The 54,584-nt window shown below is 70.3% G+C and carries 57 protein-coding genes and 3 pseudogenes; 34 read left to right on the top strand and 26 right to left on the bottom strand.

Annotation, left to right across the window (positions count from 1 at the left end; genetic code table 11):
• Positions 1 to 350 precede the first annotated feature (350 nt).
• A pseudogene (locus ACH4KB_RS37010) lies at positions 351 to 1,649 on the top strand (hypothetical protein); the annotation flags it as partial.
• Positions 1,650 to 2,669: 1,020 nt separating this feature from the next.
• Here the strand turns inward: ACH4KB_RS37010 and ACH4KB_RS37005 are convergent.
• From ACH4KB_RS37005 to ACH4KB_RS36975, 7 genes are all read right to left on the bottom strand, one after another.
• Positions 2,670 to 3,518: a helix-turn-helix domain-containing protein gene (locus ACH4KB_RS37005; protein WP_398071346.1), complete on the bottom strand. Its 849-nt coding sequence runs from the start codon at positions 3,516 to 3,518 to the stop codon at positions 2,670 to 2,672.
• 12 nt (positions 3,519 to 3,530) lie between these two features.
• Positions 3,531 to 4,049, bottom strand: coding sequence for a DUF6879 family protein (locus ACH4KB_RS37000; RefSeq protein WP_398071344.1), 519 nt, complete (start codon positions 4,047 to 4,049; stop codon positions 3,531 to 3,533).
• Entirely contained in the window at positions 4,030 to 4,254 is a 225-nt protein-coding gene (locus ACH4KB_RS36995; protein ID WP_398071352.1) for a hypothetical protein, read from the bottom strand. Before ACH4KB_RS36995 ends, ACH4KB_RS37000 begins: the two co-directional genes overlap by 20 nt.
• Positions 4,255 to 4,406: 152 nt before the next feature.
• Positions 4,407 to 4,784, bottom strand: a complete 378-nt coding sequence (locus tag ACH4KB_RS36990; RefSeq protein WP_398071350.1) for a hypothetical protein — start codon at positions 4,782 to 4,784, stop codon at positions 4,407 to 4,409.
• A 43-nt stretch (positions 4,785 to 4,827) separates the two neighbouring features.
• Complete coding sequence (locus ACH4KB_RS36985; protein WP_398071342.1) at positions 4,828 to 5,301, bottom strand: hypothetical protein; 474 nt, start codon at positions 5,299 to 5,301, stop codon at positions 4,828 to 4,830.
• A 4-nt stretch (positions 5,302 to 5,305) separates the two neighbouring features.
• On the bottom strand, positions 5,306 to 5,773 hold the full coding sequence (locus ACH4KB_RS36980; protein WP_398071340.1) for a hypothetical protein: 468 nt from the start codon (positions 5,771 to 5,773) through the stop codon (positions 5,306 to 5,308).
• The gene (locus ACH4KB_RS36975) at positions 5,770 to 6,030 is read right to left on the bottom strand and encodes a hypothetical protein (protein WP_398071338.1); all 261 of its coding nucleotides are present in this window, start codon (positions 6,028 to 6,030) and stop codon (positions 5,770 to 5,772) included. Before ACH4KB_RS36975 ends, ACH4KB_RS36980 begins: the two co-directional genes overlap by 4 nt.
• A 93-nt stretch (positions 6,031 to 6,123) precedes the next feature.
• Here ACH4KB_RS36975 and ACH4KB_RS36970 point away from each other — a divergent pair, with 93 nt between their 5' ends.
• The 4 genes from ACH4KB_RS36970 (at position 6,124) to ACH4KB_RS36955 (ending at position 8,301) form a co-directional block, all read left to right on the top strand.
• Complete coding sequence (locus tag ACH4KB_RS36970) at positions 6,124 to 6,963, top strand: DUF5753 domain-containing protein (RefSeq protein ID WP_398071336.1); 840 nt, start codon at positions 6,124 to 6,126, stop codon at positions 6,961 to 6,963.
• Positions 6,960 to 7,166 carry a DUF397 domain-containing protein gene (locus ACH4KB_RS36965; RefSeq protein WP_398071334.1) on the top strand — a complete coding sequence of 69 codons (207 nt, stop codon included), beginning with the start codon at positions 6,960 to 6,962 and terminating at the stop codon, positions 7,164 to 7,166. The genes ACH4KB_RS36970 and ACH4KB_RS36965 overlap by 4 nt, the downstream gene beginning before the upstream one ends.
• Before the next feature lie 47 nt (positions 7,167 to 7,213).
• Entirely contained in the window at positions 7,214 to 7,432 is a 219-nt protein-coding gene (locus ACH4KB_RS36960) for a DUF397 domain-containing protein (protein WP_398071332.1), read from the top strand.
• Between the two features lie 197 nt (positions 7,433 to 7,629).
• Positions 7,630 to 8,301, top strand: coding sequence for a class I SAM-dependent methyltransferase (locus ACH4KB_RS36955; protein WP_398071330.1), 672 nt, complete (start codon positions 7,630 to 7,632; stop codon positions 8,299 to 8,301).
• Positions 8,302 to 8,447: 146 nt separating this feature from the next.
• Here ACH4KB_RS36955 and ACH4KB_RS36950 read toward each other — a convergent pair whose 3' ends face one another.
• Positions 8,448 to 9,041: a hypothetical protein gene (locus tag ACH4KB_RS36950; RefSeq protein WP_398071328.1), complete on the bottom strand. Its 594-nt coding sequence runs from the start codon at positions 9,039 to 9,041 to the stop codon at positions 8,448 to 8,450.
• Positions 9,042 to 9,088: 47 nt separating this feature from the next.
• Between ACH4KB_RS36950 and ACH4KB_RS36945 the strand changes: the two genes are divergently transcribed.
• From ACH4KB_RS36945 to ACH4KB_RS36925, 5 genes are all read left to right on the top strand, one after another.
• The gene (locus tag ACH4KB_RS36945) at positions 9,089 to 9,277 is read left to right on the top strand and encodes a hypothetical protein (protein ID WP_398071326.1); all 189 of its coding nucleotides are present in this window, start codon (positions 9,089 to 9,091) and stop codon (positions 9,275 to 9,277) included.
• A 57-nt stretch (positions 9,278 to 9,334) separates the two neighbouring features.
• A complete protein-coding gene (locus tag ACH4KB_RS36940) occupies positions 9,335 to 9,661 on the top strand; it encodes a PadR family transcriptional regulator (protein WP_382191396.1) in 327 nt (108 codons plus the stop codon).
• Positions 9,658 to 10,014, top strand: a complete 357-nt coding sequence (locus tag ACH4KB_RS36935; RefSeq protein ID WP_398071323.1) for a DUF1048 domain-containing protein — start codon at positions 9,658 to 9,660, stop codon at positions 10,012 to 10,014. The genes ACH4KB_RS36940 and ACH4KB_RS36935 overlap by 4 nt, the downstream gene beginning before the upstream one ends.
• A gap of 1 nt (position 10,015) precedes the next feature.
• Complete coding sequence (locus tag ACH4KB_RS36930) at positions 10,016 to 10,342, top strand: DUF1048 domain-containing protein (RefSeq protein WP_398071321.1); 327 nt, start codon at positions 10,016 to 10,018, stop codon at positions 10,340 to 10,342.
• A gap of 168 nt (positions 10,343 to 10,510) precedes the next feature.
• Positions 10,511 to 10,888 carry a nuclear transport factor 2 family protein gene (locus ACH4KB_RS36925; protein WP_274346434.1) on the top strand — a complete coding sequence of 126 codons (378 nt, stop codon included), beginning with the start codon at positions 10,511 to 10,513 and terminating at the stop codon, positions 10,886 to 10,888.
• A 97-nt stretch (positions 10,889 to 10,985) separates the two neighbouring features.
• Here the strand turns inward: ACH4KB_RS36925 and ACH4KB_RS36920 are convergent, their stop codons facing one another.
• Positions 10,986 to 11,903 (bottom strand): MerR family transcriptional regulator, encoded by a 918-nt coding sequence (locus ACH4KB_RS36920; protein ID WP_398071319.1) that lies wholly within the window; start codon positions 11,901 to 11,903, stop codon positions 10,986 to 10,988.
• 291 nt (positions 11,904 to 12,194) lie between these two features.
• On the opposite strand from ACH4KB_RS36920, the gene fabG reads away from it, so the two are divergent.
• Positions 12,195 to 12,986 carry a 3-oxoacyl-ACP reductase FabG gene (gene fabG, locus ACH4KB_RS36915; protein ID WP_398071317.1) on the top strand — a complete coding sequence of 264 codons (792 nt, stop codon included), beginning with the start codon at positions 12,195 to 12,197 and terminating at the stop codon, positions 12,984 to 12,986.
• Here the strand turns inward: fabG and ACH4KB_RS36910 are convergent.
• Positions 12,966 to 13,550 (bottom strand): cupin domain-containing protein, encoded by a 585-nt coding sequence (locus ACH4KB_RS36910; protein WP_398071315.1) that lies wholly within the window; start codon positions 13,548 to 13,550, stop codon positions 12,966 to 12,968. The genes fabG and ACH4KB_RS36910 overlap by 21 nt on opposite strands.
• 479 nt (positions 13,551 to 14,029) lie before the next feature.
• Between ACH4KB_RS36910 and ACH4KB_RS36905 the strand changes: the two genes are divergently transcribed.
• Positions 14,030 to 14,806: a D-Ala-D-Ala carboxypeptidase family metallohydrolase gene (locus tag ACH4KB_RS36905; protein ID WP_398071313.1), complete on the top strand. Its 777-nt coding sequence runs from the start codon at positions 14,030 to 14,032 to the stop codon at positions 14,804 to 14,806.
• Between the two features lie 59 nt (positions 14,807 to 14,865).
• Here the strand turns inward: ACH4KB_RS36905 and ACH4KB_RS36900 are convergent, their stop codons facing one another.
• Positions 14,866 to 15,297: a PaaI family thioesterase gene (locus ACH4KB_RS36900; RefSeq protein WP_398071311.1), complete on the bottom strand. Its 432-nt coding sequence runs from the start codon at positions 15,295 to 15,297 to the stop codon at positions 14,866 to 14,868.
• A gap of 106 nt (positions 15,298 to 15,403) precedes the next feature.
• Between ACH4KB_RS36900 and ACH4KB_RS36895 the strand changes: the two genes are divergently transcribed.
• Together ACH4KB_RS36895 and ACH4KB_RS36890 are read left to right on the top strand one after the other, a co-directional pair.
• Complete coding sequence (locus ACH4KB_RS36895) at positions 15,404 to 16,423, top strand: TY-Chap domain-containing protein (protein WP_398071309.1); 1,020 nt, start codon at positions 15,404 to 15,406, stop codon at positions 16,421 to 16,423.
• A gap of 261 nt (positions 16,424 to 16,684) precedes the next feature.
• The gene (locus ACH4KB_RS36890) at positions 16,685 to 17,665 is read left to right on the top strand and encodes a glycoside hydrolase family 6 protein (RefSeq protein WP_398071307.1); all 981 of its coding nucleotides are present in this window, start codon (positions 16,685 to 16,687) and stop codon (positions 17,663 to 17,665) included.
• Between the two features lie 49 nt (positions 17,666 to 17,714).
• Here the strand turns inward: ACH4KB_RS36890 and ACH4KB_RS36885 are convergent, their stop codons facing one another.
• Together ACH4KB_RS36885 and ACH4KB_RS36880 are read right to left on the bottom strand one after the other, a co-directional pair.
• Positions 17,715 to 18,398 (bottom strand): DUF4232 domain-containing protein, encoded by a 684-nt coding sequence (locus ACH4KB_RS36885; RefSeq protein WP_398071305.1) that lies wholly within the window; start codon positions 18,396 to 18,398, stop codon positions 17,715 to 17,717.
• 266 nt (positions 18,399 to 18,664) lie between these two features.
• Positions 18,665 to 19,273, bottom strand: a complete 609-nt coding sequence (locus ACH4KB_RS36880; protein ID WP_398071303.1) for a TetR/AcrR family transcriptional regulator — start codon at positions 19,271 to 19,273, stop codon at positions 18,665 to 18,667.
• Positions 19,274 to 19,428: 155 nt separating this feature from the next.
• Between ACH4KB_RS36880 and ACH4KB_RS36875 the strand changes: the two genes are divergently transcribed.
• The 3 genes from ACH4KB_RS36875 to ACH4KB_RS36865 all read left to right on the top strand — a co-directional run bounded on the left by ACH4KB_RS36875 (position 19,429) and on the right by ACH4KB_RS36865 (position 21,724).
• Positions 19,429 to 20,115 carry an SDR family NAD(P)-dependent oxidoreductase gene (locus ACH4KB_RS36875; RefSeq protein WP_398071301.1) on the top strand — a complete coding sequence of 229 codons (687 nt, stop codon included), beginning with the start codon at positions 19,429 to 19,431 and terminating at the stop codon, positions 20,113 to 20,115.
• A 348-nt stretch (positions 20,116 to 20,463) separates the two neighbouring features.
• Positions 20,464 to 20,883 (top strand): tyrosinase cofactor, encoded by a 420-nt coding sequence (locus ACH4KB_RS36870; RefSeq protein ID WP_398071299.1) that lies wholly within the window; start codon positions 20,464 to 20,466, stop codon positions 20,881 to 20,883.
• Positions 20,884 to 20,899: 16 nt separating this feature from the next.
• Positions 20,900 to 21,724, top strand: a complete 825-nt coding sequence (locus ACH4KB_RS36865; protein WP_398071297.1) for a tyrosinase family protein — start codon at positions 20,900 to 20,902, stop codon at positions 21,722 to 21,724.
• Between the two features lie 7 nt (positions 21,725 to 21,731).
• On the opposite strand, the gene ACH4KB_RS36860 is transcribed toward ACH4KB_RS36865, so the two are convergent.
• Both ACH4KB_RS36860 and ACH4KB_RS36855 read right to left on the bottom strand, forming a co-directional pair.
• On the bottom strand, positions 21,732 to 23,246 hold the full coding sequence (locus ACH4KB_RS36860) for a DUF6056 family protein (protein WP_398071295.1): 1,515 nt from the start codon (positions 23,244 to 23,246) through the stop codon (positions 21,732 to 21,734).
• A gap of 8 nt (positions 23,247 to 23,254) precedes the next feature.
• Positions 23,255 to 24,910 carry a glycosyltransferase gene (locus tag ACH4KB_RS36855; RefSeq protein WP_398071293.1) on the bottom strand — a complete coding sequence of 552 codons (1,656 nt, stop codon included), beginning with the start codon at positions 24,908 to 24,910 and terminating at the stop codon, positions 23,255 to 23,257.
• A gap of 415 nt (positions 24,911 to 25,325) precedes the next feature.
• Between ACH4KB_RS36855 and ACH4KB_RS36850 the strand changes: the two genes are divergently transcribed.
• Complete coding sequence (locus tag ACH4KB_RS36850) at positions 25,326 to 27,389, top strand: TPM domain-containing protein (protein ID WP_398071291.1); 2,064 nt, start codon at positions 25,326 to 25,328, stop codon at positions 27,387 to 27,389.
• Between the two features lie 148 nt (positions 27,390 to 27,537).
• On the top strand, positions 27,538 to 28,251 hold the full coding sequence (locus tag ACH4KB_RS36845; RefSeq protein ID WP_398071289.1) for a PspA/IM30 family protein: 714 nt from the start codon (positions 27,538 to 27,540) through the stop codon (positions 28,249 to 28,251).
• A gap of 50 nt (positions 28,252 to 28,301) precedes the next feature.
• Here ACH4KB_RS36845 and ACH4KB_RS36840 read toward each other — a convergent pair whose 3' ends face one another.
• The 5 genes from ACH4KB_RS36840 to ACH4KB_RS36820 all read right to left on the bottom strand — a co-directional run bounded on the left by ACH4KB_RS36840 (position 28,302) and on the right by ACH4KB_RS36820 (position 33,578).
• Positions 28,302 to 30,869: a SpoIIE family protein phosphatase gene (locus tag ACH4KB_RS36840; RefSeq protein WP_398071348.1), complete on the bottom strand. Its 2,568-nt coding sequence runs from the start codon at positions 30,867 to 30,869 to the stop codon at positions 28,302 to 28,304.
• A 223-nt stretch (positions 30,870 to 31,092) separates the two neighbouring features.
• Positions 31,093 to 31,536, bottom strand: coding sequence for an ATP-binding protein (locus ACH4KB_RS36835; protein WP_398071287.1), 444 nt, complete (start codon positions 31,534 to 31,536; stop codon positions 31,093 to 31,095).
• 149 nt (positions 31,537 to 31,685) lie between these two features.
• A complete protein-coding gene (locus tag ACH4KB_RS36830; RefSeq protein WP_398071285.1) occupies positions 31,686 to 32,087 on the bottom strand; it encodes an NUDIX domain-containing protein in 402 nt (133 codons plus the stop codon).
• 311 nt (positions 32,088 to 32,398) lie between these two features.
• Entirely contained in the window at positions 32,399 to 32,599 is a 201-nt protein-coding gene (locus ACH4KB_RS36825) for a hypothetical protein (RefSeq protein WP_097868256.1), read from the bottom strand.
• A gap of 226 nt (positions 32,600 to 32,825) precedes the next feature.
• Complete coding sequence (locus ACH4KB_RS36820) at positions 32,826 to 33,578, bottom strand: GntR family transcriptional regulator (protein ID WP_398071283.1); 753 nt, start codon at positions 33,576 to 33,578, stop codon at positions 32,826 to 32,828.
• A gap of 421 nt (positions 33,579 to 33,999) precedes the next feature.
• Between ACH4KB_RS36820 and ACH4KB_RS36815 the strand changes: the two genes are divergently transcribed.
• Positions 34,000 to 35,421, top strand: coding sequence for a glycoside hydrolase family 18 protein (locus ACH4KB_RS36815; RefSeq protein WP_398071281.1), 1,422 nt, complete (start codon positions 34,000 to 34,002; stop codon positions 35,419 to 35,421).
• A 223-nt stretch (positions 35,422 to 35,644) separates the two neighbouring features.
• On the opposite strand, the gene ACH4KB_RS36810 is transcribed toward ACH4KB_RS36815, so the two are convergent.
• The gene (locus ACH4KB_RS36810) at positions 35,645 to 37,231 is read right to left on the bottom strand and encodes a S8 family peptidase (RefSeq protein WP_398071279.1); all 1,587 of its coding nucleotides are present in this window, start codon (positions 37,229 to 37,231) and stop codon (positions 35,645 to 35,647) included.
• A gap of 228 nt (positions 37,232 to 37,459) precedes the next feature.
• On the opposite strand from ACH4KB_RS36810, the pseudogene ACH4KB_RS36805 reads away from it, so the two are divergent.
• From ACH4KB_RS36805 to ACH4KB_RS36775, 7 genes and pseudogenes are all read left to right on the top strand, one after another.
• Positions 37,460 to 37,711, top strand: a pseudogene (locus ACH4KB_RS36805) (threonine synthase); the annotation flags it as partial.
• Positions 37,712 to 37,925: 214 nt separating this feature from the next.
• The gene (locus tag ACH4KB_RS36800) at positions 37,926 to 40,634 is read left to right on the top strand and encodes a glycosyl hydrolase family 65 protein (RefSeq protein WP_398071277.1); all 2,709 of its coding nucleotides are present in this window, start codon (positions 37,926 to 37,928) and stop codon (positions 40,632 to 40,634) included.
• 120 nt (positions 40,635 to 40,754) lie between these two features.
• A complete protein-coding gene (locus ACH4KB_RS36795) occupies positions 40,755 to 40,970 on the top strand; it encodes a hypothetical protein (protein ID WP_398071275.1) in 216 nt (71 codons plus the stop codon).
• A gap of 133 nt (positions 40,971 to 41,103) precedes the next feature.
• Positions 41,104 to 41,436, top strand: coding sequence for a hypothetical protein (locus ACH4KB_RS36790; RefSeq protein WP_398071273.1), 333 nt, complete (start codon positions 41,104 to 41,106; stop codon positions 41,434 to 41,436).
• A gap of 105 nt (positions 41,437 to 41,541) precedes the next feature.
• A complete protein-coding gene (locus ACH4KB_RS36785) occupies positions 41,542 to 43,089 on the top strand; it encodes a peptidase C14 caspase catalytic subunit p20 (protein WP_398071271.1) in 1,548 nt (515 codons plus the stop codon).
• Positions 43,090 to 43,190: 101 nt separating this feature from the next.
• On the top strand, positions 43,191 to 43,478 hold the full coding sequence (locus tag ACH4KB_RS36780; protein ID WP_398071269.1) for a hypothetical protein: 288 nt from the start codon (positions 43,191 to 43,193) through the stop codon (positions 43,476 to 43,478).
• A gap of 54 nt (positions 43,479 to 43,532) precedes the next feature.
• The gene (locus ACH4KB_RS36775) at positions 43,533 to 43,976 is read left to right on the top strand and encodes a hypothetical protein (RefSeq protein ID WP_398071267.1); all 444 of its coding nucleotides are present in this window, start codon (positions 43,533 to 43,535) and stop codon (positions 43,974 to 43,976) included.
• A 142-nt stretch (positions 43,977 to 44,118) separates the two neighbouring features.
• On the opposite strand, the gene ACH4KB_RS36770 is transcribed toward ACH4KB_RS36775, so the two are convergent.
• Together ACH4KB_RS36770 and ACH4KB_RS36765 are read right to left on the bottom strand one after the other, a co-directional pair.
• Positions 44,119 to 45,228 carry an SPFH domain-containing protein gene (locus ACH4KB_RS36770; protein WP_398071265.1) on the bottom strand — a complete coding sequence of 370 codons (1,110 nt, stop codon included), beginning with the start codon at positions 45,226 to 45,228 and terminating at the stop codon, positions 44,119 to 44,121.
• A gap of 64 nt (positions 45,229 to 45,292) precedes the next feature.
• Positions 45,293 to 45,730: an NfeD family protein gene (locus tag ACH4KB_RS36765; RefSeq protein WP_398071263.1), complete on the bottom strand. Its 438-nt coding sequence runs from the start codon at positions 45,728 to 45,730 to the stop codon at positions 45,293 to 45,295.
• A gap of 201 nt (positions 45,731 to 45,931) precedes the next feature.
• On the opposite strand from ACH4KB_RS36765, the gene ACH4KB_RS36760 reads away from it, so the two are divergent.
• On the top strand, positions 45,932 to 46,750 hold the full coding sequence (locus ACH4KB_RS36760; RefSeq protein WP_398071261.1) for an alpha/beta fold hydrolase: 819 nt from the start codon (positions 45,932 to 45,934) through the stop codon (positions 46,748 to 46,750).
• A 132-nt stretch (positions 46,751 to 46,882) separates the two neighbouring features.
• Here ACH4KB_RS36760 and ACH4KB_RS36755 read toward each other — a convergent pair whose 3' ends face one another.
• Positions 46,883 to 47,290, bottom strand: a complete 408-nt coding sequence (locus ACH4KB_RS36755; RefSeq protein ID WP_398071259.1) for a PIN domain nuclease — start codon at positions 47,288 to 47,290, stop codon at positions 46,883 to 46,885.
• A gap of 520 nt (positions 47,291 to 47,810) precedes the next feature.
• On the opposite strand from ACH4KB_RS36755, the gene ACH4KB_RS36750 reads away from it, so the two are divergent.
• The 6 genes from ACH4KB_RS36750 to ACH4KB_RS36725 all read left to right on the top strand — a co-directional run bounded on the left by ACH4KB_RS36750 (position 47,811) and on the right by ACH4KB_RS36725 (position 53,615).
• The gene (locus ACH4KB_RS36750) at positions 47,811 to 48,197 is read left to right on the top strand and encodes a CPCC family cysteine-rich protein (RefSeq protein ID WP_398071258.1); all 387 of its coding nucleotides are present in this window, start codon (positions 47,811 to 47,813) and stop codon (positions 48,195 to 48,197) included.
• Positions 48,194 to 48,925 (top strand): HEAT repeat domain-containing protein, encoded by a 732-nt coding sequence (locus ACH4KB_RS36745; RefSeq protein WP_398071257.1) that lies wholly within the window; start codon positions 48,194 to 48,196, stop codon positions 48,923 to 48,925. The genes ACH4KB_RS36750 and ACH4KB_RS36745 overlap by 4 nt, the downstream gene beginning before the upstream one ends.
• Positions 48,926 to 48,928: 3 nt before the next feature.
• Positions 48,929 to 49,561, top strand: a complete 633-nt coding sequence (locus ACH4KB_RS36740) for a DUF6000 family protein (RefSeq protein ID WP_398071256.1) — start codon at positions 48,929 to 48,931, stop codon at positions 49,559 to 49,561.
• A 318-nt stretch (positions 49,562 to 49,879) separates the two neighbouring features.
• The gene (locus tag ACH4KB_RS36735) at positions 49,880 to 51,238 is read left to right on the top strand and encodes a 3'-5' exonuclease (protein WP_362955807.1); all 1,359 of its coding nucleotides are present in this window, start codon (positions 49,880 to 49,882) and stop codon (positions 51,236 to 51,238) included.
• A complete protein-coding gene (locus ACH4KB_RS36730; protein ID WP_362955810.1) occupies positions 51,235 to 51,897 on the top strand; it encodes a DarT ssDNA thymidine ADP-ribosyltransferase family protein in 663 nt (220 codons plus the stop codon). The genes ACH4KB_RS36735 and ACH4KB_RS36730 overlap by 4 nt, the downstream gene beginning before the upstream one ends.
• Positions 51,898 to 51,914: 17 nt before the next feature.
• On the top strand, positions 51,915 to 53,615 hold the full coding sequence (locus ACH4KB_RS36725; RefSeq protein WP_398071253.1) for an ADP-ribosylglycohydrolase family protein: 1,701 nt from the start codon (positions 51,915 to 51,917) through the stop codon (positions 53,613 to 53,615).
• 78 nt (positions 53,616 to 53,693) lie between these two features.
• On the opposite strand, the gene ACH4KB_RS36720 is transcribed toward ACH4KB_RS36725, so the two are convergent.
• Both ACH4KB_RS36720 and ACH4KB_RS36715 read right to left on the bottom strand, forming a co-directional pair.
• On the bottom strand, positions 53,694 to 54,230 hold the full coding sequence (locus ACH4KB_RS36720) for an NUDIX domain-containing protein (protein WP_398071251.1): 537 nt from the start codon (positions 54,228 to 54,230) through the stop codon (positions 53,694 to 53,696).
• Position 54,231: 1 nt separating this feature from the next.
• Positions 54,232 to 54,498, bottom strand: a pseudogene (locus ACH4KB_RS36715) (tetratricopeptide repeat protein); the annotation flags it as partial.
• Between the last annotated feature and the right edge of the window lie 86 nt (positions 54,499 to 54,584).

Below are 54,584 nucleotides of genomic sequence, written 5' to 3'. Positions count from 1 at the left end.
GCGCCGCCCCCGCCCCCCCCCCGCGGCCCCCCCCGGCCGGGGGGCCCCCCCCCCCCCGGCCCGGGGGGGGGGGGGGGGCGGGCCGCCGCCCCCCCCCCCCCCCCCCCCCCCCCGCCCGGCACCACGCCCCCGCACACACGGGGCGACCTCACATCCCGCGCACAACCCCGAACGCCCGGCGCGATCTCACACGCGCCCGCACAGCGTCGGACGTGCGCATAACCTCGCTTCCCCCTGCACAGCCCCGCACGACCTGCCGCACCCCCCCGCACGACCCCCCACTCCCCCCGCACGGCCGAACACCACGACTTGCCCTTCCCCTCCCCCTTCTGCCACCAGGAGCCGGAACGATGGACCGTCGCACGTTTCTCACCGCCGCAGGGACCGGGGCCGCGGCCCTGTCGCTCGGAGCCGTAACCGCCCCGGCGGCTGTAGCCGCCCCCGCCGACCCGCGTCTCCTGCGGACCTGGTTCCGCGACACGTACCGCTCGATCGAGGCGATGACGACCGACTTCGGCCTCGTCACCGACAAGATCGACCTCAGCGGCCCCGGCGCCCCCGCCCAGTCCACCCAGACCTCGCCGACCAACATCGGCTGCGGCCTGTGGTCGACGGTCGCCGCCGCCGGCCTGGGCGTGATCGGCGAAGGCGCGATGCTCCGGGCCCTGACCCGTACGGTCGCCGCCGTCGAGAAGCTGGAACGCCACCACGGCTTCTGGCTCAACTGGTACGACGCGCACGACGGTTCGGTGCTCGCCCGGTGGCCGGGCACCGGCGACCCGGTCCGCCCGTTCCTGTCCTCCGTCGACAACGCCTGGCTGGTGACGGGCCTCCGGATAGCAGCCGACGCGGCCCCGGCGCTGCGCCCCCGCATCCACCGCATCCTGGCCACGGCCGACTGGTCCTCCTTCTACACGCCCTACGACCCGGCCGACCCGGTCGCGAGCCCCGGCCAGCTGCGCGGCGGCGTCTGGACCGACACGGACGAGCCGACCCCGCACCACTACGGCGCGCTCAACACCGAGCCGCGCATGGCCAGTTACCTCGGCATCGCGGACGGCTCCCTCCCCGGCGACCACTACTGGCACCTGCTGCGGACGATGCTGCCGGAGCACGAGCAGGAGCAGAGGCCGGACGGCGGTCACGTCACGGTCGACGGCGTACGCGTCTGGAACGGGCACTACACCCACCGCGGCCGCAAGGTGGTCCCCAGCTGGGGCGGCTCGATGTTCGAGGCGCTGATGGTGCCGCTGTTCGTACCGGAGCAGCAGTGGTCGCCGCGCGCGTGGGGCGTCACCCACCAGCGTTACGTACGCGGCCAGATCGACCACGGGCTGCGCGAGGCGGAGTACGGCTACTGGGGCTTCTCCCCGTCCAACGTCCCGGAGGGCGGCTACCAGGAGTACGGGGTCGACGCGCTCGGCATGGCGGTCGACGGATACGCCTCCAACACCGACCGCACACACACCACGGACGGCGAACCTCTGCCGCCTCCCTCCGCGTTCACCAACGGCGTCGTCACCCCGCACGCCTCCTTCCTGGCCCTGCCGTACGCGGGCCGGGAGGCGGTGGCCAACCTGCGGGCACTGGAACGGGACTTCGGCGCGTACGAGGACGGGCTCGGCTTCCGGGACTCGGTGAACGTGTCACTGCGCCCAAGGCAGACGAACTGCCTCGATTTCACTGTCGTTCAGCAATGCGTTGACGAGTTCAGGGGGCCCGGCGACCTTGGTGCCCCACAGGTCGTAGTCGGTGCACAGGACCCACGAACGGTCCTCGGCCCAGAGGTTGGACGGGCTGAAGTCGGCCTCGGACTGGTCGTACAGGCTCTCGGCGTCGCCGATCCGGCCCGTACGCACGTGGAGGTTGTCGAAGTCGATGGCCCCGAGTGTCATCGGGTTGTAGTAGGCCAGGCAGCGGGTGTCCGGGCCCGCAGGGCTGAACTGGGTGAGGATGGCGATCAGCCGGTTCCAGGTCTCACGGTCCAGGCTCCCCTCGGTCGGCGGGGCCATGCCCAGCGGCCAGCTGCCCTCCTTCTTGGCCGAGGGAAAGCAGCGGTAGGAGGGCATCAGCCCGTCGGGCACGACCGGGTCGCCGCTCCGCCGGGCCAGCTCGGCCCAGCGCAGCCGCCGCCAGCCGGGGCCCGGGTGCTGGGCACGGCCCAGCCCTCCTCCCGTGGCGATGCCCACGGCGTCGAAGTCGATGCCTCCAACGACGTGCGGCTGGACACTTCCATCCGCCAGCCGCGCCTGGTGGTACTCGTGGTACGACACATCAGCCGGCCCCTGGTTGTGCTCGTACATGGCGTTGAGCACCCAGACGGCGTCGGGCATCGCCGGAGGCATGAACCCGGTGATGCCGTCGCCGCACAGCTCCAGCAGCCAATCGGCGGCCTCGGAGGACACGAGCGGCCACAGGCTTGATATCGGGTTCGACTCTTCGGACATGCGCCCATGATCCCAGGCGCGAACCACCCTCCCGCAAAGGGCCGGCATTACGCCGCCTGAATTCGCCACCTGCACGTTCCCGCAACCCTGGCCACGATGCCAAGGCGTGCCTCGAACGCTGACGGACGATCTTCTCTCTGGACTCCTGCCCACGACCAGCACGAGTACCCCGAAGGCTGGCCACACCATCTCCTTGACCTGCGATTTCAGGTTGGTGGAAGCTCACTCCAGGGCATCCCTCGCGGATGCGATCAGCGCACGCGCCGAGGCGCCGTAGACCGCCAGCGCCGCAAGCTCCGAGAACGCCTCGGCGTACATGGTCACCTCACTGGGCTGGGTGATCGTGAGATACCCGGAGACCAGCTCGACATTGGTCTGTGCGGCATCGAAGATCCAGAACCCTTCCACGGGCATCCGGGAACGGTTCGGCCCGGCCGGGACCACCCCCAGACTGACGTTGGGCAGAGAACCCACGGTGAGCAGATGGCCGAGCTGCCCGACGAGGACATCCGTTCCGCCGGTGCCGTTCTGCAGCACCGACTCCTCGATGAGGAAGGCGAACCGGCGCCCGCCCTCGTACAGCACGCGCTGCCGCTCCACACGTGCGGCCACCGCCTCGGCCACGTCGTCGACCTCGACGCGGCGTCGCTGGACGGCGCGCAGCACCGCCTCGGTGTATGCAGGTGTCTGGATCAGCCCCGGCACGAACCACGACGAGTAGGACCGGAAGCGACGGGTGCGGTCGAACAGAGGCAATCGCGCTTCCTGCGCCTGCTTGAGCCCGGCTTGCTCCATCTGCCCCCAGCCAATCCACATGCCCTCGGCGTTCCGGAGCGAGGCAAGGAGGTCGGCGGTCTGGCCCTCCGCCCCGCACGCCCGGCACCAGGCACGGATGTCACCAGCGGACGGGGGCGTGCGGGCATTCATGATCCGCGAGGACTTCGATGGATGCCAGCCACAGCGCACGGCGATCTCGCGCCCGGTCAGCCCGGCATCCCGGCAGAGGTCCGCGAGCCGATCCGCGAGAATCCGTCGGGCCTGCTGAAGACTTGAGGAAGGAGATTCGGTCATGATTCCGCGAGGTCAGCGAGGCCGGTAGTGCTCATGCGGCACAGCACGTTCCCACACGGCCTCGAAGGCGTCCGCGCACAGCTTCACCAGCACCGGATCGTCCGTGTACTCCCGCCCGTCCTCGTCCAACCGCCCGTTGCCGGTGAAGTGGTGGAAATGGGCCCGCTCCCCGTCGAACAGCCAGAAGTCCATGCTGGGCAGGGCAAGACCCGTCGCTCTGCGTCTGGGCAGCCAGCGAACCACCTCGCCCGCTGCGAGGTTGGTGAACGTGGTGTCGTACTCGTACCTCACGTAGTCGCTGATCGGCTCGGACACGACCCGGGCTCGCCGGACCGAGACTCCCCGGCCGACGGCCTCGCGTACCGCGTCGTGCCAGCCGTTCCACCACGTCGAACGCTCACCCCGGTCGAGCCGCACGCCCTGTTGCCACGCGATGTACCCGGGATCGTCGAGCATGTACGCATCGCGCAACTCCAGGTGCACTGCCGATCGCTGTGTTCGCGCCAGAGCATCACGCGCTGGGGGCTGCATGTTCCGCCTCTCCGCCACGATCGCCTTCCCGACGAGCAGGAAGGTAGTCCAGCATGGCCGCCGGCAGCCGGATGATTGTCTCGTTGTCGGGGACATCGGTGGAATGGCCGGGAACGGAGCCGACTTCCTTGCAGTCTTTCACTTCTGCCGCAGTTGCTCGGTACGACTGGATCAGAAGGTCCCCCGTTTCTTCGTGAAGCCAGATCGTCGGCGACTCATCGGTCGGGGAATCGGGGTCGGTGCCGAGACCTTAAAGCCATGGCCAGCTCCCGCTGTCGAGGTACATCAGCATGCACGAGCGTTCCTTCGCCGGATGGCGTAGGTCAAGAGCTCCGAAGGGGCGCACGGAATGGCCTTCTAGCGATCCCTCTCGGAGAACAGGTGCGGGTGCACCCCCGCGAGGACCGCGTCCACCGCCGCGAGCGTCGGATCGACGACGTCCCAGTCGTGGGCGGTGGGGTGGCCGGCGAACAGCCCGCACGCGTCCTCGCCCCGGGGGTCGATCACGCCGCACCAGGCCAGCTCCGCGAGGGTCGCCCGTTCGCCGCTCCAACGGGCCCAGACGGCGGTGCGGTTCACGTCGTCGTCCCACAGCACCATCGCGTGGTCGCCGTCGTGATCGGCGGCCAGCTCGCAGAGGAGATGCCCGGCCTCCGGGAGGCTGCCGCCGGGTGCGGCGAGCCGGGTCAGGAACTCCGGGGGCGGTAACAGGGTCACGGCGGTGCACTGGTTCATGGGGGTGCGCTGGTTCATGGGGGTGGAAATCCTCCGGTCGCCGTCAGGGCACGTCGGTGTCGGGTACGTCGGGGGCATCGGGCGCGCCGGGGGCCTCGTCCTCGGAGACGAGTCGTCGCACCTCGCTGTGGACGTGTTCGGCGATGAGGTCGCCGAGCGGGTCGGTCACGGAGAAGGAGTGCGGCCCGGGGTGGTGGTCGAAGTACGCGCACGTGGTGACCGTGCGGGTCGCCAGCTCGCGGAGCACGGCGGGACACAGCCGCAGCGTGTCGAGGCGGTGGAGGCGGTGCGCGCCGGTTCCTGACCAGCGGAACCACAGGTCGCGGTCGTCCGGCACGTCCGCCGTCCACAGGTGCGCGGCGTGCTCGGCCGATTCGTCGTGGTCGGCCAGCTCGCACAGGACGAAGTCCTCCGCCTCCACGACGTCGGGCGGGTGCTCCGGCCCGCCCTCCATGGTGGCGAGCGCCAGCAGCGTCTCCGCGTACGGGACTTGGGTCACGGCGGTGCATTGCAGCACGGGGTCAGCCCCCTTCCGTCTCCGTACGGGGCGGATACGGGCGGCTCGCCGACGCCGCCGTCACCCACCCGCACAGATCGACGGGCCACGCGCCGAGGGTGACCCGCAGCCCCACGAAGGGGTCGACGACGGTGAGCAGGGCGGGCCGTCCGGATTCCAGCGCGCTCATGGCGTGGTCCTGGCTGCCGGGGTCGCCCGCCCACGCCCGGAGCGCCTCGGGGGCGTCGGAACCGTGGAAGGTGACCGGCCGGACGTCTCTGGCACCGAGCCACGGGGCGGCCGGGGGCAGGGTCCTCCCGTGAGCATCCGCCAGCCGCAGAGCCTGTCGCCGGAGCCAGCGCAGAACAAGTCGGCGGCTCGGCAGGGCGACTCCGCCGAGCCGGAGGGCCTGGCCGCCGGCCGTCACCGTGACGGCCGCGACGTAGTCCAGATTCCTCACGCGGCCCGGGGCCGAAAGCGCCGCCGCCTTCACAGCACTTCTCCCCGACTACGGGCGTTGAGCCGCGCGGTACGGGCGCGAAGCTGCTCCATGAGCAGCGCGGGCCGTACGTAACGCGGTTCGACCTCCCACTCGCGCCCACCGGCGACCGGCCGGAGGGACCAGTACGGACCGGCGACGCCCTGGAACTCCCCCACGCGGTCACCGCGACTGGTGTCCGCGAGGAGGGTCCCGGGGGCCGGGACGTGTGGGGACGACTCCGTATTCGAGCTGACGTTCTCACCGTACACCGTTCGCTCCTCTCTGTAGCCGTATGACTACCGGGACGACTCAGCGTGGCCTAGCGTGGAGACGTCTTCAACGTTTCGAATCTGGGGGATACGTTGGTCAACCGCAAGGAAGTCAACCCTGACGGGGGCCCGGAGGCGGCCTACGGAGCACGTCTACGTAGGGAGCGCGAAGCACGGGGCTGGAAACAGGACGACCTCGGCGCGCGCATCGGCTACACGGGGAGGCACGTTTCCGGGGTGGAATTGTGCCACAAGTCCCCAACTCGCAAGTTCTCGATCGCCGTTGACGTGGCGATGAACTACACGGGAACCGCTGATTCGTTCGAGCGCGAGTGGCGCAAGATCAAGCACGGGGTGCTGGTGCAGGGCTTCCCGGAGTACGTGGCGCTGGAGGGCCGGGCGGCGGAGATCAGGCTGTTCGAGGTGGGGCTCGTACCGGGGCTGCTGCAGACCCGGGCCTACGCGCAGGCTCTGGCCAACGCGGCTGTCGATCGAGGCGTCATCACCACCGAACAGGCCGACCAGCGCGTCTCGTTACTCATGGAACGCCAGGGCGCGCTGTTGCGCACCGTGCCGCCGATGCTGATCGCGGTGCTGGACGAGAGCTGCATCCGCCGGGCGATCGGTGGCCCCGCCGTGATGGACGCTCAGTTGCAGTATCTGATCGACTTCGCCGCGCAGTCCCACACCATGCTCCAGATCGCCCCTTTCAGCACCGGCGAGCGTCGGCCCTTCGATCGGGCCGTAAATCTGTTGACGCTCCAGGACCGGTCCGTGGTCTCCTACGTCGAGTCCGAGACACAGGGCCAGCTGGACCGCGAACTCAGCTCGGTCATCCCGATGGTGAGGGCCTACCATCAGTTGCAGGCTGTGTCTCTGTCGCAGACAGATACCGTGGACATGATCCACCAGCACCGAAAGGGCACCTCGTGACGACCGAATTCACGACCCCGCAGTGGGTCAAGTCCTCCTACAGCAACAACGGCGGCACCTGCGTCGAGTGGGCCCCGCGCACCGCGTCCGCCACCGGGATCGTCCCCGTACGCGACTCGAAGAACCCGGGCGGACCCGCCCTCGGCGTCCCCGCCACCGCGTTCGCCGCCTTCGTCGCAGGCATCAAGTCGGGCGAGCTGTAGCACCGACCGCAGCCACAACCGGACAACGACGAAAGGGCGGCGCGCAGATGGCTACCGAAGCCACGGCCCAATACTGGGTCAAGACCTCCTACAGCGACAACGGCGGCACCTGCGTCGAGTGGGCCCCGCGCACCGCGTCCACCACCGGCACCGTCCCCGTACGCGACTCGAAGAACCCCGGCGGTTCGGCCCTGGCCGTCGCTGCCGACGCGTTCACCTCCTTCGTGGCGTGCATCAAGGCCGGCGGCTTCGACACCACCGCCTGACCGCCGCCGCTCCGGCTGCGCCCCACCGTGCCCGCACGGTGGGGCGTTCCGCTGTCGGGGCACGGACCCTGCCAACACCCCGGCACCGGCCGGAGACGAACGCGCGGAAGCACCCGGGCCCGCACGCACACGGTGAACCCTCACTGAGCGGCGCTCCCCCGCCACGGGTGACGGCGCGGCTCTGATGGACTCACCTCATGACGGCCGTATTCCCCCGCCTCCTGCGCGCACTCGACCAGTTCCACGCCACCCACCCGTGGGATCACAACGCCCACTACCACCGCTGGATCCTGCGCCGGCTCCCCGAACGTTTCACCAGCGCCCTGGATGTCGGTTCGGGCAGTGGTGACCTCGCCAGGCTGCTGGCCTCCCGGGCCGAAGCGGTGCACGGCGTCGACGCCGACCCCGCCATCGTCGATCGCGCGCGGGAGCGCACGGTTCCCGGGGCTCCGGTGACCTTCTCCGTCGGGGACGCGCTGGAGGACGTACCGGCCGGGCCCTACGACGTCATCACGTGTGTCGCCGCCCTCCACCACCTGCCGCTGACCGACGCGCTCACGCACTTCCGCCGACACCTGGCGCCCGGGGGGACGCTGATCGTCATCGGCCTCTACCGCCCGCAGTCCCTGAGCGACCACCTGATCGACGCCGTCGCCATTCCGTCGAACATCGCCCTGGCCTGGATCAAGAACCGGGGCCGCAGGGCGCCGCGCCCCGTCGCCATGACCGCACCGACCCGGCCGGCGACGACAGCCTTCCCCGACATCGTTCGCGAGGCCAGCCGCTTGCTGCCCGGTGCGCGGCTGCGACGGCGGCTGTTCTGGCGGTACACCCTGGTCTGGAAGCGGGCAGGTCCCGTCGGCAGGTGACCAGGAAGACGGGCCGCACCGAGCCCTGGCAAGCGGTCCGGCCCGGCGACGACGGCAACGTCACCCGAGAGGTGAACGGGCCGGACAGTGCGTGGAGGGAGCTGGACGTTCACTGCATCAACGGCACGAGCCGACCGCGCCCGTTCTTATGAGGTGACCGTGGCCGGGGGACGCTGGATCTCCAGGACAACTGCCGTGCCTGCCACGGACTGGTCCTCGTGCATGGTGATCACCTGGCCGGGCCGAAGGTGCTGCCACTGCGAGGGGTCCAGGGGCGCGAGTCGTACCGTGGCGTGCCCCCCGGGCTCCAGGAAGGGCGTGAACTCCGCCCAGAGCCGGGCGATGTCGAGAGCCGGTCCGCCGGTCGCGGTCCGGTGGCCGATGCTCCACATCGGTCGCAGGACGCCGGCGCCGGAGATGGGCGTCTGTCGTCGTGCTTCAGCGGCCGGGCGGAGGGTGAGATCGGCTCGGATGATCCCGTGGCGGGTCTCGTAGCCGCGCCAGTGACACCAGGCCGCGCTCCTGTCCAGCCGCATCTGTTCGGCTGCGGTGGCCAGGGTTTCCCAGAAGCCGAGCGAAAGCTGGTGGACGTCGCCGAGTTCCTCCAGCAGATCGAGGGCTACTTCCCACTCGTCGTGAGCGAGGTACTCCCAGACGTCGTTCACCGTGAGGTCGTTCTCGGTGGCGATCCTCTCGGGAACCAGCAGGGATGCGGCTTCCAGCAGCTCGGGGACGTCCATGCCCTGATTCTGGACCACGGCCTCCTGGTGACGGCAGGAGATGCCCGGTGACTTCCGTCGATCAGATCACGGCTCCGCCGGCCTTCGGCCCATCGCGGGCGATGCCCTCCATCGGGCACGCCTTCGCGGGCCGCGTGATGGGGCGGACCGAACAACAGGCCCGGAGCAAGGCGGGGCCGTCGGCGGTGACGCACGCGCTCTCCGACCGCACGGTGACACGCCCCACTACTCAGTGATACTTTGTAGTGGTATTCGGTACTACGCAGTACCGGTAAGGCCGAGGAGGACTCGCGATGGACGACCTGACGGAGATGCTGAAGGGCACGCTCGAAGGCTGCGTGCTCGAAATCATCGACAGGGAGGAAACGTACGGGTATGCCATCACCCGCCAACTCAACGAGCTCGGCTTCGCCGACGTCGTCGAGGGGACGGTGTACACGATCCTGCTGCGGCTGGAGCGGAACAGACTCGTCCAGGTGACGAAGCGACCCTCGGGGGTCGGTCCGCCGCGCAAGTTCTACGCGCTCAACGACGCCGGACGCGAGGAACTCGCGAAGTTCTGGACGAAATGGCGGTACGTCTCTTCCCGCATCGACAGGCTCAAGGAGGGCGGCAAGTGAACTTCTGGGAAACCATCACAGGCAGCGATCTCACCAGGGACTGGCAGGCGTTCGAAGCCAGGGCCGAGGCCCTGCCGGACGACTACCGGGCCGCGTGGGAACAGATCAAGGGCCACCTCTTGCCCCACGGGGACTTCACCGGCCGCAACCTGATGCCGCTCCTCGACGCCGCGCTGGGGCTGCTCGAAGAAACCGCAGCCGACGGGCAGAACGTCCACGAGGTGCTCGGCGACGACATCCAGGGCTTCTGCACGGCACTGGTCGGCGGTGAAGGTGCTCCAACCTACCGCGACCGGTGGCGCGAGCAGCTGAACAGGAACGTCGCAAGGAAACTGAACCGGCTGGGAGGCTGACGTGAGCATCCAGGACATCATCGAGGGCAAGAAGCAGTGGCGGGCGCACACAGCTCGGGTCAAAGCACTCCCGCCGGACTACCGGATCGTCTACAAGGAGATGCAGAAGTACTTCTTCAAGGTCGGACCGGTCGACCTGCCCGACGGGCCGCTGCTCCCCGGGATCGTCGACTTCTTCGAGGAGGGCGCCGCCACGGGCAAGGGAGTCCTGGAGCTGATCGGCACGGACGTCGCCGCGTTCTGCGACGACCTGGTCAAGGATTCGCCCACCCATGCGGACGTCTATCAGGAGTCCATCGGCGGGGAATCCGGCGCCGCCGCGAAGTAGCACCCGTCGCCCGATGCCCGTGGGCATAGTCGCCGCACCTACGATCGTGGCCGGGATGGGCGCGGCCGGTCCGAACCCCGAGGCAGCCGGCGCCATGGCCATGCCGCTGGTCCGGAGGGCGGCCCGCGGGACGAGCGCACGCGCGACGGCGGCTGGTATTACTGGGGCATGCAGGAAGAGACGGCACGCTCCGCGATCGACACGTTCATCTCCGCGTTCAACGCCTCGGACGACAGCTATGTGACTGCCCTGCTCTCCCAGGCCCTGACCTCGGACGTGGTCTTCTGGGGGCCGTTGGGTCGCAGCGAAGGAATCGCGGCGGTCGAGCAGTTCGTGCTGGACATCCGGCGCCACCCGGCGGGGACCGGCACGATGGTGCGCTGCTCAGCGGTGGACATGCCCGACGAATGGGCCCGGTACCAGTGGGTCTTCACCACGCCGGACGGAGGCCCCCGCCTGGCGGGAACGGACGTCGTCCATCTGCGGCGGAGCCTCATCGACCAGGTCATCGTCTTCGCGGGGGAGATCGAGCCGTCCGCCTCCTGAGTCGTCCTTCTGTCACCGCCGGAACGAGCAGCGTCACCGCTCGCCGGTAACGCACCGAACCCCGTGCTGCCCCGACGAGCCCACGCGGTCACAGCCCTTAGGTACCGGGGGCGTCCTGGGCGAAGAGTTCCACGGCCAGTTCCATACAGCGCAGGCGGGCCGGGGAGAAGTCGTAGGGCATCTTGCCGACGGCTTCCAACACGCTCATGGAGCCGGCCTCCCGCCCACCCGGGCCGGGTTCGGCCTCGCCGCCGCGCTCGCCACCGTCGGCGGTTTCAGGGTGCGCGGCATCCCAGGCGTCGCAGAGGGCCTCGTCCTCCTCACTCAGACCGGACTCCTCGATGTAGGCGTGCAGGGCGTTCTCGAAGGCGTACCGCTCGGCGGCCACGTGAGCCACCCGCGGATCGTCGACGGCGACGCTGTCGTCGAGCGCCTCCTCGGCGTCGTCGACGCGGTCGGATTCCTGCCGCAGGGTGGGTTGCGCGGCCAGGGCGATGAAGCGGGTGGCCTGGACCGCCGCGCCGAGCGGGCCGAAAATCCGCTCGGTGACCAGCAGGGTGTCCAGGTCCGCCGGGCGCAGGGAGCCCTCGGGCAGGGTCTTGAGGCGGCCGGTGACGAGGTCGGAGAGCAGGCCCATCCGGCTGCCTTCGGTGCGCATCCGCCGCACGGCGGCCCGCTGCCGCCGCAGCTCCGCCTCCTGCTCGGCGAGGGTGTCCTCCAACCGCTCCAGGACGCCCGCGATGGCTTCTCCGCTGTCCGCGCCGGCGGAGTCCGTGCCGGTCGCGAAGGCGTCGCGGATGTCCTCCAGGGCGATCCCGGCCTCGGCCGTCCTGCGGATCCACAGCAGGCGGATCATGTCCTCGTACCCGTAGCGGCGACGGTCGTCGCCGCCCCGCTCGGGTTCGGGGAGCAGGCCGATCTCGTGGTAGTGGCGGATCGCCCGCGGCGTGCTGCCGACGAAGGCCGCCGCGTCACCGATCTTGATCCGGCGGGGTGGCACGAAGGACGAGTGCATGAGCAGGGACCTTTTCTCCAGAGGCCGGGACCAGGGACGTAAGCCCGCCGGGACGTAAGTCCACCGGACCACATGCCGCTACGGAAGGTGCAACCGCGGTGCCTCCGGTCTTCCTCCGCTTTCCGGTTCCGACCCGTTGCCACTTCTCGGTTCTCGGCCTGAACCGAGGCAGTATCCGGCCGGAATTTCGCGGTCCGGGGCGAATCCTCCACCGGTGACCTAGCGTGTTGATCATCGCCGGAGTGGCTACGTGGGGTCACGGAGTACGGGCGCGGGGTACGAAGGAGCTTGATGGTGACGGAGACCGATTGGCGACGGCGGTCCGTGGTCGTGACGGGCGCGACGCGGGGCATCGGGCGGGGCATCGCGGAACTGTTCGCCCGTCGTGGCGCCGCTGTCATCGTCACGGGTCGGAACGAGGAGGCGGCCCGCGCGGTCGCGGACGAGCTCGCACGGACCACCGGGTCCCGGGTCGCCGGTCTGGGCGTGGATCTCCGGGACCCGAGCGCGATCGAGGCGATGGCCGACGAGGCCGAGGCGCGCCACGGGCACGTGGACGTGGTGTGCGCGAACGCCGGGGTCTTCCCCGAGAAGCCCCTGAGGGAGATGACGGCCGCGGATGTGGATGATGTCCTCGCCATCAACCTGCGGGGCACGATCCTGACGACGAAGGCGTTCCTGCCGGCCATGGAACGCGCGGGACACGGACGCGTGGTGCTCACCTCCTCGATCACCGGGCCGACCACGGGTTACAGCGGGTGGTCCCACTACGGGGCGAGCAAAGCGGGCCAACTGGGGTTCCTGCGGAGCGCCGCGCTGGAACTGGCCCCGGCGGGCATCACCGTCAACGCCGTCCTGCCCGGAAACGTCCGCACCGAGGGGCTGAGCGATCTGGGCGAGGACTACCTGCGACGCATGGCCGCCGCCATCCCGGCCGGCCGGCTCGGCGAGACCTCCGACATCGCACACGCCGTGCTCTTCCTCGCGTCCGACGAAGCCTCGTTCGTCACCGGTCAGACGCTCACCGTCGACGGCGGCCAGACCCTGCCCGAGTCGCTGGACTCATTCGTCCCGTTCGCCTGAGACCGGCGGGCCGGCGGTACGGCTCTCATCGGCGCTGCGCCTCCCGCGTGAGCCGTCGGCGCCCCGCGCGGCGTCCGGGCGGCAGTAGCGCTGGATCAGCGTCGCGTGTCGGGGAAAGCGGGCGGTCAGGTCGTCGGGGTCCCCGAGCGTCATGTCCGCGTAGTCGAAGCCGGGCGCCACCGCCTCGCTGATCAGGGCGTGGTCCCCGCCGTCGAGAGAGGTGGCCTTCCACACCCCGCCGGGAACGGCGAGGGTCAGCGCCTCCCCCTGGTGCGGGTCCTGGCCGAGGAGCACCGACTCCGCACGGCCGTCGGGGTGGATCAGGTGATACGTGAGGGGGGCGCCGGAGTGGTGGAAGTGGAGGATGTCCGACCGGTTGAGATGCCAGTACCCGATGGGTGACTCCTCGGTGAGCAGGTAGTGGATGGAGGTGAGCAGAAGGCGTTCGCCTCGCGGGGTCCGTACCGGCGGACGGTGGTCCGCCTGGAAGGTACGCCGGAAGTACCCACCCTCCACATGCGGTTCGAGCCCCAGAGCGTCGATCCATTGCTGTGCCGTGAACACACGGTCCTCCCAAGGGTGACGCGGCCCTGCGGGGGCCGCGGAGTTGGCGGGACAAGCGGGCGGGTTCCCGGGCCGCGGAACGCGCACGCGGGAAACGGCGGCCTTGGCCGAAATAGTCCTGGCCGGGATGGTCCTGGCCACGCGGAAGGCGACCGCCCGCCCGTCGAGCGTGAATCCGTGAGTCGCGTGGTCGGCGCTCTCCGGTTCGGCCGGCGCTCTCCGGTTCGGTCGGCGCTCTCCGGTTCGGGGCCCGGCTATGAGCAGGCGAAGCCACTCTGGTCGCACACCGATGACTTCGCAGCCCGCAGGTCGCCGTGAAGCCCCGCCCTCGGTCGATATATCCGCATACTCCCATCCTGTCACCCCGCCACGTGGTCGAACCCTCGACAGCATGTTGACATGCCCTTGACACTCACGACCGCGCGCCCGAGGCTCGGGACCCCCCGTGGACAGCTTGACGACAATGAGGTGCAGCCCCCATGCGATCACGCCCCGTCGGATTCCTCCTCTCGACCCTCGCGGGCGCGGCCCTCGCGTTCGGCGGCACCGCCGCCGCCTCCGCGACCCCGCCCCCGGCCTCCGGTTCCGCTCCGGCCGGCAACGTCGGTACGGCCGATGCCTGTTACACCTGGAGCGGCACGCTCCAGGAGGGCTCCAGCGGTGAAGCGGTACGCCAGCTCCAGATCCGCGTCGCGGGCTATCCGGGCACCGGGAACCAGATCGCCATCGACGGGGCGTTCGGCCCGGCCACGAAGGCGGCCGTCCAGCGCTTCCAGGCCGCGTACGGGCTGGCCGCCGACGGCATCGCCGGCGCCCAGACGTTCAGCAAGATCTACGCGTTGCAGGACGACGACTGCACCCCGGTCAACTTCACCTACGCCGAGCTGAACCGCTGCAACTCCGACTGGTCCGGCGGCAGGGTCAGCGCCGGCACGGCACGCGCCAACGCCCTGGTGACCATGTGGAAGCTCCAGGCCATGCGGCACGCGATGGGGGACCGGCCGATCGCCGTCAACGGCGGCTTCCGCAGCGTGTCCTGCAACAGCGCGGTCGGCGGGGCCACCAACAGCCGCCACCTGTACGGGCACGCGGCGGACCTCGGCGCGGGCTCCCAGGGCTTCTGCGCCCTCGCCCGGGCGGCGCGCAACCACGGCTTCACCGAGATCCTCGGCCCGGGCTACCCCGGCCACAACGACCACACCCACGTCGCCGGCGGCAGCGGCCGCTTCTGGTCCGCGCCCAGCTGCGGCATCTGAGGCCCGGCCGCCCGCGCCCTCCCCGTCACCCCGCCTGCCCGGCGGGGTGACGGCCACGGTCAGCTTCCGGAGCCCCCGGCGACGGCGATCGTGCCCTGGGCCACCGCGCAGAGGGTTTCCACCCCTTCGGCATCCACCATGAGCAGATCGCAGCGGCAGACGACCCGGGTACGGCCGGGGCGGACCACCTGGGCCCGCGCGCGCAGCACCTCGCCCCGGGCCGGGCGCAGATAGTCGATGGTGAAGCCGGCGGTCAGGACGGATGGGCCGACCGCCGCGCCCGCCGCGAAGGTGAGGGCGTTGTCGGCCGCGTAGCTCAGGACGCCACCGTGGACGAACCCGTTCTGCTGGCGCAGTTCGTCCCGTACGTCCAGCTCCAGGACCGCCGCCCCGTCACCGAAGGCCGTCAGCCGCGCGCCCAGCAGGACACTGAAGGGCTGGGCGTCCAGAACCTGCTGCCCGAACGCGAGTTGTGAGGCGCGTGCCTCCATGCTCCACCTCTCGCCCCTGGTTGCGGTGAGCGTCGTCCTCCGGGAACCGATCCGTCGACATCGGCCCTCGCCATCCCATCACCACCGGCCCACTACTGTCTGCCGGATGGAGAACATGATCCCCCGGGGCAGTTGGCTCGACGACGACACCTTCCGCAGGCTGGTACGCGAGGTCACTCCGCTCCGCTTCGGCTCGTGGAGCCTGGCGGATTTCGAGCACGCCACCTCGGAGCTGGGCTGGGAACTCCGCGAGCCCAAGGAAGTCGTGGGCCAGGTCTGGCGCAGATTCGCTCCCCGGAAGGGGCCCTGGGGTGGCTACGGCACGGTGATCGCCGACGCCTCGGCACCCGAGCAGGTGCGCAAACTGAACGTCCGCGTCGTCGACCTGCCCGCCGAGGACATATCCTCCGCCGCCGGTCTCGTCCGCGCCGCCTGGTGGGTCATGGAGGAGGAGCTGGGCCCGCCCGCGATGTGGGGAGGAGACTCCGGCCCGTGGATGCTGTGGCGGCTCCCCGGCGCCTGCCTCCTCGTGCACTCGCACGACGAGGGCGAGGTGAGCCTGGAACTCCTGCCTCCCGACGCGGACGCCGACGCCGCCGGAGGCGGCTACTCCCGCGGCCGCTGGCGCGCCGCCGAGCAGGCCGGGCTGCCGGTCGCGCCCGGCACGCCGCACGCGCCCGGCACCAGTTGGGAAGAGGTGGAGAAGCGCCTGGCCGAAACCCTGCGCTCCCTCGACCACGACACCCCGTTCTTCCCCGGCAGGTTCATACTGCACCTGGGATCCGCCGACGATCCCCAGCGCTTCGTCCAGTGCTGGAGCCAGGATCTGAGTCTTGTCGTCGAGGCAACCGGCTACGTGCACCAACCGGGCGCGGCCAACCCCGCCCGACTGGCGCGGAGCGGCTGGGAGTCCCCCCACTCGATCTGGCAACGCCGCTTCCCCGACGCCATGGACAACCCCGCGCACGCCGCGACGGCGGCCCGCATGCTCATCGGGGAACTGCGGCACCTGGGCGTCGACCTGGCCGACCTCTCCTACGACGGAACCATGGCCGGTCGCGGGCGCGGCTTCCACCTCGACCTGCCGGACCTGGGAGTCCCCCGAGTCCCCCAGCCCGCCGTCTGAACACGGTCGCGGTTCCCCGAACGCCCCGCGCCGGGGAGCCGCTGCTCCGGGCTCATTGACAGCGGGGCGCCCCGCTGTCACCGTCTCGTCTGACGACGGCAGTCGCGGACCGAAGCCCCACCGGCCCGCCGCACGCACTTCCCACCGCCCCGCGCACTTCCCACCGCCCCACGCACCCTCCCCCCATTCACGCGTCTCCCGCCCCCCATCACCTGCGCGGCCGTCGTCGGTTGGGAGCGCTCCCACAGAAGGGCCGCACGCATGAGAAGACTCCTGCGCACCCTCGCCGTATCGGCGTTCGCCTGTCTGCTGCTTCCCCTCGGCGCCGGGCAGCAGGCCACGGCGGCCACCACGTCGGCCGACCCGATCGGCATGACCGACGGCTTCTACACCGACCCGCACTCGACGCCCGCCGCCTGGGTCGCGGCGAACCCCGGAGACGGGCGGGCCGCCGCCATCCGCGACAACATCTCCTCGCGCCCCATGGCCCGCTGGTTCGGCTCCTGGAGCGGGGACATCGGGGCTGCGGTCGGCTCCTACGTGGGCGCCGCCGACGCCGCCGACAAGCTGCCCGTCCTGATCGCGTACAACATCCCCGGCCGCGACGCCTGCGGCGGGCACTCCGGCGGCGGCGCGGGCACCCCGAGCGCGTACCACACCTGGATCTCCGCGTTCGCCTCGGCCATCGGCGCGCGGCCCGCCCTGGTGGTCATCGAGCCCGACTCCCTGGGCGACTTCAGCTGCCTGAACCAGGCTCAGATCGACGAGCGCAACGGGATGCTCAAGGACGCGCTCGCCCAGTTCGCCGCCCACGCCCCCAACACCTGGACCTATCTGGACGCCGGAAACCCGGCCTGGATCGGCGCGGCCACCATGGCGCGGCACCTCGACGGCGCGGGAGCCCGGCAGGCGCACGGCTTCTCGCTGAACGTCTCGAACTACTACGGCACCGGCGAGAACTCCGCGTACGGCAACGCCGTCAACGGGTCCCTGTCGGCGTCCTACGGCTACACGAAGCCGTACGTCATCGACACCAGCCGCAACGGAAACGGCTCCAACGGCGCGTGGTGCAACCCGGGCGGGCGCAGGACGGGGGCGGTCAGCCAGACGGGCGGCGGAGCCGAGATGCTGCTGTGGCTGAAGACCCCCGGCGAGTCCGACGGCGACTGCGGAGTCGGCGCCGGCTCCGTGGCCGGGCAGTTCCTGCCGGAGGTCGCGTACAAGATGATCTACGGGTACTGAGGACCGGGGCCGGGACCGATCCGCCCGCCCCGGCCCCGCGTCAGTTCTCTCAGGCGGAGGGAACGGCGTCGGCCGGGGCGGTGTGCCAGTTGGTGACGACCGGCCTGTCGACCGTGATGGTGCCGACCTTCAGGGAGACCGGGTCGGGGTCCTCGTTGCCGACGCCGACGATGATGGAGTCCAACTCCTTGCCGCCGTCCGTGTTGGTGGTCTTCGGGTTCACCCCGGCGTAGGCGGTGGTGGCGCCGCTCAGCGTGACCGCGTCACCGACCGCCTGCTCGGCAGGGCCCGCCTCGGTGCCGCCGGAGCCGAACGCCACGGTCGGGAGCGCGGCCGGCAGGATGCAGGTGATCCCCTGCTTGGCCTTGGCCATGACCAGGATGTAGCCGCCGGCCTGGCTCTCGGACCGGGTGCTCCAGGAGATGTCGTTGGCGCCGCAGGTCTGCTGGACCGGCACCTTCGTACCGTCGCCGGCGTCGGCGCCGGACCCCTCCGCGCTGCCCCCGTCCTTCGCGTCGGAGTCCTTGGCGGCGCCTTGCTCCATGCCCTTGTCGGCGCCCTTCGAGGCGTCGGTCCCGGCCGCGTCGGCCCCGGACACGTCCGCGGCGGGCACGTTGGTGGCGGAGGGACCCGCCGCGGCGCCGTCCTCCGTGTCCTGGCACGCCGTCATCAACAGGGCGCCGCCCACGAGGGCAGCGGAGACGAGGAATGCCTTGCGACGGTTGCCGAACATGAGATCCCCTTGGGGGTCGTGAGCCTGAGTGTGGCCGTGGCACCGAAGCGAGTCCGACCGCCCGGGTGTTCCTTGATCACTATGCGGGGTCGAGGGCCGAAGGGGGCCCTGTGTGCCGTTCCAGGACAGCGCTGTCACAGACCCCAGACATGGTCATGGAGCGACCGCTCGGCCCGCACAGAACCCTCACCCACCGGACGGAACGAGTCCGGTCGTCCGGACGCCGGCCACCGCCGTCGCCGGGGCGGCCCTCGCGAGGACAGCCATCACGCGGGCGGCCAGGCCCGCAGGGCGGCCTCGGTCATCGCCCGCAGTTCGTCGCGGCAGACTCCGCTCGCGGCCTGCACGGCGATACCGAAGGCCAGGGTGGTCACATAGCGGGCCAGGAGCGCCGGGTCCGCCTCCGGAGGCAGGTCGTTTTCGTCGACGGCTCGCCGGAACCGTTCCTCGACGCGGCCGCAACTGTCGTTGCGCCAGGCGGCGAGGAGGTCCCGGGCCTCCTGCCCGGAGCCGCTCGCGGCCAGCGCGCCCTGGACGCCCAGGCACCCCTGCGGACCGGTTGGGCGGGTAGTGGTCCGCAGGGTGCCCTTGAGGATCCCGGTGGCGACGCCGAGGGCGGTCGGCTCCTCCAGGGCCTGGACCAAGTAGTCGCTGGGGCCGGCCGCATAGCGCTCCAGGGCCTTGCGGAACAGCGCCTGCTTGTTGCCGAAGGCGGCGTACATGCTGGTCGTGGAGATGCCCATCGCGTCCGTCAGGGCGGCCAGGCTGGCGCCCTCGTAGCCATGCTCCCAGAACACCAGCATCGCGCGCTCAAGAGCCTCGTCGGCATCGAAGCCTCTCGGCCGGCCGCTCGGGCCCTTCTTCTTCGTCTCCACCCCGCCATCCTAAGCCTTCTGTATCGATCGATGCGGAAGTGCTACCGTACGACTTCCGCATCGACCACTACAGAACTCGTTCGTCGCACTGTTCGTCGCATCGCCCATCACATCCGGCGGCCCGTTCGGGACCGCCCGCCCCCGGAGGAAGCCCCATGACCGTCACCCTGATCACCGGAGCCAACAAGGGCATCGGATTCGAGACGGCGAAGCAGCTTCTCGCACTGGGCCACACCGTCTACATCGGCGCGCGTGACGTCGAACGCGGCGAGAAGGCCGCGGCGACGCTCGGCGCACGGTTCGTCCAGCTCGACGTGACCGACGACGCCTCGGTGAACAGCGCGCTGGCGACGATCGGTTCGACCGAGGGGCGGCTCGACGTCCTCGTGCACAACGCGGGCGTCCTGGGGCACGGAGACATCGACGGCCCCAAGGCCCTGCGGGTCTTCGACACCAACGCGGTCGGGATCGTCCGCGTCACGGAGGCGTCACTCCCCCTGCTGCGCGAGTCCTCGAACCCCACCGTGGTCACCGTCTCCAGCAGCGCGGGGTCGTTCTGGGCGGTGAACAACCCCGACCGGCCCGAGTCCGGCATGCCGCTGGTGCTCTACTCCGCCTCCAAGGCGGCGGCCACCATGCTGACGATCCAGTACGCCAAGTCCCAACCGGGCATCAAGTTCAACGCGGTCGAGCCCGGCCCCACCGCCACGGACATGACCGCGGAGTTCGGCATCGGACGCTCCACCGAGGAGAGCGCCGGCGTCGTGGTGCGCTTCGCGACGCTCGACGTGGACGGCCCGACGGGAACCCTCCAGGACGAGACTGGGGAACTGCCCTGGTAGGCGGGTGAGAACACCCTCCCCGGAGCGAGCACCCGCTCCTACTTCCAGCCATGCGCAGATGATCGTTCCGGTGGGCGACAGCGCGACGGATACCGCAAATCCTTCACAGGCAGGGCACGTACGCGGCAAGACCTGCGCCCTCCGACACCTCAAGCACCGGCGCGAAGCGGCACGGGAGGCCGGCGGACACTCTCTGTCCCCCCTGTGTCCGTGAAGACCTGTCCATATGAGAGCCAACCTCTTTTTCCCTGCTTATGCGGACGGTCACCTCCGTGTAGACATGGTCACGGCGGCCCCGGACAACGACCAGGGGGGCCGCCTCCGCCATGTTCTGGGGGTACATCCGCCATGTTCAGACCCACTCGCCGTCAGACCCTCGGGGCCGTCATCGGCGTCGCCGCGAGCGGAGCGCTCGTCGGTATGGCCGCAGCGTCCACGGACACCGTGGCGGCCGAGGCCAGAAGCAGCGGCACCGCACCCGGCGGGACCGGAGCACCCGGTTCCTTCGACGAGGTCTTCAAGGGCCGCCGCATCCAGGGCACGCCCGCCGAGGCCCACGCGAGCGCGCACGCCGGGCACGCCGGGCACGGCGCCGGCTACCGCGTGTTGATCGACGGCCGCGAACTACCCGTCATGCAGCACGGGAAGAGCGGCTGGAGCAGCACGATCAACCACTACGAGAGGTTCGCGACCCCGCTGGAGGCCGCTCGCACCGCGGTCGTCTCGCTCAAGGGCGCCGTCATCGTTCCGTTCGACCCCACCGCCTGACCCGGGAGCAGCAGCCATGACCGTACGGAAGAACCAGGCGAACCTCACGGCCCCCGAGAAGAAGGCCTTCGTCGACGCGGTACTGGAGGTCAAACGCCTCGGCGTGTACGACGAATTCGTGCTCGCCCACCGCACGCGGTTCTCGATAGACATGAACTCCGGCGTGTACGTCGGCCACTTCGGGCCGTCGTTCCTGCCCTGGCACCGCAAGTTCCTCATCGATTTCGAGAACGAACTCCAGAAGATCGACGCCTCGGTCTCGATTCCCTACTGGGACTGGGCCGCCGACAACACCGTCGGTTCCTCGCTCTGGGCCCCGGACTTCCTCGGCGGCACCGGCCGCCCCCTGGACGACCAGGTTATGGACGGGCCGTTCGCGCATTCCGGCGGGAACTGGACGATCAACGTCTCGGTCGACAGCCGCGCCTTCCTCGCGCGCCGGCTCGCCTATCGCGTTCCCACGCTCCCGCCCCGGTCCGAGGTCGACGCGGCCCTCGCCATGCCCACCTACGATTCTCCGCCCTTCCGCGACGGCTCGGCGGGATTCCGCTCCACCCTGGAGGGCACCGCGGGATACATGAGCATGCACAACCGGGTGCACACCTGGGTCTGGGGCCATATGGAGACGAGTGTCTCCCCGAACGATCCGGTGTTCTGGCTGCACCACGCGTTCGTCGACAAGCTCTGGGCCGACTGGCACGCGCTCCATCCGACGAGCGCCGAGTACCTCCCCGCCGGCGGGACGGCCGACGTGATCGACCTGAACGACACCATGCCGCCCTGGCCGAACACGACCCCGCAGAACATGCTGGACCACACGCAGTTCTACACGTACGCCTGAGTACCCGTCAGGGCGCGTCCCTGACCCCGTCCGTGACCCGGTCGAGCCGGTAGAAGTCGGCGACGCAGCCGCCGGGCCAGTACGAACGCCCGCCCTGGCTGAACGGCTCCAGCATGTTGCTGATCACCAGGCGCTCGTACGGCAGGACCCGCCTCCCGGCCTCCGCCCCCTCGCGGAGCCGGCGGTCCTGGGCGTCCCATTTCTCGGCCCGGGCCCGCATCGCGGTTTCCAGGTTGGTGAGCGACACGGCCGGGCCGACGCAGACCAGGACGCAGAGCGCGGCGCACACCGCCTTCGCCGGGGCGGTGCGGCGGGTGTGTCCGCGGAGGGTCAGGCCCAGCAGGGCGCCCGCGCCGACGAGCAGGATCACGTACAGCAGGAGGTAGTCGTTCCACAGCCGGTTGGCGCCCGGGTCGCTCACCCGGTCGCCGAACACCGGGTAGGCGATGACCGTGCAGAGGTAGCCGGAGACGAGGAGCGCGAGCACCCCGGCGGCGGTGAGCAGGGGCCAGTGCGCGGGCGGGCGGGGCGGTGTCCCGTCCGCCCTTCGGCACAGCAGCCCCAGCAGGACGCCCGCCGCGACCGCGCCGGCGTACTGCCAGGTCGTGGCCACGGTGACGGCGATCTCGGCGAACGCGCGCAGTGACGCGGTGAGGGAGTCGGGGGCGAGCAGGGAGGTGGTCTCCGCGCCGAACCGGTCCCTGCGGCGCGTGGAGCCGGGTGAGGTGATGAGGACGACGGCCCCGGCCGCCGTCCCGGCGATTCCCGCCGCGCACCACCTCCGGACGAACCCCCGGTCGGGGGCGGGGGCGACCCGGCCGGACAGGAGGAGCGCCGTCAGGAGCACCACCACGACGACGATCGCCGTCTCCTCGGACAGCGTGGCGAGGAAGGCGCCCATGAGCGCCGCGACGGCGAGCGCGAGTACCCGCCCCCGGCGGGAGCGGGCAAGCAGGAACGGGATCAGCGCGGCGCAGGCCAGGACGGGCGGCAGGGTGTGCGAGACGGACGCCGCGGGCCAGAAATACGTCTTGTACGTGTTCGGCGTGACGAACAGGAAGAGCGCGGTGCTCAGGGCCGCGAGCAGGAGCAGCAGGCCGCGCGGGGTGCGCAGCCGGGCCCGGCGCAGGGCCAGGACGGCCACCACCCAGAGGACCGCGAGCACCAGGGCCCCGCTGACCAGGGGGTACCACTGGTGTCCCGCGACCTGGAACTTCGCGTACGCGCCCACCAGGAGGGCGTTGGCGACCCGCCCGTTGTCGTCGAAGTAGAACTTGCCCACGAGGCCGGTGACGCCGTCGTCCCGTACGGCGGGGAGGAAGCACCAGTCGTCCGCGCCGGGCCTCGCCCACCGTCCGAACCAGGACGCGGCGGCGAGCAGGGCGAGGGGCGGGAGCGCGAGGGCGCTCACCCAGAGGGCGGTCCAGGGGCGGTCCGAGGGGCGCCCTGCAGCCGGGTCCGACGTCTCCTCGCCCCTCCGCGGCTTCTCCGGGGCGGCGGTCACGGGAACGTCGTCGGACATCGCGGGCGTCACCTCTCCTGGGACGAGCGGGTGGGCAGCGGTTCGGGCGTCGGGCCGCCGGGCAGCGGTTCGGCCCGCGGCACGGCGTCGGCGGCCTTGGTCCGGCCCGAGGTGATCGCCCACCGGGCCAGCAGGAACGAGACCGGGGTGACGAGGACGCCCGCCGCCAGCGCGGCGAGGTTCTTGTCCATCCCGAGGCCGCTGACCGCCCCGTAGAGCAGCGCTCCGGACGCCACCAGGTTGACCAGGCTGGAGAGGGGATAGCGGACGAACGCGTGCCAGGTCGGCCTCGTCCGGCAGGTGACGTAGGAGTTGAGCAGGAAAGAGCACACGATGCTGATCGCGAAGCCGATCACATGGGCGGTCAGGTAGGGGATCCAGCGGTTCAGCGAGGCGTAGATCCCGAGGTAGACGGCGGTGTTCACGCAGCCGATGAGGAGGAAGCTGCCGAACTGGCGGACGGTACGGGACCGGGCGGGGTTGCCGGCCGCGGGGGGCGGGGCGGGGGCTTCGGCCGTGGCGGCGGGGGCTCCGATCGCGGGGGCCGGGGCTCCAGTCGCGGGCGCCGGGGCTCCGGCCGTGGGGGCGGGGGCTCCGGTCGTGGGGGTCAGGGCTCCGGTCGCGGGGGCCGGGGGGAGGGTGGCGGTCGTCGGGCCCGGGGGCGTGGTGGCGGCGCGTTCGCCCGGGCCTCCGGTGAGCTGGGGGCGCGGCGGCGGGCTGTCCGGCAGTGCCTGCCGGGTCGCGTCGGTCTCCCGCACGACATAGGGCGGTCGGTGCTTCGCCTCGTGGTAGATGCGGCCCACGTACTCGCCGATCACCCCGAGCGTCACCAGCTGGATGCCGCTGAGTGCGACGACGGCGGTCAGGAGGGTGGCGTAACCGGGGGTGTCCGCCCCGTGCAGGACGACACCCACGACGGTCCACAGGGCGTAGACCAGGGCCGAGACGAAGACCCAGAAGCCGGTGTAGATCGCGAGGCGGAGCGGACGGTTGTTGAAGGAGAGCAGTCCGTCGATGCCGTAGTTCAGCAGCCGTCTGCTGCCCCATTTCGACCGGCCCGCCACCCGCTCGCTGTTGCGGTAGCGGAAGGTGACCGTGTCGAAGCCGATCCAGGAGAAGATCCCCTTCGAGAAGCGGTTGCTCTCGGGAAGGGACAGCACGCTCTCCACGGCCCGCCTCGACAGCAGCCGGAAGTCCCCGGACCCGTCGATGAGCTCCACGTCCATGCAGCGGCGGACGAGCGCGTAGTAGGTGTGGCTGAGGGTGCTGCGGAGCATGCCCTCGCCCGCGCGGTCGCGGCGCGGGATGACCTGGTCGTAGCCGTGCCGGTGCAGTTCCAGCAGGCGGGGGATCAGCTCGGGTGGGTGCTGGAGGTCGGCGTCCATGATCACCACAGCCTCCCCGCGCGACATACGGAGGCCGGCGAGCATGGCGGCCTCCTTGCCGAAGTTGCGGCTGAAGGCGGTGTAGTGGACCCGTGGGTCGCGCGCGGCGAGAGCGCTCAGCAGGAGGCGGGTGCGGTCCCGGCTGCCGTCGTCCACGTAACAGATCTCGAAGCTGTCCCCGAGGGGGTCCAGGACGCCGACCAGGGCGGCGTGGAAGGCCTCGATCACCTCGGCCTCGTCGAAACACGGCACGACGACCGACAACTGAAGGCCAGTCACATGCCACCTCCGGACTTCGGGCCCCTCGTGGGTGCCGGGCCTCACCGGCGCGGCACCGTCGACCTCCGGCACCGGGCCCCGGAACGCGCCACATCCGCCCATCTGACGACGGGCGGCGGCCTCCGTCTCTCCGTACACGCGCGAGGGTGTCTCTTTCCCGCGCCCTTTCATGCGAACAGCCGACGCGGGTCGGCAGTACGCCGGGTCGCGGGGGCGAAAAGGCGCACATAACCTCGCAAAGGTGACATCTCCTCGATCGCCATGGGTTCGGAGCACGCCACCCGGCAGGGTCCGGTGCCCGGGCCGGTCCCGGCTTCCCGGCCGGTCCGCCGGATCTCTCGCCGGATCTCTCGCCGGGTCTCTCACCGGGTCTCTCACCGGGTCTCTCGCCCGGCCTCTCACCGGCCTGATCGCCGTGCTGTGCGCCGTGTGCTGGCTGGTGCTCCCCGCCGCCGCGACCGCCCGCGCCGACGATCCTGTCGAGCTGTCCCGGGACGGGCAGATCACCGACCGGGTGGGGGCGCTGGGCGACCGGACGGGGCAGGTGGAGGACGCACTCGACCGGTTGTACGCCGAAGAGCGCGTCCAGCTCTTCGTGGTGTACGTACGTGATTTCTCCGGCCGGTCCGGACAGACGTGGAGCGACGAGACCGCCGACCGCAACGGCCTGGGCCAGGACGACGTGCTGCTCTCCGTCGCCACCCACGACCGGCAGTACGCCTACTCCGTCGACGCCGGCTCCCCGCTCACCGACGAGCAGCTGCGCACGGTGGCGGGCACCGCGATCGAACCCGCGCTGCGGGAGAACGACTGGGCGGGGGCCGCGATCGGCGCGGCCGACGGCTACGGCTCCGTACTGGCCGGACCCCCGGTGACCGCCCCTGCCATCACCCCGGGGCCCGCCGACCCCGGGACGGACGGCTCCGACTCCACCGGCGCCCGCGACTTCGTCCTGCCGGTGGCCGTCGTGGTGGGCGTGGGCGCGGTCGGCGCCTACGCGTACGCCCGGCGCAGACGGCGCACGACGACCCGTACCACCCCGGCGGCCACCGGCTGGGGCCGGGGCGCGGGGGCGGGGGGTGCGCCGGAGCCGCCGACGCCGCTGCCGGAGCTGGACGGACAGGCCAAGGAGGTGCTGGTGGACACCGACGACGCGGTGCGCACCAGCGAGGAGGAACTCGGCTTCGCCACCGCCCAGTTCGGCGAGGATGCGGCGAAGCCCTTCACCGAGGCGGTCGCGCGGGCGAAGGACGAGCTGACGCGATCGTTCCGGTTGCGCCAGCAGCTCGACGACGCCTTCCCCGAGGACGACGCGACCCGCCGCCGGATGCTGGAGGAGATCCTGCGGCGGTGCGCGACCGCGAACGAGGTCCTGGACACCGTCGCCGAGGACTTCGACCGGCTGCGCGCCCTGGAACGTACCGCTCCGGAGGCCCTGGCCACCGTGGACGCCACGCACCGCGACCTCGCCGGGAGGGTCGCGGCGGCCGAGTCGGGCGCCGCCGGGCTGCGCGAGCGGTACGGGGAGGGCGCCGCCGCCCCCGTGGCGGCCGACGTCGAGCAGGCGAAGGACCGGCTCGTCTTCGCGGCCTCGGCCGTGAAGCAGGCCCGTACGGCGGTCGAGGGCGGCGAGAACTCCCGGGCCGCGGTGTACATCCGGGGAGCCGAGGGCGCGGTGGGCCAGGCGGGCACGCTGCTGGACTCGGTGGACCGGCGGGCGGCGGAGCTGGGCGAGGCCGCGCGGAAGCTGCCCGGCGCGCTGACCGAGACGGAGACCGACCTCGCGGACGCGGGCGGGCTGCTCGAAGGCACCGCCGAGGGCGCGTCGACCGCCGATCTGCGCGGCCGGATCGCCCGCGCCGAGGCCGTGCTCGGCGATGTGCGGGCCGCGACGGCCGCGGGACCGTACGACCCGATCGATGCGCTGCGCCGGGTGGAGGAGGCGGACGCGGCCCTGGACGAGGCGCTGGCGGGGGCCCGGGACCAGGAGCGGGGCGAGGCGAAGGCCCGCTCCCTCCTCGATCAGGCGATGCTCACCGCCCGGTCCGCGATCGGGGCGGCGGCCGACTACATCACGACCCACCGGGGTGCGGTCGGCAGCCAGGCCCGTACCCGGCTCGCGGAGGCGCAGCGGCGGTGGGAGCGGGCCCGGGAGCTGTCGGCCGCGGACGCGCAGGGGGCGCTGGCCGAGGCGCGGCAGGCGGACGCGCTGGCCGGGCAGGCGATGAGCCTGGCCGAGCAGGACGTCCGCGGCTTCGGCTCCCTGCGGGGTCCCGGCCCCATGGGGGGCGGGGGCGGCGGCACGGGCGGGGCGGTGCTCGGCGGCATCCTCCTCGGCGGGCTGTTCGGGGGCGGGGGCCTGGGCGGCGGCTTCGGCGGAGGGTTCGGCGGCGGCCGGTCCGGCGGTTTCGGGGGCGGGCCGGGCAGCTTCGGAGGGGTCGGAACGCGGGGCCGCCGGGGCGGTGGCGGCCGCTTCTGAACGACCGGCCGACCGACCGGCACAGCCAGGCAAGCAAGCAAGCAAGCAGCCAAGCAAGCAGGCAGGCAGACAGGCAGGCAGACAGGCAGGCAGGCAGGCAGGCAGGACCACAGCACATGACCCGTCTCGATCTCCAAGGAGCCATCCCATGTCCAAGCAGACCATCCTCGGCCGCGTCACCCAGCTCGCGAAGGCCAACATCAACGCCCTCATCGATCAGGCCGAGGACCCGCAGAAGATGCTGGACCAGCTGATCCGGGACTACACGAACAACATCGCGGAGGCCGAGCAGGCGGTCGCGACCACCATCGGCAACCTCCGGCTGATGGAACAGGACCACAAGGAGGACGTCGAGGCGGCGGCCGAGTGGGGCGGCAAGGCGCTGGCCGCCAGCCGGAAGGCCGACGAGCTGCGCGGGGCGGGGTCGGTCGCGGAGGCCGACAAGTTCGACAACCTGGCGAAGGTCGCGCTGGGCCGCCAGCTCCAGTCCGAGCAGGAGGCGAGGACGGCCGGGCCCACGATCGCCTCGCAGAGCGAGGTGGTGGACAAGCTGAAGTCGGGGCTCGACCAGATGAAGGCCAAGCTCTCCCAGCTGAAGGCCAAGCGCGACGAGTTGGTGGCGCGTTCGAAGTCCGCGCAGGCGCAGAACCAGATGATGGACGCCGTCAAGAACATCGACGTCCTGGACCCGACGAGCGAGCTGAGCCGCTTCGAGGACAAGGTGCGGCGCGAGGAGGCGAAGGCGCTGGGCAAGCAGGAGCTGGCGGCCTCCTCGCTGGACGCCCAGTTCGAGGAGTTGGACAGCCTGGGCGACAGCGCGGAGGTCGAGGCCCGGCTCGCGGCCCTGAAGACGGGCGCCTGACGCGGGGCGCACCGGGTGGGTCCAGGCGGCCCTCCCGAGCCGGGTGGGGGTCAGTACATGCTCAGGAGCTGCTCCACGGAGAGTTCGGCGGCCGGGGCCCCGTCCGGCAGGGCCAGCTCGAACCAGACGGTCTTGCCGCGCGGGGTGCGGCGCGAGCCCCAGGCCGCGCTGAGCAGACCGACGAGTTGGAGGCCGCGTCCGCCTTCGTCGGTGTCCCGGGCGCGGCGGCGGCGCGGCTGGACGAGGCCGGCGTCCCATACCTCGCAGACCAGGGTGCGGTCGCGCAGCAGCCGGAGCCGGATCTCGCCCTCGCCGTAGCGCAGGGCGTTGGTGACCAGTTCGCTGACGAGGAGTTCGGTGGTGTCGACCAGGTCGTCCAGGTCCCAGGCGACCAGCTGGGAGCGGGCCAGCTCACGGGCGCGCCCCACGGAGCGGGGTTCGCGCGGCAGGGTCCAGTCCCCGACCGCCTCCGCGGGGAGCCCCTGGATGCGGGCCATGAGCAGGGCGATGTCGTCCTCGCCGTGCCGGGTGTCGAGGGTGCTGAGGACGTGGTCGCAGGCGGCCTCCAGCTCCATCTGCGGACCGGTGAGGACGGCCCGCAGCGCGTCCAGGCCCTCGTCCAGCGGCTGGTCCCGGGACTCCACGAGCCCGTCGGTGTAGAGGGTGAGCAGGGCGTTCTCGGCCAGCTCGACCTCGACCTCCTCGAACGGCTCGCCGCCGACGCCCAGCGGCATGCCCGGCGGTACGTCGATGAGCCTGGCGGGCCGGCCGGGCTCGACGACGGCCGGGGGGAGGTGCCCGGCGTTGGCGAACGTACAGCGCCGGGTGACCGGGTCGTAGACCGCGTACACGCAGGTCGCGAGATACACCTCGGAGAGGTCCGCCTCGCGGGACTTCTGCGCGGCGCGGGAGGGCCACTGCGCTCCCCCGCTGCCGCCGAGTCCCTCGCTGCGCTCGCCGGCGCCCGGGGAGCCGAGGCCGCGGGCGACCTCGTCGAGGGCGGAGAGCACTTCGGCGGGCTCCAGGTCGAGGAGGGCCAGGGTCCGCACGGCGGTGCGCAGTTCGCCCATGGCGACGGCGGCGCGCAGACCGCGGCCCATGACGTCGCCGACGACGAGGGCGGTGCGGTGGCCGGGCAGCTCGATCACGTCGAACCAGTCGCCGCCGACCTCGGTGGCGGTGTTGCCCGGCAGATAGCGGCAGGCGATGTCGAGGCCGGCGGCCTCCGGGTCGCCGGGGGGCAGGAGGCTGCGCTGGAGGATCAGGGCGCGCTCGTGCTCGCGGCGGTAGAGGCGGGCGTTGTCGATGCAGACGGCGGCGCGGGCGGCCAGTTCGGTGGCGAGCGCCCGGTCGCGCTCCCCGAACGGCTCGCTGCCCTTCGTCCGGGAGAACTGGACGAGGCCGACGACGGTGTCGTGGGCGACCATCGGCACGGCGAGCGTCGACTGCACGAAGCCCATCTCGTCGCCGGGGACGTCCTCGACCCGGCCGGAGCGCAGCGCCATGGCGCACGGGGAGCCGAACGGGAAGCGGTGGACGGAGCCGAGCGCGGGCGGCAGATCGTCCGGGCCCGGGGGCCCGCTGCCGGCCACGGCGGCGGGCAGGGCGTCGGCGACCGCGCTGGCGTGGGCCACCCGGCGCAGCTCCGCCGAGCCTCCGGCGGATTCGCGGTGGGCGGGCGCCCAGCTGCCGGGAGCGGCCTCCTCGCCGGTGAGCAGCCCCTGGTAGAGGTCGACGGCGGCGAGGTCGCAGAAGCCGGGGACGGCCACGTCGAGGAGCTCGCGGGCGGTGGTCTCCAGGTCCAGGGAGTTGCCGATGCGGGCGCTGGCCTCGTTGAGGAGGGCGAGGTTGCGGCGGGCGCTGGCCGCCTCGCGGGCGGCGATGTGCCGGCGGGTGACGTCGGTGGCGAGTCCGGCGACGCCGACGGGACGGCCGGCTCCACTGTGCACCCGGTAGAGGTTCATGGACCAGTGGCGGCGCTCGGTACCGCCGGGGGCGGGGCCGACGAGCTGGAGGTCGGTGACCGACTCCCCGGTCTCCAGGACCCGTTTCAGGGTGGCGGACAGCCGGTCGGCCTCGGCCCGCGGCAGATAGTCCTCCACCGTGCGGCCCCGGTGGTCGTCGGCCGCGCCGCCGAAGACCGTGGCGAAACGCTGGTTGGCCCGGACGACGGCGAAGTCCGTGCCGAACAGCACGAAGCCGAAAGGAGATTGGCCGAATATGGCCTGAGAGGCGGCGAGGTCGGTCTCGATGCGCCGCAGGGCCCGGACGTCCACGACGATACAGAGCGCGGCCCGCTCGCCCCGGTCCGTCAGACTCGGCATCACATAGACCTCGGCGACGCCGTGCGCCCCGCCCTCGCCCGGTATCCGGAAGGGGACGAGACCCGTCCACTCCTTGCCGTCGAGGATCTCGCCGACCCTCCGTTGACCGTCCGAGCGCAGCTCGGCGGGCATGAAGGCCTCCACCGGGTCGCGGCCGATCGCCTCGGTCGAGGACATGCCGAACAGACCGGCGGCCCGGCTGCTCCACTGCTCGATCAGACCGTCGGGGCCGATCGAGAAAGAGGCGACTCTGATGTAGTCGTAGATCGAGCCGGGCGGGCTGCTCTGCCACACGACGTCGCCCGTGGTCCCGACGACATCGCCGACATCACCCGTTGTCCCAGGTATTTCGCTCACGCGACCGTCCCCTCCAGCTCACACACCGGACCGGTCCTGCCCGCAGTATTCAGCACTACGGCCCCGACCGACACGGCGTTCACGATCACAGCAAGGTCTCAGTCCCTTTCAGCCAGGTTCTGCCCGACCTCTGGTGATCGCTGTGCGTCCCTCCACTCTCCTAACCAGGGAGAGCCAGCTCGAACCACACCGTCTTGCCGCTCTTTCCGCGCCGGGTCCCCCAGCGACGCGCGGAACAGGCCACGAGCTGGAGTCCCCGGCCGCCTTCGTCATCGGGTCCCGCACTGCGTTCGGTAGGTGGATCCGGAAGCGGATCGGAGACTTCCACCAGCAGTACCGGGGCCGGGGGAGCGACGCCGGCGGGCGGGGCACCCCCGTCCGCGTGCGACTGCGCCAGGCGTACGCCGATGGGTCCGGAGGCGTACCGGAGGGAGTTGGTCACCAGCTCGCTGACGAGCAGGACCGCCAGGTCACCCACCGCGGCGTCGAGGCCCCAGGAACCCAGCGTGCCCCGGACGGCGTGCCGGGCGCTCCGCACGGAGCCGGGTTCGGCGGGGAAGACCCACTCGGCGCAGTCGCCTTCGGTACCGATCAAGCCGATCACTTCCCAGGGACGACCACGGGCTCACCCCTTGTGCAAATGGGGACTAAACAGCCCATACCCACCATTTGTTGCTCACTACCGCGCAACCTGCCGTTTGGTGCAGACGGGCGCAGAGGCCGGACAGCGCTCACGCGCGCCACGGCCGGGGATCAGCTCAGCGCCCCCGCCGCCCTGAGGTCGTCGAAGAGCAGCTGGTCCACGGGCGGCACGAGGGCCCGGTCGGCGAAGGAGAACCATGCCATCTCCTCGATCTCGCTACTTGCGGCGAGCGTGCCGCGGTAGTCGCCGTAATAGCAGCTCATCCGCACGACGGCGGCGTCGGGGCGGTCGTCCACGGGGGCCTCGTACGTCCCGGCGTGCACGACGGTCTCCCGGATCAGGCCGACCGTCAGCTCCTCCTCGATCTCCCGCAGGAGGGTCTGGAGATCGGTCTCGCCACCCTCACGCTTGCCGCCCGGGATGTAGAAGACGTCCTTGCCCCGGGGGCGCGCGCAGAGGATCCTGCCGCCCTCGATCCGCACCCACGCCACCGTGTCGATCAGCACCGTCACCGCTCCGCCCCGCTCGCCGCACCCTCGGCGGCTTTCGCGCCCCCGGTCCGGGCGGGACCCTACCGCCCGGACCGCCGGCGCACGGAACGCGGGGACAGAGGCGGGGCGGAGGCGGGAACGGAAGCGGCCCGAGGGAGCGCGGGCAGACGGGCAGGCGGGCAGATACAAGGGCGGGCGGGCACGCCGTCAAGCGGGCGGGCGAGCACGCCGCCAAGGGAGCGCGCGGGGGTGCGAAGGCGCCCAGGGAAGGCCGTGGGGCCCCTGGAGGCGCAGAACGACCTCCTGGCGCCCCTCGGGGCCGCCGACCGGCGTCAGGGCCCGGTGCCCTGCCCCACGCGCTCCACCCGGTAGACCTGGTGGCGGTGGCGGTCGTCGAGGCCGTCGGCGACCTTCTGCGCCTCGGCCTGCGTGGCGTACCTGCCCACGCGATAGCGATTACCGCCGTCGTCCTGCCGTATCACCTGCCAAGGGAGCACGGCGCCGCTGTCGCTCATCGTGTCGCTCCCCCGCATATCGCCCCTCTTCCCACCGGCGTGCACGTCTCTAAGGATCCCCAGGAAACCGCAGTACGCATATGCCCGAGCGTACGCCTGACCTTCACTCAGTGCAGGCGGGTTTACACAAAGAGATACACATCCGGCCATCACGAAAGGGGCGCACCCGCAGAATGCGCCCCCTCGTGCCCCAACACCCCCGGCCGGCGCCCCCTCGGCCGTCCCGACGGGGCGTCACCTCACCTCATCTCACCGGCAGGTGGTACGCGACCCGGTACCGGTCCGCCGGCACCACCACGTCGGCCGTCTCCACGGCCCGGCCCGAGGCGTAGTACGTACGCCCGATGACGATGACCACATGGCCGGGCACGCCGCCCAGCGCCAGGAGCTCCTCCGCCAGCCCAGGGCGCGCGCCGACCTCCTCGGCGACGTTGTCCACGACGACGTCGATCGCGGCCATCCGGTCGACCACCCCGCAGCCACCCAACGGGCCCTCCTCCGGCAGCATCACGGGCGTCCGGCCGGTGACGGCGAGCGGCTCCCAGGAGGTGGAGAGCATGACCGGCTCCCCCGCCTCCCGGAAGACGTAGTGCGTACGCATGACACGGTCGCCCGGCTCGATACCCAGCCGCTCGGCGATCTCGGGGCTCGCCCCCTCCTGCTCACTGCGGGACTCCCAGGTCCCGCGCGCCCCCTCCGCCGTCTGCTCCTGCCGGAACGGGCTGGCCCCCTTGCCCGGCCGGTTGCCGGAGCGGGCGATCATGCGGGGCACGGGGCGCTCGCGCACATAGGTGCCGGAGCCGGAGCGCCCCTCGACCAGCCCCTCCGCCATCAGGACCTTGCGCGCCTCCAGGGCGACGGTGTCCGAGACTCCGTACTCCTCCCGGATGCGAGCCTGCGACGGCAGGCGGGTATGAGGCGGCAGCGCGCCGTTGACGATCTTCTCCCTGAGATCGCTCGCCACGCGCAGATAGGCGGGCTGCTCACCGAAAGTCACAGGCCACTCCCAACAGGTTGACAGTCTGCGACAGCCTGACAACCGTTGGTTGAGCACCGCAAGCATGGGCCAGAGATTCACTCATTGTGATGACCTTGTGACGATCCACGCATACACCGGACGCGGACACCAGATCAGACCCGGACGTTTCTCCGACTCCTCTCTGCCCAGCGCCGCACCGGTCGACACAGCCGACACGGCCACGCCGGCATCGCCGACATCACCGCACGGACGCCACCGCTGAAGTCCGGCACCCCCGGACTCTTGAACATTTCTGGTCCAGACCAATACATTCCTGTGCACAGCACGGCTCCCGCACTTCCTTCCGCTTCCTTCTGCCTTCCTTCTGCCTTCCTTCTGCCTTCCTTCTGCCTTCCTTCTGCCTTCCTTCCGCACCGGATCACGCACAGGAACGAGCCTCATGCGCCGAAGAAACCTGTCCCGAATGACCACCGCCGGCGTCGCCCTGGCGCTGCTGGGGGGCATCGCACCCGCGGCCACGGCCAGCGCCGACCACGACCGGAGCAACGGCGGCGACCGCGACAAGGGCCACCACCGCCCCGCGTACAAGAGCATCGGCTACTTCACCCAATGGGGCGTCTACGGACGGGACTTCCAGGTCAAGGACCTGGACACCAGCGGAGCCGCGGCCAAGCTGACCCACATCAACTACGCCTTCGGCAACGTCAACGCCGAGGGCAAGTGCTTCACCGGCAACATCCCCGGCCAGGCCGACGCCTGGGCGGACTACGCCCGCCCGCTCGACGCGGCGGGATCGGTCGACGGCGTCGCCGACACCGACACCCAGCCGCTCGCGGGCAACTTCAACCAGCTGCGCGAGCTGAAGGCCAAGCACCCCGGCCTCAAGGTCATGATCTCGCTGGGCGGCTGGAGCTACTCCACCCACTTCTCCGACGCGGCCCGCACCGCTGCCTCCCGCAAGGCTCTCGTCGCCTCCTGCCTCGACCTGTACATCAAGGGCAACCTCCCGGTGGACGGGGCCCGCGGCGGCCAGGGCGCCGCGGCCGGCCTCTTCGACGGCATCGACGTCGACTGGGAGTGGCCCGGCTCGGCGGGCAATGAAGGCACCGTCTTCCGCCCGGAGGACAAGAAGAACTTCACCGCCCTGATCCACGAGTTCCGCACCCAGCTCGACGCCTACGCGAAGAGCCAGGCGAAGGCCAAGGAGAAGGCGGCCAAGGGCAAGGGCAACGGGCACGGGCACGGGCACGGGAAACCGAAGCCGATCCACTACGACCTGTCGGCCTACGTAGCGGCCAACCCGAAGGCGATCGACGCGGGCTTCGACGTGAAGCGCCTCATGAAGGACTTCGACTTCGTCAACATCCAGGGCTACGACTACCACGTCTCCGGCGAGAAGAAGACGGCCCAGCAGTCGGCCCTGTACGCGAAGAACGACTTCAGCGTCGATCAGACCGTGCGCGACTGGGTACGCCGCGGCGCGCCCAGGCACAAGCTCGTGATGGGCATGCCGACCTACGGCCAGGGCTGGACCGGAGTGAGTGGCGGCGGGACGGGCATGGGCCAGCCGGCCACGGGCCCGGCTCCGGCCACCTGGGCGGCGGGCTACGAGGACTACAAGGTCCTGAAGCAGCTGGCCGCGTCGGGGACGTACAAGGTGCACCGTGATGTGAAGAACGGCCACGCGTGGCTGTTCGACGGCACGACGCTGTGGACGTACGACGACCCTCAGGTGCTGCGCGCCAAGGCCTCGTACATCCGGGAGAAGGGTCTCGGCGGGGCGATGTTCTGGTCGCTGGACGGGGACACCGAGAACGGTGAGCTGATCACCGCGGTCGACCGCGGGCTCAACCGCCGCTGACACCGGCGCTCACACCCAAAGGGCCGGGGCGGCCGCGTGACGCGGTCGCCCCGGCCCGACTTCCGGGACTCAGTGGTTCAGTGGTTCAGTGGTTCAGTGGTTCAGTGGTTCAGTGGTTCAGTGGTTCAGTGGTTCAGTGGTTCAGCGATTCGGCTCAGTGCGCCGGAGCGTGTTCGGAAACAGTGCGCCGGAGCGTGTTCGGAAACAGCGCGCCGAAGCGTGTTCAGAACTGGAGCGCCCAGCTGTTGATCCGGCCGGTGTCGGCGTTCGCGTTGTCGCTGACCCGGAGCTTCCAGGTGCCGTTGGCGACCTCGGAGGAGGCGTTGACGGTGTACGTGGTGACCACGTTGTCGCTGCTGCCGCCGGAGCCGTACGCCTTCAGGTTGTAGACCGAACCGTCGGGCGCGACCAGGTCGATCCTCAGGTCGCCGATGTAGGTGTGCGAGATGTTGACCGGGACGCTCAGCGCGGCCGGGGCGTTACCGGTGACTCCGGTGACGGTGACCGGTGACTCGACGGTGGCGTTGTCGTTGATCGCGTAACCGGTGGTGTTCTCGAACTTCTTGCCCGGGGGCGGCGTGGTGCCACCCGCGCCCACGTACAGCAGCCGGTTGGGCGAGCCGCTGCCCGGGTTGGTGACGACCCCGGTGGTGGAGGCCGCGACGAGGCCGGCGGAGATCTGTGCGGGGGTCGAGCCCGGGTTGTCGGCGAGGTAGAGGGCGGCCGCGCCGGCGACGTGCGGACTGGCCATCGACGTGCCGGAGATGGTGTTCGTGGCGCTGTCGCTGGTGTGCCACGACGAGGTGATCGAGGAACCGGGGGCGAAGATGTCCACGATCGAGCCGTAGTTGGAGAAGCTGGAGCGGGCATCGGTGTTGGTCGTCGAGCCCACCGTGATCGCCTCGGCGACACGCGCCGGCGACTTGGTGGAGGCGTTGGTCGACTCGTTGCCCGCCGCGACGGCGTAGGTGATGCCGGAGGCGATGGACCGGCGCACGGCGGCGTCGAGCACCGAGTCCGCACCGCCGCCGAGGCTCATGTTGGCGACGGCAGGCTTGACGGCGTTGGCCGTCACCCAGTCGATGCCCGCGACGACCCCCGCGGTGGTGCCGGAGCCGCTGTTGTTCAGCACCCGCACGCCGACAATCTTGGCCTTCTTGGCCACGCCGTGCGCGGTACCCGCGACGGTGCCCGCCACGTGCGTGCCGTGGCCGTTGCCGTCCTGCGACACGTTGTCGTTGTCCACGGCGTCGAAGCCGTTGAAGGCACGGCCGCCGAAGTCGCTGTGGCTGATGCGCACGCCGGTGTCGATGATGTAGGCGGTGACGCCCTCGCCGGCCTTGTCCGGGTAGGTGTAGCGCTGGTCCAGCGGCAGGCTCCGCTGGTCGATGCGGTCGAGGCCCCAGGAGGGCGGGTTGTTCTGGGTGGCGGAGGCCGTGAAGGTGCGGTTCTGCGACACGGACGCGACGGCCGGGTCGGCGGCGAACCTCTTCGCCTCGGCGGCCGACGCCTCGACCGCGTAGCCGTTGAGGGCCGAGCGGTAGGTGCGCTCGATGCCCGCACCGTACTTCTTCGCGAGGGCCCTGCCCTGGGCGGAGTCGGACTTCGCGGCCGAGTCCTTCAGCGTGACGATGTAGCTGTCGCTGATGGTGCCGGGGGCGTCCGCGTTCAGGATCACGCCTTCGGGTGCGCGCTCGGCCGCGGTCGCCGGGAGGGCGGCCGTGGCCAGTGCGACGGCGGCTGCGGTGGCTATGACGGTCGCCGCGGCGAGTCTTCGACGGGCCTGGGGGGTGTGACGCGTCACTGACATCTGAGGGGTCCTCCTCATAGGCGGTGCTCTGGTGGGGGGTGGTGCCGGAGCCACACGACGACTCCCGGCAGGGGCATGACAAATCAGCCGGTCGAACGCCCCGTTTTCTGCGTCGTCCGGTGAGCCGCATGCCCTGCTGCCAGCGAAAGATTGACCGATCCATGGCGAACTCACAAGGGTGCCTTGGCTTGTGCCATACGTCTGTCATTCATCTGCCCTACGCCTGACATGCCGGCGGGCATGACGGCCCATCACTGCCCGGACGACGGGCCCCGGTCCGAGATCACCGCCCTGACCTGGTGCTGCCCGGTCTGCCGTGGCCCCTGGGACCTCGACTTCATCCCCGCGCGGGGCGTGCCGCCGAACGCGTTTTCCGGGCGGGCCGATTCATAGTGGTGTTACGAGGAATTCCTGCCGCTCGCCGCCCCGCCGATCTCCCTGGGCGAGGGCCGCACCCCGCTCGTCCCGCTCACGGACACGAACACGAACACGAACACGAGCACGACGGCACGACGGCACGAGAAGACCACGCCCCTCGCCCAACCCCAACCCGGGCACGGGCACGGGCACGGCGGCGCGCGGGCGCGCGGGCGCGCGCGGGAGCTGCTCCATTGGGCGGTCGGACGGGCGCCCGGCGCCGGAGCCGTGCGTGCCGTGACGGCCGACCGCGCCCGCGCGTCCCTACCTTCGTCCTGTGAGCCTCTCGCGCATCTCCGTCCTCGCGCCCCTCGTCGCGGCCGCCCTGATCGCACCGCTGCCGCCCCTCGCCGACGCCACCGAGACCCCCGGCCCCGTACCGCTGCCGGGCCCGGCCCACCCGTCCGGCTCTCCCGCACCGCCCCCGTACCCGCAGCCGACCGTGCCCGCCTGCGGCACGACGGGCGCTCAGGGCGGTCCCGGGACCTCCTGGGCGCCGACGTCCACCCGCTTCGGGGAGGCCGCCGGCTACGACCCGTACGTCGGCAACGGTTACCTCGGCCACCGGGTCCCCCCGGCCGGAGCCGGTTACGCGGCCACCGGCGAGAAGACCGGCTGGCCGCTCTACACCCCCCGCTACGACGGCGCGTTCGTCTCCGGGCTCTACGCCCGGGACAAGGCCGTCTCCGAGGGCCGCGAGGTGATCGCCGCGCTCCCGAGCTGGACGAACATCGATGTGGGCGTGGGCGAGGAGACCCTCGGCCCGGACACCCCGGCGGGCCGGATCTCGCACTACCGGCAGACGGTCTTCCTCTCCTGCGGCCTCGTGCGCACCTCACTCCGGTGGACGACTGCCGACGGCCGGGCCACCGACCTCGTGTACGAGGTGCTGGCCGACCGGTCCGACGTCCACACCGGAGCCGTACGCCTGCGGATGACGCCGCGCTGGAGCGGCACCGCGACCGTCACCGGCCGACTCGACGACCGGGGCGCGCGCCGGATCACGCTGCGCGAGGACGGCTCGTTCCGGACGCTGGGCACCGGAGTCGAGGGGGCCGTCGCCCAGGCGATGCGGCGCGGCTCGGGCGTCGTCCGGAGCCTGCGGCCGGGGGCCCGAACGCCTCCGTCGGCGACCCCGGTCCGCGCGGGCCGGACGTACACGTTCGAGAAGTACGTCGGCGTCGACACCGCCCTCACCTCCCGCGCCCCGGCCGAGGACGCCCGCGAGGCGGCGCAGCGGGCGGCGCGGCGCGGCTGGGACCGGGTCTTCGCGGCGAACGAGGCCGCCTGGCGCGAGGCCTGGACCGCCGACGTGCTGGTGCCGGGGGGCCGCCGGCTCCAGGGCTGGCTGCGCTCGGCCCAGTACGGGCTGCTGGCGAACACCCGGCGCGGCTCCTCCGACAGCATCGCCCCGGCCGGTCTGACCAGCGACAACTACGCGGGCATGGTGTTCTGGGACGCCGAGACGTGGATGTTCCCGGGCCTGCTCGCCACCCGCCCGGAGCTGGCTCGTTCGGTCGTCGAATACCGCTACCGCACCCGGGGCGCGGCCCGTGCGAACGCCGAGAAGTACGGCCACCGGGGCCTGTTCTACCCGTGGACCAGCGCGAGCCGGGGCCGTATGGACTCCGAGTGCCAGAGCTGGGACCCGCCGCACTGTCTGACCCAGAACCACCTCCAGGGCGACGTGTCGCTGGCCGTCTGGCAGTACTTCCTCGCCACCGGCGACCGCGACTGGCTGGCGTCGAGGGGCTGGCCCCTGCTCCGGGGCATCGCCGAGTTCTGGGAGTCGCGCGCCACGCCCAACTCGGACGGCAGCTACTCCATCACCAACGTGGCCGGCCCCGACGAGTACAGCAACGGCGTCGACGACGGCGTCTTCACCAACGCGGGCGCCGCCACCGCGCTGCGCAACGCGACCCGCGCCGCCCGACTCCTCGGCCAGAGCCCGCCCGCCGCCTGGAACAAGGTGGCGGACGGCCTGCGCATCCCGTACGACGCGGAGAAGAAGGTCTTCCTCCAGTACGCGGGCTACAACGGATCCACGATCAAGCAGGCGGACACCGTCCTGCTGACCTACCCGCTGGAGTGGCCGATGGAGCCGGGCGCCGCGGCGGCGACGCTGGACTACTACGCGGCCCGCACCGACCCGGACGGACCGGCGATGACGGACTCCGTCCACGCGATCGACGCGGCGGCGATCGGGGAGCCGGGCTGCTCGGCGTACACCTACCTCCAGCGTGCGGTGCGCCCCTTCGTGCGGGGCCCGTACGAGCTGTTCTCCGAGGCGCGCGGCGACAAGGCGGGCGCCGAGGACCCGCTGTCCGGTTTCCCCGCCGACGACTTCCTGACCGGGAAGGGCGGGCTCCTCCAGGTGTTCACGCACGGCCTGACGGGGCTCAGGCTCCGCGAGGACGGCGTGCGCCTGGACCCGACGCTGCCGCCCCAACTGCACGAGGGCGTCACGCTGACGGGCCTGCGGTACCGGGACGCGACGTACGAGGTCGCGATCGGCCCCCGGACGACCACGGTCCGCCTGACCTCGGGCACCCCGTTCACGGTCCACACGGCCAGGGGTCCGCGCCGCCTCTCCTCGGCGCTGGAGCTGCCCACCCGGCGCCCCGACCTGACCCCGACGGCCAACGCGGCGCGCTGCCGCCCGGTGGCGGCGACGTCCGAGGCCCCCGGCCTGTACGCGGAGGCGGCGGTGGACGGGGCCCCGGCGACGTCCTGGTCCCCCGACGGCGCGGAGGGTTCCCTGACGGTGGACCTGGGCACGAGGCCCCTCCGGCTCACCTCCGTGACTCCGGCCTGGAGCGACACCGCCCCCGCCTCGCACACGGTGGAGACCTCCCTCGACGGCCGCTTCTGGCGTCCCTACCTGTCGGGTGACACAGCACGCAAGGTCCGCGTGACGGTCCGCTCGGAGGACCCGGAGAAGCCGGCGGGACTGGCGGAGCTGCGGGTGGAGGCGGACGGCCGGTAGGGCGCGCCGGGCCCCGTCGGCGCGTGCCTGTGGCACACCGGTGACCGGTAGCCCGGCTTCAGGTTGTCGAAGTTCCGTGAAGAGGCCCCTGGGCGGAACGAGGGGTGCTACGACTGCTGCATGGCCGCAAAATTTCGCACGAAGGACGGTCACACCGTGGGCCTCGGCAGCACGGTGTGGGCCATCAACGGGGAAGGCCCCTTCACCCTCGTGAAGCCCGGTTCCGCACCGGCCGGCTGGGTCTGCATGGTGAGCGACGACGGCGAAACCGTGCGCCTGCACGCGCCGGAGGACGTCGGGATCTACTACAACCTGGTTCGACGCGTAGAGGTCTGAGACGGCTGCACAGCCGCCACAGGCGGTCCTGGAACGAGCGGACTGTTGACTTGGAGGACCGATGTCCGTACCGACCTCTCCCGACGAGCGCGATACAGACGCGGAGTCCGCAGACGGAAGGTCCGCTGACGCCGTGTACGAAGTCGTTCTGACCCTCTCCGAGCCGGCCGGTGTCGGCCCCCTCTCCCGACGCCTCGGCGCCGTCCCGGGCGCCGTCGTCACCCGGAAGCGGTCGCGCCCCGGCGCGGGCGAACTCGGCGCCGCCGAGGTGATCCAGCTGCTCGTACCCTCCTCGGCGGTGCTCGCCGTCGCGATCCGGACACTGCCGGCGTTCATCAGGTCCCGGAGGTCGTCCGTGACCGTGAAGCTGACCCGGGGGGACCGGACGGTCACGCTCTCCGGCGGGAATCTCGACGACCCGCAGAAGGTCTTCGAGATCGTCGAGCGCCTGCTCGACGATGAGTGAACCAGCGATGAGTGAACCCGGATGCGAGCTCGGATCGGGTGAGCTCGGATCGGGTGAGCTCGGATTGGGTGAACCCGGGATGGGTGAACCCGGGATGGGTGACCCGTGAACCGGGACTACTCCCGGTCGCGTGCGGTCCTCATGGGCACCTGGAAGTACGCGGACGAGGACTTCAACGACGTACCCGCGGTGGAACGCAGCTTCGACCGGATGGACGGTCTGCTCCGCGACCCGGTGTGCGGGCCCTGGCCCGACGAATCCATCGTGACCTTCCGGAACCGCGACACACTCGGCACGACCCACCGCGAACTCATCGCGACGCTCATGGAGGCCGAGGACGTCGCGTTCTTCTACTACGTCGGACACGGGATCTACGACCATCGCGAGCGGCTGTGCCTCACCGTGGGCGACACCCGGCAGGACGCGAACTTCACGGCCGCCACGGGACTCCCGTTCGACGCCGTGCGGGACGCGTTCCGCGCCAGCGACGCCCGGGTCAAGATCGCGGTGCTCGACTGCTGCTACGCCGGGCTCGCCACGGAGGAGTACGGCCGCCTCTCCGTCGACCACCTGCCCCCGGGGCCCGGCGCGTACCTGATGATGAGCAGCGGCGCGTTCGAGACCTCCTGGCACGAGCTGGAGACGGTCGCCGACGCGCAGACGTACTTCACCAAAGCCCTCGTGGACACCGTGTACGAGGGCCTGAGCGGCGCACCGGCCGGCCTCACGTTCGACCACATCTTCGGCGCGGTCTCCGACCACCTCGTGGCGAACGGACGACCCGAACCGGGCCGCCGCATCGAGAATCAGGCCGCCCGCTGGGTGTTCGCCCGCAACAACGCACCCGAAGCCCCGCCCGAGCCGGGCGCCGATCCGGAGGCCGTCTACCGCGAGGCGTACCGACGGGAGACCAAGGAGGGCGTCGAGCGGCTCCCCGCGATCGCGGCGATGTACGAGGGTCCGGCCGCGGCCGGACACACGCCGTCGATGAACCGGCTCGGGCAGATCGCCGAGGGCCGGGTCCGGGCGAGGATGCAGGGGATCGAGCCGGGTCCGGTCGGAGCGAAGGCCCTCCAGGAGGCGACGCAGTGGTACGTGCGGTCCTCCGAGGCCGGCGATCCGGTCGCCCCGCTCCACCTCGGGCAGCTCTACGAGGAGCGGTACGGGAACCAGGACCGGGCGGTGTACTGGTACGCCCTCGCCGCGCGCCGGGGCAACACCGCGGCCCAGGAGCGGCTGACCGGCCTGGAACAGCGCATCCGTCTGGGAATCGGTCCGCCCCGCCGGCCCGGGGAGGAGCGCGCCGAGCCCGCCCGTCCGGACCGGGTGGACGCGGCGCCCACCCTCGCCGTCCTCGCCGCCGTGGCCGCGCTCGCGACCGGCGTACCGCGTGAACGCTGGCCGGCCGAATGGGACGGCTCGGAGTCGCTGGCTCTGGCGCAGTGCCTCGACGTCCTCGTCGATGCCTGCGGCGGGACCTACGGGGAGTGGTCGACCCTCGACGAGGCGGAACAGGCCCGCGTCCTCACCGACTTCGTCGGACTGCGGCCGCTCAGGTCGGACCTGGCGAGCACGGCACGCCGCTACTACCGGGCCGTCGGCCCGGGGAACCTCCGCGCCTACGCGGCCGGGCTCCAGCGCCGCCGGAACTGACCGAACCCCGAAGCCCACCCGAACCTTCGGAGCGGCCCGCCGACCTGAACCGGCCGGGCCGTCCCAGGGAACGCACGACGGCACAGGACAGGGAGTGCGACATGTCGATCCCCGAGATCAGCGAGGTGCTCGGGCAGTCCCTTCGGCGCCACCGGTTCGTGCTCCGGGCGCAGCCCGGCACGCACCCCGGCGACGAGACCGTCCACGTCGTCCTGGACGACGGCGGGGAAACGCTGCACGCCGGCCATCTGGACCACTACCTGGGGCTGTGGAGCGCCTTCGCCGTCGTGCGGCCCCACGGTGTCTTCCGTGCGGACGAGGTCGGCCGGTACGAGTCGTTCGAGGATGCCGTGCTGGCCGTGCTGATGTCTTTCACCCACGTCGAGTAGCCGCAGCGTCGTGCGGCGGCCGAGCAGCCCAGCTATCGAGCAGGAGGTGGGGAAGTGCGCGTAGAGCCACGATTCCGCGACCAGATCAGGTGCCTCGTCCTCAAGGACCGCAGGGCGAAGGCGCTCGACGAGGCGCTGTCGCCGAGCGACCGGATCGCCTTCAACGGATTCCTCGTCTCGGTGATCGCCGTGTTGCTCTCGCCGCGACTGGGCGACCGGTGCGGCGTCGAGGACCTCGCGGCGTTCAGCGACGAGGTCGCGGCCGCTCACCGCGTCGAGCGGCGACCGGTCAACGAGTTCGTCGTGGAGGAGATCCTCCGCGAGATCTACGGGGTGCCGCCGCTCTTCCGTACGTTCCCGGCCCCTCCCCCGGCGGTCTCAGGGGCGGGCGCGGCGATCGTACGGCACATGAACAACACCGACACCACCGTCGCCGCCGGCATCGACCGCACCCTCGACACGGCGGTGGACCTGCACCACCGCCGTAACGGGGCCTGACACCGTACGACGGCCGGCCGGCTCCCCACAGCGGCCGGGACCGCAGGGAGGTGAGCCCGCCGGCCGAAACGGGGCCTGACACCGTAAGACGGACGGCCGGCTCCCCACAGCGGCCGGGACCGCCGGGAGGTGAGCCCGTCGCTCAGCCGTCGGACGCGGACCCCCGCCCCGGCAGCCGCGTCTCTCCCGCCGCCTCCGCCTCCGCCTTCGCGTCGCTCACGGCGACAGCGGCCTGCTTCGCGGCCTCGTCGGCGGCCGCGACGGCGTCCAGCGCGAGCGTGGAGTTCGCCTCGACCTCCGGGGCCCCCACGTAGTCCTTGTCCGAGGCGTCGGCCTCGGTCGCGTCCTCGCGCTGCGCCCCCGGCGGGGGCCCGGTGCCCGACGCCTGGTCGCCGAACGCGCTGGTGACAGTGCGGATCGCCTCGGTCAGCTCGCCCGGGATCACCCAGAAGGTGTTGTTGTCGCTCTGCGCCAGATGCGGGAGCGTCTCCAGATACTTGTAGGCCAGGACCTTCGCGTCGGCGTTGTTGCGGTGGACGGCCTGGAAGACGAGCTCCACCGCCTTCGACTCGCCGTCCGCCCGGAGGATCATGGCCTGCTGGGTGCCCTGCGCCTCCAGGATGTCCTTCTGCTTCGTGCCCTCCGCGGTGAGGATCTTGGCCTGCCGCTCGCCCTCGGCGTGCAGGATGGCCGCGCGCTTGTCACGCTCGGCCCGCATCTGCTTCTCCATCGCCTCTTTGATGGTGTTCGGCGGATCGATGGCCTTGATCTCGACCCGGTTGACCCGGATGCCCCACTTCCCGGTCGCTTCGTCGAGGACGGCACGGAGCCGGGCGTTGATCTCCTCACGCGAGGTGAGTGTCCCTTCCAGGTCCATGCTGCCGATGACGTTCCGCAGGGTGGTCACGGTGAGCTGATCGATGGCCTGCAGATAGTCGGCGACCTCGTAGGCCGCCGCCCGCGGGTCGGTGATCTGGTAATAGAGCACGGTGTCGATGTTGACCACGAGGTTGTCCTCGGTGATCACCGGCTTGGGGTCGGACGAATACACCTGCTCGCGCACGTCGAGTTTGGTGTTGACCCGGTCCGCCACCGGCAGGACGAAGTTCAGGCCGGGCTGCAGCGTCCGGCGGTACCGTCCGAACCGCTCGATGTTGTAGCGGCGTGCCTGCGGAACGATGCGCACGGTGGCGGCCACGAGAAAGACGACGACGATCGCCGCCACAAGAATCGGGATGACAACCGGATCCATTCTGCCTCCTAGGTCCCCCTATGGTCCTGCCGCGTACGTCCTCCCGCACCGCGTGTTCAGCCGTTCACGGAAGGAGCTCGCGGGGATACACGACGGCTGTAGCGCCATCGATCTCCATGACGTCCACCAGAGCGCCCACCGGAATCACCAGGCTTTCGTCGAGAGCGCGAGCGGACCATTCCTCGCCGGAGAGCTTGATCAGGCCGTGGGTCGCGGTGACCTCCTGCATGACCTCGGCCTGCTTGCCGATCAGCGCGTCGCTGCCCTCGTAGGTCAGGGGCCCCTGCGCCATGTGCCGCAACGCGACAGGACGGACGAGGGCGAGGCCCGCTGCCGCCGCCAGTCCGAGCGCCACGAGCTGGCCGAGCAGGCCGATGCCCACTCCGGCCACGACGGCGGCGACCAACGCCGCGCCGGCCAGCAACCCGAAAACGAGTGTGAGAGTGAAGAACTCCGCTGCGCCCAGCGCCGCGGCGGCGAGCAGCCAAGCGAACCACGGCATCGAATCAGCCTCCCCAAGGGGACCTACTCAGCTACTTACCCCTTCTGCCCCGCAGGGAATCGTTCGGCCCGCCGATCTACGGCCGCGGAACGCGTCGGAGACGCGAGCCCTCGCCTGTGCACTGCACAGATGTGCCCCCACGCGGCGCCCGACGAGTAGCCTCGCCTTTTCCGACGAGTTCGAGTGCGGGAGTTCAAGGCTGTGCGTAGCGCCAGTGCGACACCTAGCGGTGACCGGATACGGTGGGTCGAGTTGCCGGGGGCGGAGCCCTCCCGCGTCTACGTCCATGGGCTCGGCGCCACCTCACCCGCCTACTTCGCGGAAAGCGCGGCCCACCCCCTGCTCGCGGGGCGTCGCTCCCTGCTGATCGACATGCTCGGATTCGGGATCAGCGACCGCCCGGTCGACTTCGACTACACACTCGACGCGCACGCCGACGCGCTCGCCGCGGCGCTGGAGGCAGCCGGGGTGGTGGGAGCCGAGCTGATCGCGCACAGCATGGGCGGCTCGGTGGCGATCGTCCTGGCCACCCGGCACCCGCACCTGGTCTCCCGACTCGTCCTGGTGGACGCCAATCTCGACCCGGTCACCCCCGCCCCGGGCCCGGGAAGCGCGGGCATCGCCCACTTCACCGAGGAGGAGTTCCTGGCAGGCGGCTGGCAGAAGGTCCGCGATGCCGTCGGCGCCCACTGGTGGTCCACGATGCGCCTGGCGAGCCTGGAGGCCCTGCACCGCAGCGCGGTGCACCTCGCCCGCGGCGGCGTCCCGCCCCTGCGAACACTGCTCACGGAGCTGAGGATCCCGCGCACCTATGTGCTGCCCGAAAACACCGGTCCACTGCCCGGATCGGCGCTGCTCGAAGCGGCGGGCGTGAGAGTGGTACCGATTGCCGACTGCGGGCACAACATCATGCTGGACAACCACGAGGCGTTCGTCCGCGCCACGGCGGAGGCTCTCGCGGCCTGGCCGGGTCCGGCTGGGCCCACGCAGGACGCAGCAAGGGCCAGTCCAACCCCGTAGCCACAGTCATCACGCGGCGAGGCAGAGAAGTCGCCGCCGTCGTGCCCGTCCTCGTGTCGGCCCTGACCGTGTTGGAGGCCGTCTACGGGAAGACGAAACTCTGCGGTGACCGCGTACATGCGCGTTGCCGGCTCAGTCCGCGGTGCCGGGCTCCACGACCCACTCGGCTTGCAGCCCGCTCACCGAGGCGATCATGTCGAAGTCGCCGTCGTAGTGCAGGACCGTGGCCCCATGCCGTTCTGCGGTTGCCGCGATGAGGACGTCGGCCAGCGACAGCGTCCGGTGAAAGCCAGCGTTCAGCGCCAGCGCCTGGATCGCGAGTGCCCGCTCGAACTCCTCGTCGTTGCAGGGCAAGTAGTCGAAACCACGGAGCAGGGTACGCAGGCGCAGCGCCTCGGGCTCTCCACGCGCCGAGTACAGAACCTCATACTCGGTCGGGGCGCACACTGCTAGGAGTCCATCGCGGTCCAGCACATCCAGCCGCGCCCGCACTGCCGGTTTGCCCCCTGACCTGGGACTCTGTGAACGAATCGACGCCATGTCGCAGGAGCGGCCACTCCGCAAGACATGGGAAGTCGGCAAGAACGAACCCGGGCACGGCAGGCTGCGCTCCCCGCGACGATCGGCTCGTAGCCTCGGGATGCCTCATCGGAGTGGAACCTGGCACCGGCGGCGCATCCGCGTCCCAGCGCAAACCCAGCACGGTACGAATGACCAGGGATGACGACAGGTGACGAGGGGTCAGGTAACCAGCACCATCCCAGCACCGGAAAAGCAAAGGGCCCGACTCCGAAGAGTCGAGCCCCTCCTGAACTGCATGTTTGCCAGATCAGCGACGTGGTGATATGTCAGCCACTACACATTGAAGCGGAATGTCTGCGGGCTGATCCTGACCTGCGGCGGAGCCCTCTTCAGGGCTCTGACCTGGGATTTCCTGGTTGGCACGCGTTGGCTCCCGACGGCCGTTTACGGGTGTCCTGCGGACTGGCTGCGGACTGGCCGGGCACCCAGTCAGAGAAATGCATGGCTCACCAGCGGGACCTCCAAGGAGACTGCGCAGGTGAGCAACTCCTACCCCTGCCCGTGCTGCGGACATCGCGTGCTGGACGCGATGCCCGGCTCGTACGAGATCTGCCCCGTCTGCTTCTGGGAGGACGACGGGGTCCAGTTCCGCTGGCCGACCATGGCCGGCGGGGCGAACAAGGTCTCCCTGATCGAGGCCCAGCGCAACTACCAAGATTTCGGCGCCTGCGACGAGCACGGCCGACGGTACGTCCGCCCGCCGACCGAGGACGAACTGCTCGACCCCGCCTGGCGCCCCATCGACCTGACGCGCGACTCCTTCGAGGACTGGGGAGCCGAGGACCGCGTTCCGTGGCCTGATGACCACTCAGTGCTCTGCTGGTGGCTCCCCAGCTTCTGGCGCCGCGACCACCCGGCGTCATGACCACCCACATCGAGAGGCTTGCCCAGCAGCTCGACGGCGAGTCCGGCGAGTCCTACGACGCCCGCGCTGAACTGATCCACATCGGATCCGTCGCCACCCCCGCCATCCTCGACGCCCTCCCCTCCCTCGGGGGCTTCGGGCAGCTGACCGTCATCGAGGTCTTCGAGGAAGTCGCCGACCCCCGCTGCGGCCCCGCCCTGATCACCCTGCTCGACGGCGACAACCCCACCGTCCGGCACTGGGCGGCCTCGGCCCTGGCGAGCTTGGAGATCGAGGACGCGATTGAGCCCCTGCGCCGCGCCTACCGCGCCTGCCTGGAGCGGCGGACTCCACCCGACGAGCCCGAACCCGTCGCCATCCGCTGGGCCCTAACCGATCTCGGCGCCCGCAGCCCCGTCGTCCCCTCCCTGACCGCCCGGCTGCAAGCCGGTACCGGACCGGACAGCCCCGGCTGGCCCTCGGCCCACTTCGCGGAGATCATCGACGACCTGGCCGACCACTCCCAACTGGTCCTCTACTCCCAGTTCTGGCGAGTGGACGCCGGCCAGACGTACGGCGTCTCCGGCACCGGCCTCGACTGGCAGCTCGACTGGACCGCGCCCTGGGAGCACCTGGTCGAGGAAGCCCGCGCCTGGTCCCTCCTGGAAGCCACCGAAGCCCCCGTCGCCGACAATGTCTTCGTTGCTCCCACCTGGATCGACCGGACCGACCTGCACCCGGAGAGGTGACCGATGCCGTTCCAGCGCCCCGAGGAGATCGGCTACGGCTACGTGATCAAGCGCTACGCGGCAAGGAAGGACTCGGGCCACGCGCGCTACCTCATCCTGAAAGGTGGTCGATTCCTTCGGCCCGAGTGGCCTCACGCCCAACATTTTGCCCATCACCTCATCGACGACGCGGCCACGATCACCGATGCCGAGTTGGAAGCCCTTCTCGGCTACGAGTGGCGCTCGCGCCTCACCGCCGCGTGGCTGATCGGCGTCGACCGCCGCGATCGGTTCCGCGAACGCATCGGCGATCTGCTCCTGGCCAGCGAGGTCTGCTTCTCCGGTAGCGCCTACTGCTTCGCCCTGGCCCGCTTCGGCACCCACGCGGACGCCGAGATCCTCACCGCCTACCTCGACCATTACCTCCCCCGCACCGACCTCCGCTACGACCAGCCCGCAGCCCTTGGCGCCCTCCTCCGCCTCGACGCCCACCTCGGCACCCACCACGCCGACCGCTTCACCCAGCCCGACGGCCTCTGGGACCAGTGGGTCAATGCCCTGCCCCACCTGTGCGGCCACCAGGGCTACGTGCCCGACGAGCCGCGCCGCTGGACGGACCTGCAATGCGACTTCGCCAACAGCTGGACTGAGCCGTAGACGAAGCCCTCGGCTGCGTCTACACAAAGTCCCTCCTCGACCACGCACACCGGACCCGTGTGGATGTACCCCCGCGCTCGCCCGCCCCAGACGCACGTCGAGCTGGCCACGATGACCGCCCCGGTCTCCGACAAATTGGAGCCTGCTTCCTGGAATCAGCCCAGATCCCACATGTGAGATCTCACCCGATGTACTGAAAGTCACACCCACTCCTTCCGTTCGGCCTAGCCTGAACGGCATGCGAGTCCGTAACACCGGACCCAACCGTGGGGGGTGCACATGAGGTTGCTGTCACACGTTGAAGCAAGCCCAGAGCAGATGCGGATCCTGGCCGACACGCGGCCGGGCTTTCATCTGGTCCGTGGCGCCGCCGGGAGCGGCAAGACCACCACTGCACTGTTGCGCCTGCGGCAGCTGTGCGCCACCAGGCTTAGCCGTCGCGAGCGACTACAGCTAGTCGACCCTGTGCGAGTGCTGGTACTTACCTACAATAAGACTCTGCAGGGATACGTCGGAGAACTAGCCCGTCAGCAAGTCTCCGGCTCACCGGGGCTGATCCTTCACGTTTCGACCTTCAGCAAGTGGGCCGTCGGGATGGTCGGCAATGAGGGCCTCGTCGATCGCGAGCGAACCCGGCCGGCCATCGGCAGCTTGGCTGCTTCGGTTCCACTTCCAATCGACTTCGTCATCGACGAGGTCGAATACCTCATGGGACGCTTCCGCCCCGACGAATTGGAGGACTACCTAGGCGCCCGCCGAGAAGGGCGAGGTCAAGCTCCCCGCGTCGAGCGAGCACTTCGCCAGCGCCTACTGACCGACGTGGTCCTTCCATATATTGCACACAAAGAGAAGCAGGGCTGGCGCGACTGGAACGACATCGCCGCGGAAGCTGCCCTGGTGGAAGGGTACCCGGCCTGGGATGTCGTGATCGTAGATGAGGCACAGGACTTCAGCGCCAATCAGGTACGTGCAATCGCTGCACACGTTGGTGCCGAACACACCACGACATTCGTCATGGACGCGACTCAGCGCATCTACCCACGCTTCTTCACCTGGCCCGAGGCTGGCGTCCAGCTCGTGAACTCCCATGTCTTGCGCAGCAACTACCGGAACACCCGGCAGGTTGCTGCCTTCGCGCGCGGACTCGTTGAAGGACTACCCAACGAGGATGACGGATCACTCCCTGACTTCCACGCATCCGATCGCGACGGCCCGCTCCCTACTGTCGCGGTTGGCCGCTTCGGCGCTCAAGTGCGCTACGCGATCCGACGTCTGCGCACCGAGATCGACCTGACGAGCGAGTCTGTCGCGTTTCTCCACCCGAAGGGCGGCGGATGGTTCGACCACCTACGACAGGAATTGGATCGCGAAGGCATCGCCTGGTGTGACCTGACTCGCGCATCCGGTTGGCCGTCTGGGCCCGAGTCAGTCGCCCTCTGCACCATCCACTCGGCCAAGGGGCTGGAATTCGACCATGTGTTCATGCTTGGCTTGAACCAGCAGGTCACCCCCCACGGCGACGAGGAAGGCGATGCAATGCTGGACATGCTCCGCAGACTGCTAGCCATGGGCGTAGGTCGGTCCCGTGAGACCGTGACCTTGGGATACAAGGCCGACGATCCGTCAACGCTTATCAACCTCTTGGCCGTCGGCACGTACAAGGAGGTGCGCCTGTGACGTCCACCCAGGACGCCCCGGAGACCAAGGATACGGTCGAATCGATCATTACGAGCCGGAAGATCTCCGAGGCACTCCACTTCACAACCAATCTCGGACTGCTAGGAATTCTTGGCACATCCGCAGTACTCAGCCGACGGCAACTCCCATCCGAGAAATATGTAGAGCACATCTATACACCAAATTGCAGCACTCGGAAAGATCACGCTTGGCTTGACTATGTCAATCTCAGCATTTCCCGCATCAACGATTCCATGTTCGATGCCAGCAAGCGATGGCACGAGGTCGATGAAGTGTGGTGGGCCGCGTTAAGCTTCGAAGCCGAGATCCTGAGCGCTCCTGGCGTCTATTTCACAACCACGAACAACATCTACCCCTCCGTTCGCAGGGGCACGGGCGCGGACGGATTGAACGCACTGTTCGCCGAGGTGGTCAGCGGGCGCTACTCTCAGCCGATGGTACGAAGAGTCGGGCAGCCAACCTCTTGGACTACTGACCGACAGGCGGAAGTCCTGTACCCGAGCCGCCTACCTCTGGCGCAGCTGCAGCGCATATATGTGCGCGAGGAGCATCACGCAGACGACATCAGCGGCTGGTTCGCCAGCTTCCCATCAGCCCCCACCGTTCCTATCATCTGCGCACCCAAGGTCTTCACATGAGCCCGAATGATGCAAGTATGCACATCCAGCAGCGACTGCACTCGGCGCTATGGGCAGCCTGGGCGGATGCACTTGGATTCATCAGCGAGTTGATCGACGAGGCGGGCCTCCGTCGTCGCCTAGCCGGAGGAACCCTGCAGCATCCGGTCGAGTGGAAACGCCGTATTGGTGGAAAATTTGGGGTAACCGTTCCACTACCCGCCGGAACTTATAGCGATGACACACAACTTCGCCTGGCAGTCGGACGAGCGATCCGCCCTAGTGGTTTCGACCCTGAAGTCTTCTCGAAGATCGAGCTTCCTGTCTGGACTAGTTACTCCCTTGGTGGCGGGAAGGCGTCCAAGGCGGCGGCATCCCATATCGCCGGCACTGGTGTTCCCTGGTTCGGCAACTTCTACAAAGGGTGGACTGACGCTGGAGGGAATGGCGCCGCAATGCGTGTGCAACCCCATATCTGGGCGGCGCAGGAACCGAGTCGGGTTGGATCGCATCTTCTGGATGTTCTAATCGATGCTGTGATCACCCATGGTCACCCACGAGCCCTTGTTGGCGCCCTGTTTCACGCGATGACTTTGGGGTTCATGCTCGATCGCGGCCGAACTCCACACCCCGTCGAGTGGGTCAGCATCGCTGACGAAATGCATCAATTTCCCTCGATAATCCGCCAACACGCAGAGCTCTCCTTGTGGTGCTCCGCCTGGGAGCGCAGCGCCGAGAAAACACTAGACGCTGCCTGGGAGGCCACGGTCCTCGAAGTGATCGAGATGTTTAACGCGGCCGAGGAGTTTGCACATTCCGGCAACACCGCGCTACAGGAGGAGGATTTCGAATCCCTTCGGACCGCCTACGAGCTACTTATCGAAAAGCTTGACTTGCGTTCACCCGCCACCAGAGGGAGCGGGACGAATACAGTTGTCGCCGCCCTAGCCTTGGCGGTTGCCGGCTCAAGCCATCCCATCTCCATCCTGCAAATCGCCGCTCAGGCCGTGGGGACAGACACAGACACAATCGCCACGATGGCAGCCGCCTTGGTGGGAAGCGTTACCAACGACGAACCGCCTTCCAATGTCGCTGATTACAAATACATTGCGACTGAAGCCGTCCGCCTCGCAGCAATTTCCGCGGGAAACCGAGAGCACATGGAGAACTTCACCTACCCGGATCTCCTCCATTGGGAGGCTCCCAGAACCCAGGCAGGCGCTGTCGGTCTGGTGGAGGGCAAGCCTGCCTTGGCCGGGCTGGGTCTGTCCGACAGCTTGACGCTGGCTGGGACCGCTCAGTCATTTTCCTGGTCCTGGACGACGCTAAATTTCGGTCAGACCGTCCTGGCCAAGCACCGCACAGTGTTGGACGAGCTGCCAGCCACACAATGCCCTGCGCCCCTACAGAGGGGTACAGTTCACAAAGAGTCGAACCCAGCCCAGTCGGAACCCAAGCACAGCATGGTCCAGCAGGAAATTGAGCTCATGCCCGTGACAACGCCACCAGAGCACCGAGAACCCGCAGGTCCTAACCGCCGGCGACCCAGCGGGGGACAAGACCTTGATGTCGATGCCATGTTGGAATGGCTTCGTGCTCAGGGGCGCACTGACCAGGCCATCGGATATGCCGTTCGACGCATCGCCGAGCTTGGTACAACGGAACAAATGATCGCCTTCACTGCAACCATCCAAGCTGAGATCAGGCTGCACGCCGGTCAGACGCACCGTACGTTCTAGCCTGCCCGCCAGATCGCCTCAGACGGTGGCCGACCGCGAGGACTCAGATCCCTAATTTCAGTTCAGGGAGCACGATGCTCACGCTTTTTGCCAACCCATCGCGGAGACCGCGGCGCCGTCGTTGAGATAGTGGTGGAGGGCGCTGGCCGTAGTGTCCACGAACGCGTCGGGGATGGCGCTGGCATCGACCCAGCGGACCTGAGAGTGCTTATGGGGTTCACGGTTCTCCGGCTCGCCGGTCCAGCCGTGAGCGGCGAAGACGACCGTGAGGAAGCCATTGGGGGACTCAACGCCCCAGGCTCCGTGAATGATGTGCGCGACCTTGAGGGACTCGGGCTTCACCGTGAGGCCGGTCTCCTCGTAGAGCTCGCGGACTGCGGTCTCGGTGATGGGCTCGCCCGGTTCGCTCTTTCCGACGGGCAGGTCCCACATCCCCTGGGCGAACTTGGCGTTCTCGCTGCGCTGGAGGAGCACGACGCGGTTGGTGGTCTTGTCGTGGACGATGACGGCCGCGACCAGCAGGGTCATGGAGTCGAGCGCCGGCTTGAGGGCTGGAGGGCGGTTGTCGGTCTGCTGGGCCACGGGGTTCCCTTCGTCGGGCGGGTTGTTGGGCATGTTAGGCGAGGGCCTCGCGGGCTCGGCGGGCGAGATCGGCGGCGCCGGGGACGCGGCGGCGCTGGTAGATCGCGAGCGTGGAGCGGATCGAGGTGATCGCCTTGCGGGTGCGGTCGGAGGTCATGCCCTCCATGAGGACGAGGGCCTGGGTCCAGGCCGCGACCGCTTCGTCGGCTCGGGCCTGGGCGGCAAGGCTGTCGCCGAGGTCGGCGTGGGTGAGGGCGTGGACGCGCTTGTACTTCTTCGGGTCCCAGCGGGTTAGGGCGTGTATCGGGTCGCGATCAACATGCGCGTTTTGCCCTCACGGCGCGTGCGGATCCGGTAGTCCGTATCGCATGACACGGGCGCAACTGA

Source organism: Streptomyces sp. NPDC017520, from assembly GCF_044329855.1.
In the GTDB taxonomy this organism is placed as follows: domain Bacteria; phylum Actinomycetota; class Actinomycetes; order Streptomycetales; family Streptomycetaceae; genus Streptomyces.
The sequence above is the reverse complement of the archived record's forward strand: the minus strand, read 5'-3'. Positions and strand labels throughout refer to the sequence as shown.

Coding starts and splice junctions, on each gene's coding strand:
- ACH4KB_RS37005 (WP_398071346.1), bottom strand. CDS start 3,518: ATGACCGAATCTCCTTCCTCAAGTCTTCAGCAGGCCCGACGGATTCTC.
- ACH4KB_RS37000 (WP_398071344.1), bottom strand. CDS start 4,049: ATGCAGCCCCCAGCGCGTGATGCTCTGGCGCGAACACAGCGATCGGCA.
- ACH4KB_RS36990 (WP_398071350.1), bottom strand. CDS start 4,784: ATGAACCAGTGCACCGCCGTGACCCTGTTACCGCCCCCGGAGTTCCTG.
- ACH4KB_RS36960 (WP_398071332.1), top strand. CDS start 7,214: ATGGCTACCGAAGCCACGGCCCAATACTGGGTCAAGACCTCCTACAGC.
- ACH4KB_RS36955 (WP_398071330.1), top strand. CDS start 7,630: ATGACGGCCGTATTCCCCCGCCTCCTGCGCGCACTCGACCAGTTCCAC.
- ACH4KB_RS36950 (WP_398071328.1), bottom strand. CDS start 9,041: ATGGACGTCCCCGAGCTGCTGGAAGCCGCATCCCTGCTGGTTCCCGAG.
- ACH4KB_RS36940 (WP_382191396.1), top strand. CDS start 9,335: ATGGACGACCTGACGGAGATGCTGAAGGGCACGCTCGAAGGCTGCGTG.
- ACH4KB_RS36925 (WP_274346434.1), top strand. CDS start 10,511: ATGCAGGAAGAGACGGCACGCTCCGCGATCGACACGTTCATCTCCGCG.
- ACH4KB_RS36920 (WP_398071319.1), bottom strand. CDS start 11,903: ATGCACTCGTCCTTCGTGCCACCCCGCCGGATCAAGATCGGTGACGCG.
- fabG (WP_398071317.1), top strand. CDS start 12,195: ATGGTGACGGAGACCGATTGGCGACGGCGGTCCGTGGTCGTGACGGGC.
- ACH4KB_RS36905 (WP_398071313.1), top strand. CDS start 14,030: ATGCGATCACGCCCCGTCGGATTCCTCCTCTCGACCCTCGCGGGCGCG.
- ACH4KB_RS36900 (WP_398071311.1), bottom strand. CDS start 15,297: ATGGAGGCACGCGCCTCACAACTCGCGTTCGGGCAGCAGGTTCTGGAC.
- ACH4KB_RS36895 (WP_398071309.1), top strand. CDS start 15,404: ATGGAGAACATGATCCCCCGGGGCAGTTGGCTCGACGACGACACCTTC.
- ACH4KB_RS36890 (WP_398071307.1), top strand. CDS start 16,685: ATGAGAAGACTCCTGCGCACCCTCGCCGTATCGGCGTTCGCCTGTCTG.
- ACH4KB_RS36885 (WP_398071305.1), bottom strand. CDS start 18,398: ATGTTCGGCAACCGTCGCAAGGCATTCCTCGTCTCCGCTGCCCTCGTG.
- ACH4KB_RS36875 (WP_398071301.1), top strand. CDS start 19,429: ATGACCGTCACCCTGATCACCGGAGCCAACAAGGGCATCGGATTCGAG.
- ACH4KB_RS36870 (WP_398071299.1), top strand. CDS start 20,464: ATGTTCAGACCCACTCGCCGTCAGACCCTCGGGGCCGTCATCGGCGTC.
- ACH4KB_RS36865 (WP_398071297.1), top strand. CDS start 20,900: ATGACCGTACGGAAGAACCAGGCGAACCTCACGGCCCCCGAGAAGAAG.
- ACH4KB_RS36860 (WP_398071295.1), bottom strand. CDS start 23,246: ATGTCCGACGACGTTCCCGTGACCGCCGCCCCGGAGAAGCCGCGGAGG.
- ACH4KB_RS36845 (WP_398071289.1), top strand. CDS start 27,538: ATGTCCAAGCAGACCATCCTCGGCCGCGTCACCCAGCTCGCGAAGGCC.
- ACH4KB_RS36825 (WP_097868256.1), bottom strand. CDS start 32,599: ATGCGGGGGAGCGACACGATGAGCGACAGCGGCGCCGTGCTCCCTTGG.
- ACH4KB_RS36815 (WP_398071281.1), top strand. CDS start 34,000: ATGCGCCGAAGAAACCTGTCCCGAATGACCACCGCCGGCGTCGCCCTG.
- ACH4KB_RS36810 (WP_398071279.1), bottom strand. CDS start 37,231: ATGTCAGTGACGCGTCACACCCCCCAGGCCCGTCGAAGACTCGCCGCG.
- ACH4KB_RS36795 (WP_398071275.1), top strand. CDS start 40,755: ATGGCCGCAAAATTTCGCACGAAGGACGGTCACACCGTGGGCCTCGGC.
- ACH4KB_RS36780 (WP_398071269.1), top strand. CDS start 43,191: ATGTCGATCCCCGAGATCAGCGAGGTGCTCGGGCAGTCCCTTCGGCGC.
- ACH4KB_RS36770 (WP_398071265.1), bottom strand. CDS start 45,228: ATGGATCCGGTTGTCATCCCGATTCTTGTGGCGGCGATCGTCGTCGTC.
- ACH4KB_RS36765 (WP_398071263.1), bottom strand. CDS start 45,730: ATGCCGTGGTTCGCTTGGCTGCTCGCCGCCGCGGCGCTGGGCGCAGCG.
- ACH4KB_RS36755 (WP_398071259.1), bottom strand. CDS start 47,290: ATGGCGTCGATTCGTTCACAGAGTCCCAGGTCAGGGGGCAAACCGGCA.
- ACH4KB_RS36745 (WP_398071257.1), top strand. CDS start 48,194: ATGACCACCCACATCGAGAGGCTTGCCCAGCAGCTCGACGGCGAGTCC.
- ACH4KB_RS36740 (WP_398071256.1), top strand. CDS start 48,929: ATGCCGTTCCAGCGCCCCGAGGAGATCGGCTACGGCTACGTGATCAAG.
- ACH4KB_RS36735 (WP_362955807.1), top strand. CDS start 49,880: ATGCGGATCCTGGCCGACACGCGGCCGGGCTTTCATCTGGTCCGTGGC.
- ACH4KB_RS36725 (WP_398071253.1), top strand. CDS start 51,915: ATGCACATCCAGCAGCGACTGCACTCGGCGCTATGGGCAGCCTGGGCG.
- ACH4KB_RS36720 (WP_398071251.1), bottom strand. CDS start 54,230: ATGCCCAACAACCCGCCCGACGAAGGGAACCCCGTGGCCCAGCAGACC.